Raw genomic sequence first — 57,671 nt, 5'->3', positions numbered from 1 at the left:
AGCTTTCCAACGGCGTGTCCCGCCTCGGCCCGGACGCCGTCGCCACGGCCTCGTCCTCACATCGGTGGCTGCCCGACGATCTGGATGGCAACCACGTGGGCGACATCACGTTCGAGCCGGAGTCCGGGGTGGTGGTGACGGCCAACCGTGAACTGAACACGTTGGGCATCTTCGCGCGGGCGCGCGGTGGCATCGAACCCGTCGCCGAGGTGGACTGCGGGGGCCTCTGGCCCATGCAGTTCGCCCAGGCCGACGGCGTCCTGGCCGTCGCCAACAGGGACTCGGGCAACGTAGCGGTGTTCGACGTGGGCCCGGGCTGGTGGGAGAACCACCCGGAGTTGTTCGACATCCCCCACCCCGTCGGGATCATCCCGGCGCCGCGGTGGACCGAATCCCTCTGAGCGGCCCTCGCTGAGTACTCCTGCCCACCCCGCACGGAGTTCCCCTCACGGGGATCGGACAGGGTGACGCGCTCACAGGGGACCGGGCGCCGGACTCAGCCGCTGAGGAGTTCCAGCACCGCCTGCTCCAGCGTCCTCTGCCGTGCCTGAGGGCTGCGGTAGACGCCGCGGGCGGTCTCGCGGATGGTGTGGCCGTTCTCGTAGCTGTCGATCACCCGCGGATCGATGTAGGAGGACCGGGCGATGGTCGGGGTGTTGCCGAGATAGCTGGAGACCTCCATGACGGCCTGTTTGATGGCTCGTTTGCGGGAGACCTTGGTGTCACCGGGCTCGTCGTCCAGGGCGAGTACCTCGGCGGCGATCACGGTCGCGTGCCACGTCCGGAAATCCTTGGCGGTGAAGCCGCCGCCGAAGATCCCGGCCAGGTAGGCGTTCACGTCGGAGGAACTGAGGTCGCTCCAGCCGCCCTCCTCTTTGTGGGCGAGCAGCCGGTGGCTGTCGTGTGTGCGACGTGAGCGCATCACCTCGAGTGCCTCCACAGCAGGTCCGTCGTCGACGGTGATGGTGTGGCTGATGCCTGACTTGCCGATGAAGGAGAACACCACTGAGTCGCCGCGCCGGCGCACGTGTTGGCGCTCCAGGGTGGTGAGGCCGAAGGAGCCGTTGGCGTCGGTGTAGGCGTCGTTGCCGATGCGGAAATACCCGATGTCCAGCAGGCGCACCGCCGTCGCACAGGCACGATCGAGCCCCATGCCGTCGACCGCCAGGTCCTCCTCGATGCGGCGACGGGCCTGCGGGAGGTTGTGCGCGGCTTCGGTGACGCGCTGGAACTTGCTGCGGTCGCGGCGCGTCCGCCACTGCGGGTGGTACAGGTACTGGCGGCGCCCTGCGGCGTCCGTGCCCACCGCCTGCAGGTGCCCATTCGGCGCGGGGCAGATCCAGACGTCGTTCCAGGCGGGGGGAATCGCCAGCGCCTTGACGCGCGCCACCTCATCCTTTGCCAGGGCGAGGCCCTCGGCGTCGCGGTAGCTGAACCCGCGGCCGGCACGGCGACGCGTCCAGCCCTTCATCTGCGGAGACGTGCGCCTCAGTCGTGCCATTCGCCGATCCTACGGGCCGACGGTGGCACTATCCCCGGGTGTGGGCCTGTGCTGGGTTCAGGCTGCCAGGGCCCTGCGGTACTGGCGGCGCTGCGTCCGGTGGAGCAGTGCTACACCGGCGCGCACAGCCTTGCCTGCCAGGACGTCTGCCACCTGTCCGAGCTGGGAACGCTCGGGAGACGGGTTGGGCAGGGAGTACTTGATCACCTTGTGCCAGGCGGAACCCACCTGCTTGTGGAGGGGGCCGGTGACGTAGCGCAACTGGTGGCGGTCCATGAGCTCGCGGATCTTCGGCGCCACCTGCTTGTAGCGGTTGCTCGGCATGTCGGGGAAGAGGTGGTGCTCGATCTGGTGGGAGAGGTTGCCGGTCATGACGTGCATCACCTCGGAGCCCTCGATGTTGGCGGAACCCAGCATCTGGCGCAGGTACCATTCGCCGCGGGTCTCGCCTTCGATGGACTCCACCTCGAACGTCTCGACGCCCTCCGGGAAGTGCCCGCAGAAGATGACCGAGTGGGTCCAGATGTTGCGCAGGGTGTTGGCGATGGCGTTGGCGGCCAGGGTCGTGAGGAAGTTGGGGCCGCTGAGGAGCGGGTGCAGGACGTAGTCCTTGCCCATCTGGTTGCGGATCTTGGTGATGACCTTCCGCAGATCCGAGAGGAACTCCTTCTTGTCCTTGGTGCCTTCCTTGAAGCCCTTGACGTCCAGGTCGTAGGCGGCGATCCCGTACTCGAAGATCAGTGCCGTGAAGAAGTTCGTGATGGGCTGGATCAGGTGCTTGGGCTCCCACTCCTGTGCAGGGTCCACCCGCAGAATGGTGTATCCCAGGTCGTCATCCATACCGACGACGTTGGTGTAGGTGTGGTGGCCCACGTTGTGGGACTTCTTCCACTGCTCGGCGGGGGAGGCGAAGTCCCATTCCCACGAGGAGGAGTGGATCTTGGGGTCGCGCATCCAGTCCCACTGGCCGTGGAGGATGTTGTGGCCGATCTCGGTGTTCTCGAGGATCTTGGCGACGGTCAGCCCGGCGGTGCCGACGATGAAGGCCGGCCAGAACCCGCTGAACAGCAGGACGCCGCGGCTCGAGAGCTCGATCCAGCGCTGCAGCTTGATGGTCTGACGGATGTAGTTCGCGTCGTCGGCGCCACGGGTGCTCATCACGGAGTCGCGGATGGCATCGAGTTCGCGCCCGATGGACTCGATGTCCTCAGGACTCAGGTGCGCGATGGGGTTGGCCTTGCCACTGGCGTGGGTTGCCGACTGTTCCTCGGGGCGCGTGGAGGTGATGCGGTTGTTGACGGCACGCTCGGCAGTGCGTGCCGCGGAGTCCACGCGTGGCCGGGTTGATTCAATGGTGGCACTGCTCATTGGCAAATCCTCAAAGCTTGATGCTGCATGGGCCGGCGGCTGCCGACACACAGGTCTGGATGAGGACGGGGTCCTCGTCGATGGCTTGGGTGGTCTCGCCGGTGCGAAGGTCACGCACGGCGCCGGAGGTCAGGGAGGCGACGCAGTTGAAGCAGATGCCCATGCGGCACCCGGACGGCATGAGGACACCAGCGTCCTCGCCCACGTCAAGCAAAGGGGTGGCAGCGGGGGCGTCGACGGTGACGTCGGACTGGGTGAAAGTCACGGAGCCGCCCTCGCCCTCGGCGATGATGCGGGGGCGGAACCGCTCCACGTGGAGGAGGGCAGAGGCGCCTTCCTGTTCCCAGTGGGCCTCGGCGTCGTCCAGCAGCCCGGTGGGGCCACAGACCCAGGCGATGCGCTCGGCCCAGTCGGGCACGACGTCAGCGATGCTGGAGACGGGGAGTGTGCCCTCGGTGGAGGTGAAGCGTTCCACGAGACGGAATTGCCCACGTGAGGCCCGGCTGTGCAGTTCGTCGGCGAACAGCATCTGGGACGGGTCCGGGGAGGAGTGCACCACCACCGCATCCTCGAACTGGTGGTTGCGGAGCATGCCCATGACAGGTGTGATTCCACTTCCCGCTGTCAGGAACAACACCTTGGCCGGTGGCCGGGACGGTTGCGTGAAGTCACCCGTGGCCTGGTCGAGCATGACGATGGTGCCGGGGCGTAGGTTGCGGAGCACGTGATGGCTGACCTTGCCATCGGGGATGGCGCGAACGGTGATGGTGATGAGTCCATCGGCCTGCCCCACTCGGCTGGTGATGGAGTAGGCCCGCCACAGGCGGACGCCGTTGACCTCCACCCCGATCCGGATGTACTGGCCCGGCCGATGCCCACTCCAGCCACGCCCGGGCCGGATGGTGACGGTGGTGGCAGAGCTGGAATGGCGCTCGACTGCCATGACCCTGCCACGCAGGTCTGCCCCCTTGCGGAGGGGATGGAAGAGGTCCAGGTAATCACCGGGGAGCAGCGGGGTGACGAGGGCGTTGACGAACCGCCCCACTGTTCTTCCTGCGAGTCCCCACGGGGGCGTGTGGCGTGTCCCCGCTGCAGGTGTTATGTCTGCCATGTCTACCAATCGTAACCTACGCGACCGTAGGTACAAGGGGACGGCGAGTCCCGACGGCATCCCGAGGACCTACGGGGAGGGTTCGGCGTCAGGTGTGAGGTTGGGGACACGCAACGTGAACTTGGCCCCGCTCCCTGGCTGGTTGCCCGCGCGCACCGTGCCTCCATGGGCTTCGGCGGTGTGCGCCACGATCGAGAGTCCGAGGCCTGTTCCGGGGGTGTTCCGGGCGCGATCCGAGCGATAAAAACGGTCGAAGATGTGTTCAAGATCGTCCTCCGCTATGCCCGGCCCCTCGTCGACGATGGTGATCACGCCACTGTTGAGGGTGACGGTGACCGTGCCTTCCGGCGGGGAGAACTTCACGGCGTTGTCGAGCAGGTTGGTGATGGCACGCTCCAGGTTCTGGGCGTCGCCAAGACATTGGGTGTGGTCGAGTTCAACGTCGAAGGTGATGCCGGGGCCGCGTCGTCGTGCACGGGAGAGCGCGGATTCCACCACTTCAGAGAGGTCGAGCGGTTCCAGCTTGCGCTGCAGGTGGTCGTCCCTGGTGAGGGCCACCAGGTCGCCCACGAGGGCGGAGAACTCGCCCAGCTGCGCGGAGACGTCGTCGAGGATCTCGGAGCGGGCGCCTTCCGGGAGCATGCCCGCCTTGTCGTCCGCGACGAGCAGTTCGATGTTTGTACGCATCGACGTCAGGGGAGTCCTCAGCTCGTGCCCGGCGTCGGCGATGAACTGGCGCTGTTGTTCGCGGGAACTCTGGAGTGACTTCAGCATGCTGTTGAAGGACTTGGTGAGCTCACCGAGATCGTCGCGCCCGTAGATCCGGATCGGGTTCAGCTGATCAGTTTGTGTGACGCTGCGCACGGCCATCGACAGGCGTCGCACCGGCGCCAGGGCCGCCTGCGCCACCCACAGAGCCGCCAACGTGGTGACGAGGACCCCCACCAGTCCGGCGAAGACGATCACCACCCACAACGACTTGAGTGTGGAGTTCAGCGCCGTCAGCGGACGGCCGAGCATGACGGCATGCCGGGTGGGTTTGTCGTTGTTGTCGAGGAGCGTCATGGGTACGGACACCACGCGGTACTCGATCGAGGCCCCGTCAGCCTGGATCACGTCGATCGATCGCGCCGACGAACCCGTCTGCAGGCGCGCCACAGCGATCTCCTGGGGGCCGGTGAACAGCCTTGCGCCGTTGGGCACCGACACCGTCTCCCCGGCCGCGGACACCACGGCGAGCCACTGGTCGGTGATGGCGGGTCCCGCGAGGTCCTCCAGGTCGTTCCTCGGGTTGGTGGCGATGATGGTCGCCGCCGCACGAGCCGACGCCAGAAGCTCATGGTCCAACTGGTCCAGCAGGGACCATCGGGTGATGAAGAAGGAGGTTGTGCCGGCGAAGAGCACCGCCAGTGCGACGCTCGTCCCCGTGAGCAGCGCCAACCGCCCCTGCAGGCTCTGGCCCGTGAAGAGCCGTTCGATGCCGCGCCTGAGGCGGAACCACAGGGTTGGGATCACGGGGGGGATTCACGCAGGACGTAGCCAATGCCACGGACCGTGTGGATCAGCCGACCGCGTCCTCCAGCCTCTGTCTTGCGACGCAGATAGCCGATGTAGACCTCGAGGGAGTTGGCAGTGGCGGGGAATTCGAATCCCCACACCTCGTTGAGCAGTGTGTTGCGCTCCATCACCTTGCGCGGGTTCTCGAGGAACGCCTGCAGAAGGGCGAACTCGGTGCGGGTCAGGGAGATGTGCTGCCCGTCGCGGGTGACCTCGCGGTGCTGCGGGTCGAGGCTGATGTCCGCGAACGTCAGTACCCGTGACTCCGACCCCGGTGCCTGCTTGGAGCGGCGCGTCAGTGCGCGCAGACGCGCCAGGAGTTCGTCGAGGGCGAAGGGCTTGACCATGTAGTCGTCGGCGCCGGCATCCAGTCCGTCCACGCGGTCATCGACGGCGTCTCTGGCCGTCAGGATGAGGATGGGGACGTCATTGCCGCTTTCGCGCAGCATGCGGGTGGTTTCGAGGCCGTCGAGCCGCGGCATCATGACATCCATGATCACGGCGTCAGGGGTGTAGCCGGCCAGTTTGGCGAGCGCCTCCACCCCGTCGCGGGCGGTCGTGACCTCATCGCCGGAGTACTTCAGCGAACGGGCCAAGGAGTCGCGGACTGCCTGGTCGTCATCCACCACGAGGATCTGCATAGCCGTAAGCCTGCCACCAACAGCCAACAACACGAAGCCGCAGGCGTTCGTGGCGCGCGAGTCGTGGCGTTTCTGGTGCCGCGCATGGTTGTCAGGCTCCCCGGTCGATCCATTTTCCGGGGTTGGAGATGACCGGTGCCAGGGCTGCGTACGCCGCGCCCAACGCGGTCCGCGTGGGGTCGTGACCCACGGTGGTGACGTCGATGCCCTCGTACGGGGACCACATGACGCGCACTTCCAGTTCCGACCGGAGGCCGGGCAGCAGCCACTCGGCAAGGGTGTCCAGGTGGCCGCCGAGCATCACCTGCTGCAGGTCCAGAAGATTGAGCGCCGCACCGAGTGCCCTTCCCAGTGCGCTGGAGACCTCGGCGAGGCTCCGCAGTGCGCGCTCGTCGCCGCCGTTGAGGGCGGCCACGAGGTCCTCGATCGACCGGGCTCCCGCAGCCTCAAGGATGCCCTTCAGCCCCGCGACGGTCTCGAGGCAGCCGACGGCGCCACAGCCGCACGCCCGCCCGCCTTCCGACACCACGCACACATGTCCCAATTCGCTGGCCCAGCCGTGCCGCCCGGTCAACTGCTGGCCGTCGATGACGACGGAGGAGCCGATGCCCACCTCACCCGTGACGTAGATGAAGGAACCCCGGTCAAGTACCAGCGCGGGGGAGTCGCGCAGCAGGGTGAGCGCCGAGCAGTCCACGTCGTTGGACACGCGGAAGCCCCAGTCGCGGTTTTCCAGCAGTCCCGTGAGGTGCGCGGCGGGCTGTACACCGTCCCACCCGAGGTTGGGGGCACGCACCACCGTGGTCCCGGTACGGTCGATGAGTGCGGGTAGCGCCAGGCGGGCACCCATGATGCGAGCATCCTCGGTGAGTCTCCCGAGCACGGCCAGAGCCTGGTCCTGGAGTATCGCGAGTGCGTCGGCGGGTCCAGCGCCCACGACGTCGACCCGCTCCGTCTGCGTGGCCACCACCGCGCCGCTCAGGTCAACCACCATGGTGGCAATGCGGTCGGCGTTGACCTCCATGCCGAGCGACATGAGTCCGTTCGGGGCCGCGCTCAGCGGCACGCCGGGACGTCCCCGAAGTCCTGAGACAGGGACGCCCTCCATGAGGAAGTGTCCGGCCACCAGTTCGTCGACGAGCCTCGACACCGTGGAACGGGTCAGGCCCAGTTTGGACGCGACATCCGCTCGTGACACGGGGTGCGGTGCCTCCAGCACGGCCCTGAGTGTGAGCGCGAGATTTGAGATTCTCACCGACGACGGAGTGCTCCCCCCGCTGCCCGCGCGGTCCTTCTCAACGTCCAGCATGCAGCATCCTCCATCCCGAGCTGACAGGGCTCGTCACGGGTATATCTTCCACCATCCGGCGCCCTTGACAAGGCCACACCGACGGAGCATATTGTTTCACAACAAAACATGTCCGGCCATGGTGGCGGGCAGAAGTTCACCGGGGAAGAACACTGGAGTTCCTCCCGGAAGGGAAAGTCCGATGGCCATCACACGTCGACAGTTGCTCCTCTCCTCAGTAGCTGTCACCGCAGTCGGTGCCCTCGCTGCCTGCAGCAGCGATCGCGGCACCAGCGCCCCATCCGCGACGCCGGCAGCCCCGTCCGGCGGTACAGAACCGTCGACCTCCGGGAGCCCCGCGGCCAGCAATGCCCTCATCGGCATCGCCATGCCCACCAAGAGTCTTGAGCGATGGAACAGGGATGGTGCGCACCTGCAGGACCTCCTCACCAAGGCGGGGTTCCAGGTCAGCCTCCAGTACGCCGACAACAAGCAGGACCAGCAGAACAACCAGCTCCAGAACATGATCAACGACGGGGCCAAGGTCCTGGTCGTCGCATCGATCGACGGCACGGCGCTCGGCCCCGTGCTCCAGCAGGCCAAGACCGCGGACGTCAAGGTCATCGCGTATGACCGCCTCATCAACGGCTCCGAGAACGTCGACTTCTACGCCACCTTCGACAACTACAAAGTGGGGACGCTGCAGGGGCAGTTCATTCTCGACAACAAGGACAAGTTCAAGGGCGCCGACGGCACCACCAACCTGGAGCCGTTCGCCGGATCACCCGATGACAACAACGCCAAGTTCTTCTTCGCAGGCGCATGGGACATGATCTTGCCCCTGGTGACGAGCGGCGAGTTCACGGTGCCCTCCGGCAAGTCCCCGGCCAACGATGATGCCTGGGCGAGCATCGGCATCCCCGCCTGGAGCTCGGACACGGCGCAGAACGAGATGCAGAACCGGCTCAACTCCTTCTACGGGGGTGGCAAGAAGGTCAACATCGTCCTGTCGCCCAACGACTCACTCGCCCTCGGGATCGAACAGGCCCTGGATGGTGGAGGTTACAAGCCGGGAACGGACTGGCCGCTCGTCACGGGTCAGGACGCCGACCTCGCCAACGTCAAGAACATGCTGGCGGACAAGCAGTCAATGACCGTCTGGAAGGACACGCGCAAGCTGGGCGACCAGGTGGCCAAGATGATCGGGCAGGTGATGGCCGGAACCGAGGTGGACGTCAACGACACGAAGACCTACGACAACGGCGTGAAGGTTGTGCCCACCTACCTCCTCGAGCCGGAGGTCGTCACCAAGGACAACGCGAAGGAGAAGCTGGTGGACTCCGGTTTCTACTCCGCCTCTGACCTGGGCCTCTGAGTCCCGACCCATGACTGACATCGACTCCCCGTCCGGCTCCCCGGCCGGTCCCATCCTCGAGATGCGTGACATCGTCAAGAAGTTCGGCGTTGTCACCGCGCTCGGTGGTGTGTCCATGGCCGTGGAGCCCGGGGAGATCCATGCCATCTGCGGCGAGAACGGGGCAGGGAAGTCCACGCTCATGAACGTTCTGTCCGGCCTGTATCCCGTGGGCAGCTACGACGGCGAGATCTGGTACGAGGGTGAACTCATGGGCTTCAAAACCCTCCGCGACAGCGAAACCCGCGGCATCGTGATCATTCACCAGGAGCTCGCCCTCTCACCCCACCTGTCGATCGCGGAGAACATCTACCTCGGCAACGAACGCAGCCACCGGGGTGTCATCGACTGGCGGGCCACCCGCGCGGGTGCCGCCGAGTTGCTGCAGCGGGTGGGCCTCAGGGAGAACCCGAACACGCGCGTCAGCGAGCTCGGAGTGGGCAAGCAGCAACTCGTGGAGATCGCCAAGGCGCTGTCCAAGGACGTCCGCCTGCTCATCCTCGACGAGCCGACCGCAGCGCTCAACGACGACGACTCGGCACACCTCCTGGGTCTCATGCGCATGCTCAAGAGGGAGGGCGTGACGCAGATCATCATCTCCCACAAACTCAACGAGATCATGGCCATCGCTGACTCGCTCACCGTCATCCGTGACGGCACGGTGGTGGAGACGGTGGCCATGAACGGGACCGAGCCGGTCACGGAGGAACGCATCATCCGCGGGATGGTGGGCCGCTCCCTGGACCATCGGTTCCCGCCGCGAAGCCCCCACATCGGTGAGGAACTCTTCCGGCTGGAGGACTGGACGGTGCACCACCCCACCGATCCCGGCCGGGTCATCGTCGACCGCGCATCGCTGAGCGTGCGGGAGGGTGAGGTGGTGGGGATCGCCGGCCTCATGGGTGCCGGTCGCACCGAACTCGCCATGAGCCTCTTCGGTCGTCAGTACGGCACCGGCGTCTCGGGGCACGCCTACAAGCGTGGCGTCGAGATCTTTCCCCGCACCGTCCGCCGCGCGATCCGCGACGGCATCGCCTACGTGAGCGAGGACCGCAAGAAGTTCGGCCTCAACCTCATTGGGGAGATCCGGCACAACGTCACTGCGGCCGCGCTGGGCAAGGTCAGCAGGCGCGGTGTGCTCGACAAGGGGTTGGAGACCAAGGTTGCGCAGGACTACCGGGAACAGTTGCGCATCCGCACCTCGAGCGTGCAGTCGCCCGTGAGCCAGCTCTCTGGTGGCAACCAGCAGAAGGTGTCCCTCAGCAAGTGGATGTTCTCGGACCCGGACGTCCTCATCCTCGACGAGCCGACGCGGGGTATTGACGTCGGCGCCAAGTTCGAGATCTACACCATCATCAACGCGCTGGCAGCCCAGGGCCGGGGTGTGATCGTCATCTCCTCCGAGCTACCGGAACTGCTGGGGCTGTGCGACCGGATCTACACCCTGAGTCAGGGCCGCATCACCGGAGAACAGAATCGTGCCGAGGCCACCCAGGAATCCCTGATGCGCCTCATGACCATGGAGAGGACGTCCGCATGAGTCAGACGACACCCGGGACGCAGGCCGCTGACACACCCACGGCCGCCCCGAAACGTTTTGCCGGGATGGCGGGGGGCGCCCGCCAGTACGGGATTGTCGCCGCGCTCGTGGTGATCGTGCTGTTCTTCCAGGTGGTCACGGGCGGGCGGCTGTTGCAGCCCAACAACGTCACCAGCCTCATCCAGCAGAACGCCTACGTGCTGATCCTGTCGGTGGGCATGCTGATGATCATCGTCGCGGGACACATCGATCTCTCCGTGGGCTCGATCGTGGCGGCTGTGGGAGGCGTCATCGGCATCCTGCTGGTGGACTACTCACTCAACCCGTGGCTCGTGGTCATCATCGCCTTCGCTGTGGGAGCGCTCATCGGTGCCTGGCAGGGCTTCTGGGTGGCCTTCGTCGGTATTCCGGCCTTCATCGTCACGCTGGCGGGGATGCTGATCTTCAGGGGCGTTGCCCTCGTGCTCGTGGGCTACACCCGCGCCGGCTTCCCGCCGCAGTTCCTGGACATCTCCAACGCCGGACTGGCCGGACTGACAGGCTTCGTGGGCAACCTCGACGCCATCACGCTCACCGCCGGGATCGTGGCCATCGCCGGCTTCCTGCTGATCTCGCTGCGCAGCCGTCGTCTGAACACCCGGCACGGTGCCGCCGCCGAACCCCTGCTCCTGTTCATCGCCCGCGTTGCCATCATCTCTCTCCTGCTGGCGGTCATCACCTACTGGATCGCGCTCAGCGCACTGGGGCTCCCGTTCGTGCTCATCATCGTCGGGGTCGTCGTCGTCGCCTACGCCTGGCTCATGGGCAACACCGTTTTCGGGCGCAACATCTACGCCATGGGCGGGAACCTGTCGGCGGCCAAGCTCTCCGGTGTCGACACCCGCAAGATGAACTTCTACCTGTTTGTGAACATGGGCCTGTTGTGCGGACTCACCGCCATCATCGTCACCTCCCGGGCAGGCGCTGCACTGGCGGCAGCCGGCCAGAACTACGAGCTCGACGCCATCGCCGCCTGCTTCATCGGCGGTGCTGCGGTCACCGGTGGTGTGGGACGCATCTTCGGCGCCATCGTGGGCGCTCTTGTCATGGGCGTCCTCAACATGGGCCTGTCCATCCTTGGGGTGGACCCGTCCTGGCAGTTCATCATCAAGGGCATGGTGCTGCTGGCCGCGGTCGCGTTCGACCTCGTGAGCAAGATGCGATCCGGGCAGAGATGACACCCGGGTTGCCAAGACCCCAAAGATTAGTTTAGGTTTACTACTAAATCCATGCGACGTTGCATCTGAGAGGACAGACATGCTCACCCCCACCCCCCAGGACAAATTCTCCTTCGGCCTCTGGACGGTCGGCTGGTCCGCGCGCGACCAGTTCGGCAAGGCGTCCCGGCCGGACCTCGACCCCTTCGACAGCATCCGGAAGCTCTCGGAGCTCGGTGCATGGGGGTTCACCTTCCACGACAACGACGTGATTCCCTTCGACGCCACGGAGCAGGAGCGCGAGCAGCTCATCGGGAAGCTCGAATCCACCATCTCCGACACGGGCATGACCTGCGAGATGGTCACCACCGACACGTTCGCGGAGCCCATCTTCAAGGATGGGGCGTTCACCTCCAACGACCGGTCCGTGCGCCGCTACGGTCTGCGCAAGGTCCTGCGCAACGTTGACCTCGCCGGACGGTTAGGAGCCTCCACCTTCGTCATGTGGGGTGGCCGTGAAGGGTCGGAGTACGACTCCAGCAAGGACTTGTTCGCCTCCTTCGAGCGCTACGCCGAGGGCATCGACACAGTCGCCGCCTACATCAAGTCGCAGGGCTACGACATGCGCATCGGTCTGGAGCCCAAGCCGAACGAACCGCGCGGCAACATCTTCCTGCCCACGGTGGGCCACGCCCTGGCATTCATCGAGAAGCTCGAGCACGGCGACATCGTGGGGGTCAACCCGGAGACCGGCCACGAGCAGATGGCTACCCTCAACTACACGCACGGTCTCGCGCAGGCGCTGTGGGCGGACAAGTTGTTCCACATCGACCTCAACGGACAGCACGGCCCCATGTACGACCAGGACCTGGTCTTTGGTCACGGCGACCTCATCAGTGCCTTCTTCACCGTCGACCTGCTGGAGAACGGTTTCCCGTCACGCCCCGGCGCCTACGTGGGTGCCCGTCACTTCGACTACAAGCCCTCGCGCACCGAGCACCTCCAGGGTGTCTGGGACTCCGCGGCCGCGAACATGAGCACCTACCTGCTGCTGAAGCAACGGGCACTGGCGTTCCGTGCCGACCCGGAGGTGCAGGCCGCACTCGAAGAGGCAGGGGTCAACTCGATGGCCGAGCCCACCCTCGCACAGGGCGAGAGCGCAGCTGACCTCCTGGCCGACGACAGCGTCTCCGGTCTGGACGTCGAGGCCGTCGGTGAGCGGAACTACGGGTTCGTGCGGCTGCACCAGTTGGCCGTTGAGCACCTCATGGGTGCCCGGAGCTGACGGGAATGGCACTGGTTCTCGGTGTTGACTCCTCGACGCAATCCACCAAGGCACTGCTCGTGGACGCGGACACGGGCCGTGTCGTGGCCACGGGTCGAGCGCCGCACCCTGCAGGCACGGAGGTGGATCCCCGCGCCTGGCTGACCGCGGTGGACGATGCCGCCGGTGACCTGTTGCCGCGGGCTGCGGCGGTCGCCGTCGGGGGCCAGCAGCACGGGATGGTGGCACTGGACCAGCACGGGAGTGTGGTGCGGGACGCGCTCCTGTGGAACGACACGCGCTCCGCGGCGCAGGCGCAGACCCTCGTCGCGGAGATGGGCGGACCGGAGGCCTGCGTCGCCGAGATCGGCTACGTGCTCGTGGCGTCCATGACGTCCACGAAGCTGCGCTGGATGGCAGAGCAGGAACCGGAGAACGCCGCACGCACCGCATCGGTGCTGCTGCCGCACGACTACGTGTCCCGGCACCTGTGCCGCGACGGCGCGGCGTTCACCGACCGAGGCGACGCGTCCGGCACCGGCTACTACTCCACACGCACCGAGGCCTGGAACGAGTCACTTGTCGAGCTCGCCATCGGACACCCGTTGGCGCTGCCCGAAGTGGCGCCGTCGCCGCACGCCGTGATGGGCCACACAGCTGAGGGCGCGGTCTTCGCGCCCGGCACCGGTGACAACATGGCGGCCGCACTGGGATTGTCGCTGGAACCCGGTGACGTCTCGGTGTCGATCGGCACCAGTGGTGTCGCGGCGATGGTCAGTGACGTCCGCCCCGCGGATCCCAGCGGCACGGTCACGGGCTTCGCGGATGCGACGGGACGATTCCTCCCGATGGCCACCACCATGAATGCCGCCCGCGTCCTGGACTTCGGCTGCCGGATGCTGGGTGTCAACTACGACGGGCTGTCCGACCTGGCGCTCGCCAGCCGCCCCGGCGCCGGCGGGGTGGTGCTGCTTCCCTATCTCGATGGCGAACGCACCCCCAACCGTCCGGGAGCCACCGGAGTCTTCAGCGGCCTGACGTCGGAGACCACGCGGGCCGACATCGCCCGCGCCTGCGTTGAGGGGCTGCTGGCATCGCTGGCCGACGCCGTCGGAGCCGTGGAGCAGGTGGCCGGCCGCGATGCCCAACGCATCCTGCTCATCGGTGGCGGTGCCATGTCGGAGGCTGTGCGCCTCCTGGCGCCCACCGTGTTCGGCAGACCCGTGGTGGTGCCGTTGGCGGGGGAGTACGTGGCGCTGGGTGCGGCACGACAGGCGGCCTGGGCGCTGTCCGGCGCCGACGAGCCACCAGTGTGGGCCATCGGCGATCCCACCGAGATCGATGCCCCCCACGCCCCCCACATCATGGAGACCTACCGCCTGCTCAAGTCGCGCACCGCCGATTGGTGAGTGGACCAGCGTCTCTCGTGCCGGAGAAGCGCAATAATTTTCCTGCGGCATCTAGGGTGGTCGCCATGGCATCACTGGTTTTCGTGTGTTGGGGCAACATCTGTCGTTCACCCATCGGTGAGCGGGTGGCGAGGAGGATGGCTGAGGAGCGGGGCCTCGACCTCGAGGTCACCAGCTTCGGCTTGTCCGACGAGAACGCCGGCAGTCCCATCGACCGCCGAGCCGTCTCCGTCCTCAGGGGCGGGGGCTACGACGCTGACGGGCACCGTGCCCGCCAGATCGGCCGTGACGACATCGAGGCCGCTGACCTCGTCGTGGCCGTGGAGCCGTACCAGGTGGAGCAGCTTCGCCGGATGGCGCCGGGTGCCGACAACGTGCGCCTGCTCAACGATTTCAACCCTGACATTGGGCCCGGTACCCCGCTCATCGACCCCTGGTACGGCGACGACGACGGCTTCAATGACACCATCGCCGACGTGGAGGCTGCCATGCCCGGCATCCTCGACGAGTTCAACGCCTGACCTGCCGATACCGGCCCCTTGCTGCGTCGGCCCAGCATCACACCCGACACCCCTCGCCTGATCTGGTTTGCGGCTAGGTTCGGCGCATGCGTCGTTGGATCACTCGGATTGTTCTCGGGCTGTTGGCCGTGCTCCTCGTTGCGGGGGTGGCGGGCTACTGGTACCTGCGTCCGCTGCTGCTGACGGGTACGGGGTACGCCTCGCACAGTGCCTGCGCCATGGCCGAGTTCGCCGGGGCAGGCCCCGACCTGCCGTCGAACCCACTGGTGCCGTACCTGCGCAACGACGTGAACCGCGATGGCGCGTCCTCCACCGTGCTGGGCGTACTGGCCAAGCAGCGCTCCTGGTACACGCCGGGCTACGGCTGCACCCTGTCCTCGAGTCGCCCGGACTTCGGCTCCTTCACGGCGGTCTCAGCCAACGACCTGTCGAAGGCACCGGCACCGACGGCGTCGCCCGAGGTGGAGGCGGCGCTCGCGAAGGCGTTCGGTGACGACCTCCTCGACGCGGGACAAGACACGCTCGGCACCCGCGCCGTCGTTGTCCTGAAGGGCGGCGAACTCGTGGCCGAACGCTACGCCGAGGGGTTCGACGCCACCACACCCCAGTTGGGCTGGTCGATGGCCAAAAGCGTGACGAGCCTGCTCGTGGGGCGGCTCGTGGAGCAGGGAGGCGTGGAACTGGATGACACGCAACTGCGCCCCGAATGGACTGATGGGCGCGCCGACATCAGCATCGATGACCTCCTGCGGATGACGAGCGGCCTCTCCTGGGACGAGACCTACGACCTCGGCACCCCCATCACGCGCATGCTCTACCTCGAATCGGACATGGCCGGCTACGTCGCCAGCCTCGACCTGGCGCACCCGGTGGGAGAGTTCCAGCAGTACTCCAGCGGCAGCACCACCCTGCTGTGCTCGGTGCTGACTGAACGCACCCGCATCGGAGCGGACCTCCCGCGACAGAAGCTGTTCGCGCCGCTCGGCCTGTCCTCGGCCGTGTGGGAGCCCGACGCGGCCGGCACCCCGGTGTGCGGCTCCTACCTGTGGGCCAGCCCGCGCGACTGGGCCTCGATCGGCCAGTTCGCCCTCCAGGACGGTGTCTGGAACGGGAAGCGACTGCTTCCCGAGGGCTGGATGGCGGAGACGACGACGGTGAAACCCGTGGCCGCCACCGACGAGGTGGGCTACGCCGCGGGCTGGCGCGTGAACACGTCGGCCGACGGATCCCTGCCGGAGCCGGTTCTGCCGGCCGATACCTACTGGGCGGTGGGGCACGACGGACAGAGGATGTACGTGGTCCCGTCAGCCGACCTCGTCGTGGTGCGCATGGGGTTCAGCCCCGACGTGGCATCAGAAGACCTCCGAACCGAAGAACTGGTGGCGGATGTGATCGCCGCCCTGGGGTGACCCGGGAACATCCCTGCACACCACCCTGACCATGCCCGTGTGCAAGGGTGGGGAAGTCATCGGGCAGCGGACGCCCGGTCAGGTACAAGGGAGTACTCGGAAATGGAAGACTGGACGCAAACCTTGGGGGTCGCCCCCCTGCTCGGCATAGCGGCCGCCGCCATCGCGTTGATCCTGTTCCTTGTCATCAAGCTCAAGATGCACGCCTTCCTCGTGCTCATCATCGTGTCACTGGCCACGGCCATCGCCACCGGGGTGCCACTTGCGGAGATCGTCACGGTCATGACGGGTGGCTTTGGCAGCACGCTCGCCTCGGTTGCGCTCCTGGTGGGCCTCGGCGCCATGCTGGGGCGCCTCGTCGAGACCTCCGGAGGCGCCAAGACCTTGTCGGATGCGTTCATCCGGTTGTTCGGGGAGAAGCGCGCACCCCTGGCGCTGGGCGTTGCGTCCCTCATCTTCGGCTTCCCGATCTTCTTCGACGCCGGCCTCATCGTCATGCTGCCGATCATTTTCGCCGTCGCCCGCCGCATGAAGGCCCCCGTGCTCCTGTACGGGCTCCCCGCGGCCGGTGCCTTCTCCGTCATGCACGTGTTCCTGCCGCCACACCCCGGCCCGATTGCTGCCAGCGACCTCTACGGCGCCAACGTCGGTTTCGTTCTGATCGTGGGCCTCATCGTCGCGCTGCCCACGTGGTGGGTCACCGCCTACATGCTCGGCACCTGGTTGGGCAAGAAGTTCCCGTTGCCCGTCCCCGATCTGCTCTCCGGTGGCAAGCAGGACGACGACGTGATCACCAACCCGCCGTCGGCCGGCACCGTCATGGGGATCATGCTGCTGCCCGTGCTCCTGATCTTCCTCAACACAGGCCTGAACATGGCCGGTTCGGCGGGCGTCGTCGACCTCAAGGAGGGCTGGGTCCAGGGGCTGCGCATTCTCGGCGAGACCCCCGTGGCACTGCTGATCTCCGTGCTCGTTGCCTCCTACGTCCTTGGGAGCCGCCGCGGCAAGAACGGCACGGCCATCGAGAAGACACTCGACAGTGCACTGGGTCCAGTGTGCTCCGTCATCCTCGTGACCGGTGCGGGTGGCATGTTCGGTGGCGTCCTGCGCGCCTCCGGCATCGGTGACGCGCTGTCCGGCGTGATGGGCGACCTCGGTGTCCCCGTCATCCTCGCCTGCTTCCTGATCTCGATCATCCTGCGCATCGCCCAGGGCTCGGCCACGGTCGCGCTCGTCACCACCGCCGGTCTGATGGCACCCGCCGTCGCAGCCGCCGGCCTCAACGACTTCCAGCTTGCCGCCATCGTGGTCGCCACTGCGGCGGGGTCCGTGGCCGCATCCCACGTCAACGACTCCGGCTTCTGGCTCGTGGGCCGACTCATGGGGATGGACGTCGCGACCACGCTGAAGACGTGGACTGTGATGGAGACCGCCATCGCCCTCATGGGCTTCGCTATCGCGTGGGGGATCTTCGGTGTGACCGGGATGCTGGCATGAGTGGGCGTCCCCTGCACCTTGTGGTCATGGGCGTCGCCGGCACCGGCAAGACGACCATCGGAGAGGGGCTGGCCCAACGCTTCGGACTGGAGTTCGCGGAGGGCGACACGTTCCACAGTGAGGCCAACAAGGCCAAGATGGGTGCCGGTCACCCCCTCACGGACGAGGACCGGTGGCCGTGGCTGCGGTCCCTGCGCGACTGGATGTCGCAGCAGGCGGCTGGGGGCCACTCCACGGTGGTCGCGTGCTCGGCCCTGCGCGAGGCCTACCGGGACATCCTGCGCGAAGCCGAGGGTGACGTGTTCTTCGTCCACCTGCTGTTGCCGGAGGAGGTCAACCTGGACCGCCTGTCGGCGCGCAAGGGGCATTACATGCACACCGACATGCTCACCTCGCAACTCGACACCCTCGAGGAGTTGGGAGATTCCGAAGCAGGTATCGAGACCTCCAACGTGGGGGAACCGTGGCAGGTCGTGGCTGATGTGGCGTCGGTTCTCAGCGAGTACTTCGGCAACCGCCTGCAGGACGTGCACCCACTCGGGGACGGGCAGGGCGGCGCACACCACTGAAGTGTCGGCCCTCTGAGGTGCAGGGGTGGACACTGGGGCCATGAAGAATCAGCGTCTCTGGGTGGACGGCACGTTGCAGGACACGGATGACTCCTCGGCGGAGCTTGCCCGCTGTCTCCGGGAGAAGGATGGAGACAGCGACACCTACGCCTGGATCGACATCACCACCGACTCCGTGGACGAGCTCAACGAGCTGGCCGGGGCCCTGGACCTGCACGAACTGGCAGTCGAGGACGCCATGGCGGCCCACGAACGCCAGAAGGTGAGCCAGTTCGACCACCATGCGCTCATGCGCGTCACCAACGTCCTCCTGGACAACGACGGCCGCGCGGAACTGGCCCCCCTGACGGCTTTCATCACCCCGAACGCCATCCTGACGGTGCGTCACCCCAACTTCCCCGTCACACAGGTCGCCGAGCGGTTGGACCTCAACAAGGGTCTGGCGCATGCCGGGCCCAGCTACATCCTGTGGGCTGTGCTCGACGTGGTGGTGGACAACGTCATGGACACGCTTGACTCCCTCAACGACCGCGCCGACGACCTCAGCGAGGAGCTGTTCAACCACAGCTCCGGACAACCCGAACTCCAGCAGGCCATCTTCAGGCTGCGCCGTGACACCGCCGAGGTGCGCCGGCAGACCGTCCCGTTGCGCGAGATGACCTCGTCACTGGCCCGACGGGAGTCCGCCTTCGACACATCCGGGCCGCTCCAGCCCTACTTCGGTGACGTCCACGACCACGCCCTGCATGCGGCCGAAATGGCCGACTCGCTGCGCGACCATCTCTCGAGCATCCTGGAGACGAACCTGGCGCTGCAGAGCAACCACAAGGACGAGATCATGAAGAAGGTGACGTCCTGGGCCGCCATCATCGCCGTCCCGACGCTCATCACCGGCTTCTACGGGCAGAACCTGTCCATCGCCGGCATTGGCACCGTGTGGGGTGCCTGGTTGTCGCTGAGCCTCATGGTGGCGACGTCAGCGGTCCTGTGGTGGCAGTTCCGGAGGCGGGACTGGCTGTGAGCCACGGCGGTCGCCGATATCGTGGGCGATCTCACCGACGAAAGGGATGACGACGTGGTGAACCTCACGGGCCGCGGCTTCGCCAAGGAACTGGACTTCCGCGCAGACGAATGGATGCATCTCCTCGAGCTCGCAGCGGATCTCAAGGCCCAGCGCCGAGCCGGCACGGAACGACAGCAGCTCGCAGGCAAGAACGTGGCGCTGCTGTTCGAGAAGACCTCCACGCGCACCCGGTGTGCCTTCGAGGTGGCCATGGCCGACCAGGGGGGCCGCACCACCTACCTTGACCCCGCAGGGTCGCAGATCGGGCACAAGGAGTCCGCGGCCGACACAGCCCGGGTGCTGGGGCGCTGGTACGACGGCATCGAGTTCCGTGGCGCAGCCCAGGCGACGGTCGAGACGCTCGCCGAGTACGCGGGTGTGCCCGTCTACAACGGATTGACCGACGACTGGCACCCCACCCAGATGCTCGCGGACCAGCTGACCATGCTGGAGCACTCCGGCAAGCCCCTCCGCGAGACGAGCTACGCCTTCGTCGGCGACGTGCGCAACAACGTGGGCAACTCGACGCTGATCTCGGCAGCCATGGTGGGCGCCGACATCCGCATGATTGCCCCGACGGTGCAGCAGAGCGCATCCGGGATCGTTGAGCTGGCGCAGTCCATCGCCGCCGACACGGGTGCCCGCATCACCATCACCGATGACATCGCCGAGGGTGTGCGTGGCGTCGACTTCGTCTCCACCGACGTGTGGGTGTCACTGGGGGAGCCCAAGGAGTTGTGGGCGGAACGGATCGAGCTGCTGCGCCCGTACCAGGTGAACGCCGCCATGCTCGCCGCCACGGGCAACCCGCACGTGAAGTTCATGCACTGCCTGCCCGCGTTCCATGACCGCGCCACCACCGTGGGTGAGGAGCTGTTCAGGCTGACGGGCCTGGAGGGGCTGGAGGTGACCGACGAGGTGTTCGAGTCCGACGCCAGTATCGTCTTCGACCAGGCCGAGAACAGGATGCACACCATCAAGGCGATCCTGGTGGCCACCCTCACCTGAGCACAGCCTCGCCACCAAGGACGCCGTCCTGGGTGGCCGCAGGAAAGATGAGGAGGCCGGGCCCTGTGGGCCCGGCCTCCTCGTTGCGCGTCAGATCGTCAGATCGTCACTTCTTGAACTGGACGATGTTGTTGAAGACGAACTTGGTGGCCATCGCGTAGCGGAAGGTTCCATCGGCCTGCTTGATGGACTCGACCACCTTGGTCTCGATGTAGCTGCGGCAGGCGTTCCTCCCGGTGCGTGCGTTGTCGCATTCGGTCATCCACTTGCGACCCTCCGTGGAGGTCCACGAGCCGGCGTAGCCCAGCGGGTTGTTCTTCCACGCGCTGCGCGGCGACGGCTTGTACGTCAGGTTGTTGAACAACCAGCCGTTGCGCTTCACGATCTGCCCGTTGATGCTCTGGACGTCCGTGCCGTAGATGTAGGTCCTGCAACGCTCCGTGATCGAGTACTTCTCGCAGGAAGTGATCCACTCGCGCCCGTTCACCTTGTGGTAGCCGGGCGTCGTGTACACGTCGACGGGCCGTGCCGGGGGTGTCGTGACCGGCGGGAGGAGCTTCACCGTGACCGGGACGCTGATGACGGTGCCGGACTCCTCGACGACGAAGTCGACGACGTTGTTGCCGGCCTCGACGGCGGTTCCCTTGGCCAGAGCCACCTGCACGGTGCCCACGCCAGCGGTCACCTCGCCCATACCCACCATCTCGTCACCGATGTAGGCGGTGATGTTGGCGTTCATCACCTGGGGCGACACGTTGGCGCCGGTGGCGTTCAGCAGCATGTCCAGCGTGTCCACCTGGACGCCATTGGCGAGAGGTTTGCCGAACACGTACTCCACCGGTGCCGCACCCTCGGTGAGGGAGCCGGGAATCGTGGGTGCGGACACGCCACGCTTGGAGTAGTCGGGCGACAGTGCGTCGCCGGCGCCGACCCAGTCGACCCAGGCCTCGAGGTCGACGCGACCCGAGTCACGCATGTTGACGCCGTCGTTGAAGGCGAAGAAGTTGTCGCCTCCAGCGATCAGGAAGCTGCCGGAACCCAGTGTGTAGAGCTTGTCCATCTCGATGGGCGCGCCGTCGATGCTGATGGAGGTGATGCGGTCCAGGCGGGCGCGGGACTCGTCGAACGTGTAGGACACGTTGTCCGAGAGACCGAGCGCAAGGTAGGGCCGCGAGGGGACCTCGCCGTCCTTGTTGAGCTGCCACTGCTGCTCCAGCATCATCTTGACCTGCTTGCCCGTGAGCTGCGTGGTCATGAGGCTGTTGGCGAAGGGAAGGACGCCAGCGGCCTCCTTGTAGGTGACCGTCCCACGGTCGAAGCTGGCGCGAGTGCCTCCGGGGTTCTGGACACCGATGAAGGAGTCCGCGTTGTCGGCGGTCTGCAGCTGCTCCTTGAACATCTGCGCCACCGCATTGCTCATGGGCGACTCGACGTTGCGGGTGCCCGAGCCGCCGTCGCCGGGGGTGCTGATGGCCTGGTTGGCGAAGCCCACCGGCACGGCACCCAGGACGTCGGCGTTGGCCTTGGCCGCGGCGGCGATCGTTTTGATCTCCTCGATGCGCGGTTGGGTCCCGATGTCGGCTCCGGCTGCGGCATCGACGATGGAGGTCACCGACGAGCACAGCTCCTTGGTCTGGGTGTTGATCTTGAGGTCCACCTTGGACAGGTGCTCGGCGTACTGCCCGGCCTGCATGAGGGGCTTGGCGAGCGTCGTTTCCCAGTCGTAGATCTGGTGGGTGTGGCCGTTGAAGACCACGTCGAAGGCCGGGCTCAGGCCCTCGTAGATTTCCTTGAACGCGGGCGACAGTGCGGCGTTCTCGGCCGGTGTCCTCGTCGGGTCGGGTGCGCCCTCGTGGAAGCCCGCAATGATGATGTCCGCGGCGTTCTCGGCGACGATCTTGTCCGCCACACGGTTCACGGCATCGACGGGGTCGCCCGCCTCGATGGCGCTGATGCCTGCCGGGGAGACGAGCGAGGGGAGATCGCCGGTGACGGCACCCACGTACGCGATCCGGACGCCACCCTTCTCGAACACCTTGTACTCCTCCAGCGGAGCGGCCACAGTGGTGGTGCCCTTGGTGTAGACGTTGGCGCTGAGGTGCGGCACACCCATGCGGGGGATGACACGCTCGGAAAGGTCCGTGAAGCCCTTGTCGAACTCGTGGTTGCCGGCTGCGATCGCCTCGACGCCGGCCGCCTTCATGATGTCGATGGTGGGGTTGTCGTCGTCGATGAAGGATTCGAAAGTGGAGCCCCCGATGTTGTCGCCGGTGCTGACCAGCAGGACATTGTCCGGCCCGAGTGCGGCTCGCGCCGCCTCCACGGGAGTGAACAGGCCCGCTGCCCCAGCTATGCGGCCATGGAAGTCATTGAACTCGAAGACCGAGACCGTGGCGGGATCCTGGCAGCTGTCTCCCGGGGCGGCGTGTGCGACGCTGCCCCCGGCGGCGAAGGTCACACCCCCCAGCATCAGTGCGGACGCGGCGAGGCCTGAGGCCCAACGCGATTGTGGTGTAGTCATGCAGTTCTCCGTGTTCGTGCATGCCCCCATTGGCACGCTTTGGATACGAGATGACCCCCACTGTCCCAATCCGCCCCGGTAACGTCAAGGGGCTGGGAAACTGTTCACTGACCCCGGCCCGGGGCGTGAGGCGTGGTCACCACGCCATTGCGCCCCTCGCCCGGGTTGAACGATTGGTTACGCAACCGTAAGCTACGCTGGCGTAAGTTCAGATTTGAGAGGGGCGTTGGTGCAAGGGCAGAGCGACAAAATGGTCCAACTTCTGACACCGGAGGGCGTGCGCGTCGAACACGACGACTTCGAGTTCACCGGCACCACCGAAGACCTCACAGGCTTCCTGCGGGACATGGTGATGGCACGACGATTCGACACGGAGGCCACCGCGCTCCAGCGGCACGGAGAGCTGGGGCTGTGGCCGCCGGTGCTGGGCCAGGAGGCTTCCCAGGTGGGATCCGCCAGGGCTCTGCTCGGTCACGACGTCGTGTTCCCCACCTACCGTGAGCACGCCGTCGCCATGTGCCTCGGTGTCCCCATGAGCCAGATACTCGGCCTGTTCCGCGGCTGCGACGCCGGGGAGTGGGAGATGCTGGAAAGGTTCCGGAACTACCAGATCATCATCGGCTCCCAGACGCTGCACGCCACCGGTTACGCCATGGGTCTGCAGTACGACGGCATGGTGGGCAACCCTGACCCCGCCGACAACGCCATGGTGGTGGCCTACCACGGCGACGGTGCCTCCTCGCAGGGCGACGTCAACGAGTCCTACGTCTTTGCGGCCAGCTACAACGCCCCCGTGGTGTTCTTCTGCCAGAACAACCAGTACGCCATCTCCGAGCCCATTGCGCTGCAGTCACGCATCCCGCTGTTCCAGCGGGCCCAGGGCTTCGGCTTCCCCGGCATCCAGGTGGACGGCAACGACGTCCTGGCCGTCCACGCCACCAGCGAGTGGGCTTTCAACCGCGCCCGCAATGGGGAGGGGCCGGCGTTCATCGAGGCGTTCACCTACCGGATGGGCGCGCACACGACCTCTGACGACCCCTCGAAGTACCGTCGCGACGCGGAGACCGAGGAGTGGCGTGGCCGCGACCCCATCGCCCGTCTGACCACCTACCTGCGCAACGAGGGCGCCGTCGACGACGCCTTCCTGAGCGCCCTCGACGCGGAGGCGAAGGACTACGGCGCGAGCATCCGCGCCTCCATCGCCACCCTGACGGACAAGACGATGGACGAGCAGTTCCGTACCGTGTACGCCGAGGAGTCCGTGGCTCTCGAGGAGCAGCGTCGCGAGTACGCCGACTACCTCGCCACCTTCGAGGAGAACGCATGAGCGAGACCCTGACGCTGGCCAAGGCGCTGAACCGTGGCCTCCGCCGAGCCCTGCAGGCCGACCCCAAGGTCCTGCTGGCAGGTGAGGACATCGGCAAGCTGGGCGGCGTGTTCCGCATCACCGAGAACCTGCAGGCCGAGTTCGGCGAGAACCGGGTCATCGACTCCCCGCTGGCGGAGTCCGGGATCGTCGGCACCGCCGTCGGCCTGGCCATGCGCGGCTACCGACCCGTGGTCGAGATCCAGTTCGACGGGTTCGTGTTCCCGGGATTCGACCAGATCGTCACGCAGGTGGCGAAGCTCCACGCCCGCACCTCGGGTCGCGTGAAGATGCCCATGGTCATCCGGATCCCCTACGGCGGCGGTGTGGGTGCCATCGAGCACCATTCGGAGTCGCCGGAGGGCTACTTCGTCCACACGCCCGGCCTGAAGGTCGTCACCTGCAGTTCACCGAACGATGCCTACTGGATGATCCAGCAGGCCATCTCCTCCGACGACCCGGTGGTGTTCCTCGAGCCGAAGCGTCGCTATCACGCGAAGGGGCAGGTCAACTTCTCCGCGCGGCCCCAGCCCATGCACCAGGCCGGTGTGCTGCGCCACGGCACGGACCTGACCGTCCTGGCCTACGGTCCGATGGTGAGGACCTGCCTGGACGCCGCAGAGTTGGCCGCAGAGGAGGGGGTGTCGCTGGAGGTCATCGATCTGCGTACCCTGAGCCCCATCGACTGGGTCACGATCACCGCATCAGTGCGCCGCACCCGTCGCGCCATCGTGGTGCACGAGGCGCAGCGCACGCTGGGTGTCGGCGCCGAGATCGCTGCCCGGCTGCACAAGGACCTGTTCTACGTCATGGAGTCGCCCGTGCTGCGGGTGACGGGGTACGACACGCCCTACCCACCGTCGAAGATCGAGGATGAGTTCCTGCCCAGCGTCGATCGAATCATGGACGCCGTGGACGCGTCCCTGGCCTACTAGGAGCGAGTGCATGAAGCGCCAATTCCGACTGCCTGACCCGGGAGAGGGCCTCGTCGAGGCCGAGATCGTGGCGTGGCGCGTCACGGTCGGGGAAATCATCGAGATCAACGACGTCCTCGTCGAGATCGAGACCTCCAAGTCGCTCGTGGAGCTGCCGTCGCCGTTCGCGGGTGAGGTCACGGGCCTGCTCGTGGAGGAGGGGTCCACCGTTGAGGTGGGGACCCCCATCGTGGAGATTGAGGACGGGCAGCAGGCGCCCGATGGTGCCGAGCCGCAGCCGAACCTGGTGGGCTACGGCGCCTCCGATGCCGCCCCGAGCCGCCGTCGTCGTTCCCGCCGCACCGACCACGACCCTGAGGTGACCCGTGCGCTCAGCGACTCCTACGAGCCGCACGAGCCCAGCCGCCGCCCCGACGAGGTGAAGCCTGCCGGCCACATCACCGCGACTGCGGTGGGAGATCCCCTGCCCGGCCCCGGGGTGGGACCCTCGAGGTCGGAACTGGTGCTCGCCTCGGACCGCGACGCGGTCCGAGCGAAGCCTCCGGTGCGCAAGTACGCCCGCGATCTGGACGTTGACCTGGCCGGCGTGGTCGGTACTGGACCTGATGGCACCATCACCCGGCGCGACGTCGAGGCCGCACTGGCCTTCCAGCGCATGGCGGAGGCACCGGCGCACGGGCGGATCATCAATGAACACGCGAGCTTCCAGCAGGGTGCCCCGGCGTACCAGTCGCAGCCGTTCGAGCCGTCCCAGCCCACCTTCACGGGAGGCGACACGGCCTTCGGACAGCCGTTCTCCGCCGGCCCGCAGGCCGGCAGCCCGAAGGGCGAGCGTCGCGTCCCCATCCGGGGTGTCCGCAAGGCCACCGCCGAGAACATGGTGCGCTCCGTGAACACCCACGTGCATGTCACGGAGTGGGTGACCGTGGACGTCACCGGCACCATGGAGTTCGTGGACACGCTGAAGTCGCGACGCGAGTTCACGGGTCTGCGCATCTCCCCGTTGCTCATCTACGCCAAAGCCATCTGCCTTGCGTTGAGCCGCAACCCCGACCTCAACACATCCTGGGATGAGGAAGCGGGCGAGATCGTCTACCACGGGAACGTGAACCTCGGCATCGCCGCGGCCACGCCCCGCGGCCTGATGGTGCCCAACATCAAGGGTGCCCAGCAGCTGAGCCTCCTGGAGCTGTGCCGGGCCATCAACCAGCTCGTCGTGGTGGCCAAGGAGGGCAAGCTCCAGCCCGGCGACTACTCGGGCGGCACGTTCACCATCACCAACGTCGGCGTCTTCGGCGTTGATGCCGGCACACCCATCATCAACGGGAACGAGTCGGCCATCTTCTGCATGGGTGCCATCCAGCGCCGTCCCTGGGTGGTGGGGGAGGGCCCCGACGAGGCAGTGGTGCCGCGCTGGGTCACGACGCTGACCATTGCTTTCGACCACCGCCTCATCGACGGCGAACAGGGGTCCCGGTTCCTTCGCGACGTTGCCGAGATCCTGGCGGAGCCCGCCCTGGCGTTGCTCTTCTGAGAGCCCCGCACCTGAGACGGACGAAGGGGGCCGCAGCCAACGGCTGCGGCCCCCTTCGTCACGTTGTGTGGGGTCAGGCCACCACGTCGGGGTCGTGGTCTTCCTTCGGCTCCGCATCCTGCTTGGACCGTGTGACGAGGGCGGTCATGCCCTCGAGGAAGACCCGTACCAGCAGGACGTAGAGGAGGCTGGTGGCGAGCCCGCCGATGAGGACCTGCAGGACGTTGACGGCATCAGCCGCATAGGTCAGCAGGTACGCCAGATCGAACACCCACTTCACCGCGATGGCAATCACGGCGATGAGGAAGATCGTGCCGCCGGCCTCGGGCAGCGCGAACTTCTTGAAGCTGAAGTCAAAGATGTTGGCGAACGCGCTGGGCGTCTTCGGCTGCACGGGCTGTTGCCATTGCTGCTGCTGCCCATAGGCGGGGGCGCCGTGGCCGGCCTGCTGCGCCTGGTCCCATCCCTGCTGGTTCTGGTCCCATCCCTGGTGGCCGGGTGCGCCAGCACCCCACCCCTGCTGTTGGTTCCAGTCGGTGGCGGAGGGCTGTGGCTGCGCGCCGGCGTTCCAGTCGGTGGCGGAGGGCTGCGGCTGCGCGCCGGCGTTCCAGTCCGTGGCGGAGGGCTGCGGCTGCGCGCCCCCCTGTGGCTGTGGGGCTGCCTGCCAGTCGGCGGCGGAGGGCTGCGACTGTGCCCCGGCGTTCCAGTCCTGTCCCTGCTGAGGGGCGGGCCACTCGCCCTGGCCGGGCTGGCCCGCACCGGCGCCACCCCACCCCTTTGTCCCCGGCGCATTCCAGTCCTGCGCCCCGGCGGCCTGGTTGTCCTGGTTCCATTCGGGTGCGCCGGGCTGGGGGGCGGCGTTCCAGTCGCCCGAGCCCTGCTGCTGCGGCCACTGACCGTCGCTCTGGCCGCTGTTCCACTGATTGTTAGACATGGGCGTCATTGTGCCACCCGGCCCGGCCATGCAGTGTGACGTCCCAGTGTCACGTCCCAGCCGTTTGGACGGGGGCCAGGCGGCGCGCAAGGATGTTGACATGGGGGGAACCTGCGAGCTGACCGTTGACCTGGACGCCATCAACGCGAACCTGCGTCTTGCTGCGAGGCTCGCGGGTGGACGGACGGTGCTGGCGGCCGTCAAGGCCAACGCGTACGGGCACGGACTGGTGCCGGTGGCGCGCAGCATCGAACACTCCGGTAGCGCGCAGTGGCTGGGCGTGGCGACGGTCTCCGAGGCGGTGGCACTGAGGGCCGCCGGGATTACGTTGCCCATCCTGAAGTTCACCATCACGCTGCCCGACGAACTTCCCGAGGCACTGGGCGCCGACATCGTGTTCACGGTCGGCGACGAGGAGGCCATCGATCATCTGCAGCGGGCGGCGTCGGCCGTGGGGATCGTCGCTGCCGTCCACCTCAAGATCGACACCGGCATGCGACGCATCGGCGCGCACCCCGCCGACGCTTCACGGCTCGCGCGCCTCATCGCTGACAGCACCTCGCTGGAACTTGGCGGCATCTACACCCACCTCCCCGTCAGCGACACTGGGGACGGTGACGCGTTCACCCGTGGCCAGTTCGCCGCCATCGCCGCGGCGGCACGGGATGTGGAGGCCGCCGTGGGGCCGCTCGAACATGTGCACGCCGCGAACTCCGCGGCGGTTCTGGGCCACGACCTCACCGGTACCTCCATGGTGCGCCCCGGCATCATGGTCTACGGCTCCTACCCGGATCCCAGCACCCCACGGGCCCACGCGTTGGCTCCAGTGCTGCGGTGGACCTCCCGGGTGGCGTTCATCAAGCAGGTGCTCGCCGGGGAGACGGTGGGATACGGCCGTGACTGGACTGCTCCACGGGACACCTGGGTGGCCACCGTCAACGTCGGCTACGGCGACGGATACAGCCGGCTCCTGTCGAACCGAGGCCACATGCTGGTGGACGGTACGCCCCGCCCGGTGGTGGGGCGGGTCTGCATGGACCAGACCATGATCGACCTCGGACCAGAGGTCCCCACCGTCCGGGTGGGTGACGAGGCGGTCCTCGTAGGCCGCTCAGGGGAGCACGAGATCAGCGTGGAGGACGTCGCGGCACTCATGGGGAGCATCACCTACGAGGTCACCTGCCTCATCACGGACAGAGTGCACAGGCGCCACGTGGGCGGCGTCAGTCCTTCGTCCACGCGTTGAGTTTGGGGCGCCGGCTCGTGAACTCGTCGATGGCGTGGCGGGCTATGGAATGCGTGGACCAACCGTCGACGACCGCGCCGACGCCGCCACCGACGAACGGGATCCGCTTCCCGGCCCAGACACCGAGGCGCTTGCCGCCCATCTGGTTCATGGCCCTGTCGAACAGTTCCTTGCTCACGAGGCGGTCCAGTTTGGCGTCGAACATCGGGGCGGTCGCCACGGCTGCCGGCGACGACGGCAACACCCCCTTGGAGACGAGCCCGGCATTGATGCCGGGGCCCAGCATGACCATGAGGATGGCGGTGCGCACGCGGGCGTCCGAGAGGTCGTAACCGCGCAGGTGGGCGATGCCGGCCACCACACGGGCCTGCAGGAACGCAGCCGCTGCCATGTTCGCCGGGATGGTGACCAATGAGACGAAGAAGCCTCCCCAGTTCGTGACGAAGCCCTGCCCACTGGCGTAGGCCACATGCTGGTTCACGAGCCATGTGATGGCAACCTCCGGGTCCCGGTGCTGATTCAGCAGGTTCCTGGCAGCACTGCGGGCACCCGGCATTTTGCCCTTGCCCTCGATGGCCAACTCCAGCAACTGGTGGAAGGCATCCGCGGTCAGGCCCTCGGCCAGCGCCACGACGTTGTTCGTCTCACTCATGTCCACCTCCTTCTCCGCACCCTCGGTGCACTGCACCAAGCGTTGCACACCACGTCAAGCACCCCGCCACGGTGGCCCACATCGCAAGCAGCAGCGACTGCGTCGGCCCACGTGTGGGCCCCTGGCGGCACAGTCCGTCCGGGGGTGCCCGCACGTGTCGGCGGTGGCTGCCAGACTGGGGGGATGCTCGACACCCTCTTCGGCCCGCCCGCGGACTGGCCGCGGCAGGACCTCATCGGGTTCTCCGAGGAGTTCGACCCCGGCCTGGCCCTCATGGCCTACCGGTGTGGTGTGTTCCCCATGCCCCTCGAGACAGGACTGTTCAACGGGGAGATGGGATGGTGGTCGCCCATGGATCGAGCGCAGCTCCCCCTCGACGAGGTGCGGATCACTCGTTCGCTGCGTCAGTCCGTGAAGCGGTACACCACCACCGTGGACACGGCCTTCCTGGAGGTGCTCGACGCATGCGCGGATCCTCGCCGCCCGGGTGGGTGGATCGACCAACGCATCCAGACGGCGTTCACGGTGCTGCACCACGTGGGCCACGTCCACAGCATTGAGACGTGGGACGGCAACGGCCGTCTCGTGGGTGGACTCTATGGCGTCCACCAGAACGGGATGTTCGCGGGCGAGTCCATGTTCCACGACCCCGAGCACGGCAGGGACGCCTCCAAGGCGGCGCTGCTGCGGCTCATCGTCGAGCTCCGCCGCGTGGGGGTGGAACTCCTCGACGTGCAGTGGCTCACCCCGCACCTGGAGTCGATGGGGGCCTCCACCGTGCCCAGGGACTCCTACCTGGAGCAGCTGGGGGAGAACTTGGACCGGCCACACAACACGGATTGGAGCAGGCCGGAGACATCACGCATGTCGGGCACGGCACTGCTGGCGATGATGGAGGATGGGTGACATGCCGGAGTTGCCAGAGGTTCAGGCCATCGTCGAACAGTTGGGGGATCGCCTCCCCGGCAGGGTGATCGCGGCGGGGCACCTGATCGCCTTCAGCGCGCTCAAGACCTACTCGCCCGGTCTGGAGGCACTGGCCGGACTCGAGATCTCCGGCGTTTCCCGGCACGGCAAGTTCATCGACGTCGACGCCCAGGGCATACACCTGATCTTCCACCTGGCCCGAGCGGGCTGGGTGACCTGGCATGACGAGGTCCCGCGCACGCTACCCCGGCCCGGCAAATCGCCCATCGCCCTGCGCGTGGAGCTGGATGACAATTCCGGCTTCAGCCTCACCGAGGCCGGTACCCAGCGACACCTCGCCGTCTACGTGGTGGAGGACCCATCGGCGGTGCCGGGTATCGCGGCGCTCGGACCGGACCCGTTGGATCCCGCTTTCACCGCGGACACGCTCGCCATCATCCTTGCCGCCGCGGGGAAATCCCAGGTCAAGGGTGTGCTGCGCGACCAGAAAGTCATCAGCGGCATCGGCAACGCCTGGTCCGACGAGATCCTCCACGAGGCCCGGCTCAGCCCGTTCAAACCCGCCAACACCGTCGATGCGGCGCAGCTGTACCAGCACATCCACGGCGTGCTGTCGTCGGCCCTTCAAGCCGTCCGGGGGGTGGAGCTGAACCGGCTCAAGGACGCCAAGCGGGGCGGGTTGCGAGTGCATGGTCGGGCAGGTGAGACCTGCGACGTCTGTGGTTCCGTGATCGCCGAGGTGTCGTTCGCGGACTCCTCGCTGCAGTACTGCCCGGGCTGCCAGACCGGTGGCAAACTGCTGGCCGATCGTCGCCTGTCCAAGCTGCTGAAATAGCTCCGCGCGGGAACCGGGCCCGCCGGCCAAGGGGCTGCTTCGAGAGGAGACACGGGCCACGCCGGGCACAAACAACCGGGCCCGACCTCGAGTGAGGCCGGGCCCGCTGGGAAGAGGGTAGGGGGGGTTACCCGTCAGCCCCAGATGCCCGCGTTGCGGGATTCAGTGGCGTCGTAGCCGTCAGAAATGTTGCCGAGCAGCACGGGCATGCGCTGAACGATTTCCTGCTGCTTGGCTGCCGATGCATCCCACGAGCGCTGGACTTCCACGTATGCGCTGCGGGCGTTGTCCTCCCACTGACCGAGTGACGAGCTGAGTTCGCCCTTCAGGTCGTCGAGGAGGCTGGTGAGTTCACGATGTGCCGCCGACAGGTTGGAGATGCCCTCCTGCATGCCGGACTTGGAGTACTGGGTTGCGTCGCTCATTGAGTGTCTCCTGTGATCGTTCTTCGGCGTCAGCCGATGAGTCCGGCGATTTGGTTGGCGGTGGCGGCGTTCTCTTCTTCACGCTGCACGTACTCGCGCTGGGTCTCAACGAGCGAGGTGTGGATCTTGTCCAGCCCCTGCTTGACCTTCTCGAACTCGGTGTCGAACTGCGAGTAGCCCTTCTGGAAGGCGGTCGATGCGTTGCCCATCCAGCGTGAGGACAGGTCGGTCATCTGACCCTGGAGCCGGCTCTGCAGCTTGTGAATATCTTGGTGCTTTGCCTCGATCTGCTGTGCAGCCTTGGCCATTGCGGCGCGGTCTACGGACTTGTTGCCCATGGAACATTTCCCTTCGACAGTTGGAGCGCGGAGGCTCTGTGGCAGCAACAACGAATCGTTCGGGCTGCTGTGATGTCATGGGAAACACTAGGCGCGACGGGGGTCACTGGCGAACAACGGCCATGGAATCGAGTAGGCATACCTAGGAGCACTGGGTGATCCGCACGGGCGATCACTACTCAGGGGACCTGGGTGATCATTCCCAGGGACAGGTTCGTGTCGGCAGCCAGGCCGGACGTGAAGAGGTTGATGAGCTGGCCCGGGACGACGGTGGGGGTCACATCGCCGTAGCCAAGGGCGCGGCGTGAGACGGCGTCCGGGATGGGGTAGCTGAGGCCCGCCAGGATGAGGAAGGTGGGGGCGTCGTCAGCCGCGGCGCTCGCGCGGAGCAGGGCGCCGCTCAGCTCGGGCATCTCGACGTGGTCGACGGAGTTGCCGAAGGGGGTCTGGTGCTCAGGCGGCATGGCGGGGGTGGGTACATCGATGCTCAGCGCGACCCTGCCGGCGTCGTCGTCGGTGAAGGTTGCGCAGATCGAAGCGTCCTCGAGTGCGCTGCGGTCCGCCGGCCCGGTGGGCTTGCCCAGGTTGATGTCCTGGTTGCCCGAGGCGGGAATGTCGTTGTTGCGTGCCCTGGCCAGGTCGCTCTCCGTGATGGGGCGTGGATCGTTTGCTCCCTGCGTGGCCTGGATGAGGCGCATGTCGAGGTAGGACACCTGGGACAACCCCTGGTCCAGTTGCACGTAGTAGCGGGTGATGCCGCCCTCGGCGCCCTTCACCTCCGCGAGGCTGCCGATGGGCATGCTCAGGGGGTTCTTGCTGGGTGTGGCGCCGTACGCGGGGAACTTCATGGGGACCATGGGGTCACCGACCGGGATGGCACTCATCCACAGGTTTCCGGGGCTGATGGTGGGCAGGTCCTCCACCAGTGGAGACTTGACGTCGCCCTGCGCCTTCCAGAGCTTGTGGGCCCTGCCGTTGGCGATCAGGTACTGCGACTGGTCGGAGGTCTCAGCCACCACGGAGAAGGGATCGCCGGTGGGGGACTCCACGTTGAACTCGAGACTGACGAATCGCTGCTCACGGCTGTTGGGTTTCGACGAGCACAGTCGCAGGGGGGCCGCCTGCAGGTCATCGGGGGCCGGCAACTGGCGTGGAGCGCCGGGAATGCCGTGCATCGGCAGCTGGGGCGTCCCCTTCAACTTCTCCGTGCTGACCTTCACCACGCGGGGCTGGCCGCCGGCGTCCACGCCGCCGGCCTGCAGGCGGGCAGATGCCACGTCGGCCATCGGGATGAGGCTTCCCCCGGAGTACACGAAGAGCATGCCGGCGGTGGTGTCGCTGACAACGACACCCTCCTCCTGCCAGGCGTCGCCGCCACCTGGCCGGATCAGTCCGATGAGCGCCGTCCCCGCCAGCAGCACCACCCCCAGCAGGACCGACACGAACGAGGCAGTTCCCACGCGCCGCAGGGGCGGGGTGGGGTCGTCGGGGTCCCGATCCACGAACGCCGCCACCATGCGGCGCGAAATGAAGGACTGCGCCTTGAGCAGATCCTTGCGCGTGGCCATGGGTGTCCCCTCCGTGGTGGTTGGTGGTCGGGATTGAGTCTAACGGTGCCCACAGTCGTGTGGCCGCGTGCGCGGCCGGGCGTCTTCACGGACCGGATCAGCCCTAGAGTGGGGGCCGACCGAAGGCGAGAGGAGGGGCCGATGCCCGCAGCCACACAGCTGAACACTGCCCGGCTGCCCATGCGTGCCCGCTCCACCCGCCACATCCCCAAGGTGCTTGCCTGGCAGGTGGCGATGGTGGTCATGCTGCTCTTCGTCGCCACCCGCACGTGGTGGGGCGTGGCGGCTGCCGCTGCGGTCCTCCTTGTCGCCATCCTCCTGACGGTTCCCGTCAATGGGCGCTCGTTGTGGGCGACCATGCGCGTGCGTGGCAGGTTCATGGCCCGGCGGCGGCGGCTCGTGGAGTCCCCGGACCTGCCGTCCGAACTCGTCCCCCTGGGCCAGTGGCTGCCCCAACTGCAGGTGACGCAGACGCGGAGCGCTGCCGGTGGCGAGATCGGCGTCGTGGCGGACGGCTCGTCCTGGGCGGCACTGCTGGAACTGACCTCCGACGACGTCCTCATCGTCGACCACGGCGCGGAGCTGAACCTGGAGACGCTGGGGGAACTCATCCAGCAGGATGACATCCTCTTCGCCGGCATCCAGGTGGTCACCCTCACCGTCCCGGCCCCCACGGCCGCCATGCTCACCCCCGACTCCCCGGCTCTGTCGTCCTACCTCGAGATCGTCGGCGGCGAGCCCACGCCCCCGGCGGTCCGCCGCACCTGGATTGCGCTGCGCCTCGACCCCCAGCTGTGCCTGGAGGCGGTCAACCGCCGCGGCAGCGGCCTGGCAGGTGTCCTGGCGACGCTGCGATTCGGGTTGCACCGCGCCCAGGCCACCCTCAAACGCCAGGGGGTCGCCACCCGGGCGCTGGACCCTCTGTCCATCGCGGAGGTCCTGGCGCTGGCATCGGGGGCCACCCCCCAGCATGCCGAGGGTTCACGCAGCGCTGAGACGTGGCGGCAGTGGTCGTGCGACGGACTGGTCCATGAGACGCGCACCATCTCCTCGTACGGATCCGACCCGACGGCCAACTACCAGGCACTTCTGGACAGCGCTGCCCAGTGCCCCGCCATGATGGTGCTGACCTCTTTCACCATCTCCCCGGGCCAGCGGGCCCGTGGCGCCGTGCGGCACGTCTGCCACAGCGAGGAGCAGGCGGCTGCTTCCGACGAGGAACTGATCCCCGAACTGGCGGGCCGCCTCTCGTTCGGTCCTCTCGGTGGCGTACAGGTGCCCGGCATGCTGGCCACGGTGCCCCTCGGCAGGCAGGTGGAGTCATGACGGTCATGCGGGACACATCCACGGCGACGTCCGCGTCGGTGATGTCGAGCGGGCCGGCGGGCCTCCTCCTGGGGAGGGGACAGGGCGGTCCCGTCACGGTGCGCCTGTTCAGGCCGGAACCAACCCGGGCATTCCTCAGTGCCCCGGAATGGGTCAAGTGGCTCATCGCCTTCCGCGCCGTCTGCCTCGGGGGGCACGTGTCCGTCATCGCGGGCGACCACCGACCCTGGCTCGGCCTGGCGGACACCATCAGGGCCTGCGGAGGCACCATCGACCTGTTGCGGAGTGCCGACGAACTGCCCGGCCAGGGGCGGGTGTACCGGCCCAGCCTCATCATCGATGAGCAGGGCGCCGTCACGCCCCAGATGCGCCTCGGCGCCTGGCAGGCACTGGTCACGGCCAGCAACCCCGCAGCGGAGGCGTCGGTGAGTGACATGCGCAACAGCGACATGTCCATCATCGTCCCCGCCGAGGGCCGCACCTCCGAGAACCTGCGCCGCGCCTACGCCCTCTCACCGGCCCAGATGAAACAGGCGACCAATCTCGGTGACAGCGACGTGGTGTGCGCCAGCGTGCGCCGTCTCGTGAAGGTCTCCATGCCGCCATCGCCCACCGAGTACCGCGTCCTGTTCGGCAGATGAGCACTCGGGCCGGCTCAGCCGAACAGTGAGCCGAAGTACGTGTACAGGTCCAGCACGCCCAGCAGTGCGGGGATGATGGTGATGATGGAGAGCCACTCCAGCACGTCGCCCCAACGGCCCCAGGTGGGCGACAGGATGCGGCCGAACGTGGCCGCGCTGTAGTGCGCGAAGACGTAGCCCAGCACGAGCACGCTGGCCAGCACCCCCACGACACCCAGCGGTGAGGTGATGGCGATCATGGCGAGCGCCACGAGACCCAGAATGGTGATGATGGCACCGGAGGCAAGCAGTGCGATGCGCTGGGTCAGACCCACGAAGGCGCGGGCACGCAGCGAGAACGCCAGCCCGATGCACAGCACCAGCACCAGCGCCCAGACCGAGCCCTGCCGCACCACCAGGAAGGAGCTCAGGACGGCCGCTGTGGTGCTGGCGGACAGCAGGGCGCCGAGGATGCGGTCGGCCAGCACCGCCCGGGCCACGATGTCCACCTGCACCGGTGTCTCGTCGGCCAGCATGGCCTCCGTGGATGCCGGCAGGTTGGGCAGGGCGATCCCCGCGAGCCGGTGGCTGAGGGCGGGGAGGAACGTGGTGGCCACGGCCATCACCGCCATGGTGACGGCGGCCACGTCGATGTCGTGACCCGGCATCAGCGCCATCACACTGCCTGACATCACCACGATGGCGGCGGTCAGGGCGGCAGCGAACAGGGCCATGGCCTGCACACGGGCCGCGAGCGCACCTGCTGCGGCGGCCACCAGTGACAGGGCGGCGGCCATCAGGATGTTGATGGCCAGGGGCAGGGCGGCTGCGGGGTCGGAGATGAGGATGGGAATGAACCAGCCCGTGATGCCGGCGAGCGCGACGCTGGCCCATGCCAGGCAGGAGGCGGTGTGGCGCTCCCCAGCGGCCCGCGCCAGGGCGATGGCGGCGATCATGGTGGCGAAGGAGAAGAACGCCGTGATGCCGAGCGCGAGGGCGAGCGTGAGTCCCCGTTCGTCCCGGACGCTGGAGGTCACGAGCAGCGGCATGGCCACCAGCAGCCCCAGCATCAGCGCCAGGGAGAGGGTGCGGCTGTGCCGCGGCAGCCACGAGGGCCGGGCGCGGGTGGTGGCGGCGACGGCGTCGATGACGTCGTCGAATGCGGCGTCGGGGATGGCGTTCTCGCGCTGGCGAAGGTGCAGGGTCTCGCCGTCCCGGATGCTGAGCTGCCTGACGGGGACGTAGAGGTCCAGCGGATCAGCACCGAAGCGTTGCAGGACCCAGGCGTGGACCGCCTCCGTGGGGGTGTTGCCGTCAATGCCGGCGAACCGCAGGATGCTGGGCAACAGCTCGCTGAGGGACACGGACCCGGGCAGTGCCAGGTCCACCCGGCGGGATTGGGAGATGATCGTGACCCGCGACAGGTCTTCCTCAGTGGTGCTGCTCACGGGCCCACCGTAGTGCGACGGACGGCCAACGGGCCACAGGTGACCTGGTCTGATCCGTTAGCAGTCGTCGTGACGGGACTAACCGTGACCTGTCGAAGGACAGAGCCGGGCGTTGCGGTGTGACTCAGGCGGGGTCCGGTTGCGCGCCCAGGTGCTGGACCGTGGCGGCCGACGAGGACGTCGCCGCGACCATGGCCTCACGTCGCCCCGCACCCCCGACGAGTGCTGCCGCGAGCGCCCCGCAGTAGGCGTCCCCGGCGCCCGTGGTGTCGACGACGTCCACGCGCTGGGCCGGGACGGCGATATCGCCCCAGCGGGATCCGTCGGTGCCGAGGGTGACGAGGACGTCGGGGGCGTTCAGTCCGTCGCCCTGCATCATCTCGTGCTCCTTCTCATTCACGATGATGAGGTGGCAGGCATCGAGCACGTCCTGGGGGAGCGGTGCGTACGGCGCCAGGTTGAGGATGACGCGGGCGCCGCGCCCGGCCGCGTCCAGTATCGCCGTCTGCGTGACGTCGAGGGGCAGTTCCATCTGCATCAGGAGGATGTCCTCGGACCCCAGATCCGCCAGGGCGGCAACGTCGGACTCGGAGACATGGTGGTTGGCGCCCGGCGCCACCACGATCATGTTGTCCCGCGCCGCGTTCAGCATGATGAGGGCGGTACCGGTGGGGACGTCGGGTTCGAGCACGAGCCGGGTCACGTCGACGCCGTGACCGAGAAGTCGGTCGCGGTACGTGCGGCCCGGAGCGTCGTCACCGAGGTGTCCGACGAACAGGGTCTCGGCCCCGGCGCGGGCGGCGGCCACGGCCTGGTTGCCGCCCTTGCCGCCGAAGCGCTGCACGAGGTCGCCTCCCATGACGGTCTCCCCCGTGGTGGGGTGGCGTTCCATCTCCACGTAGAGGTCCTGGCTGGCGGATCCCAGGACCACCACGCGACCCCGGCCGTGATGCCCTGCACTCGTCGTCCTCATTGCTGACCCCTGCTCGTCGCCTTGTCCGGACACTGTAGTGGCACCGTCTGCGGCGCGACGGCGACGGCGGACGTTGGCGGCCTCGCCAACTGCCCTCATCGCGCACTACCGTGGGTGCACCTGTGCACAGGCAGGCGAATGGGGTGAGACGGCTCAATGGGTGTGGTCACGTTCAACCGTCCGAAGCGCGTCGCGACGCCGCCACTGCCGCGCGGTGACCTCCTGCTGGAATCGCCGCCGGAAATCCCGCCCCCCAGCGCCTCCAAGCCCTTCGGTGCGGTGCTGCGGATGCTGCCGATGCTCGCCGGGGGCCTCGCCATGGGGCTGATGTTCATGGGTGGCGGCGGCATGGGCGGCAAGGGGCCGCTGGGTGGTGTCATCGGCGGACTCTACGGCGTGTCCATGATGGGCATGATGCTGTCGCAGATGGGCCGCTCCAACGACGATCAGGCCGCCCAGCTGGACGCCAACCGGCGCGACTACTTCCGCTACCTGGCGCAGACCCGTCGCAAGTTCACCGAGACCGCCGACGAGCAGCGCGCACGGGCCGCGTTCCTGCACCCCACCCCGGACAGCCTGTGGACGCTCGTGGGCGGGGCCAGGATGTGGGAGCGTCGCGTCGATGCCGAGGACTTCGCGTCGGTCCGCCTCTCGGTGGGTTCGCAGCAGTCCGCCAAGCGCATCACACCGCCGGAATCGCAGCCGCTCGAGGACCTGGAGCCGTTGTCGACGGGGGCGTTGCGCCGGTTCATGCGCACGCACCGCCTCATCCCGTCGGTCCCGCTGGCCGTCGACCTGCGCGGCTTCCGCGCCATCCGGTTCGTGGGGGATGAGGAGGCGTGCCGCAAGGTGGCGTTCGCCATGGTGGCGCAGCTCGTCACCTGGCACGCGCCCACCGATGTTGCCCTCATGGTGGCCGCCGCCAACGCCCACCAGGACCGGTGGCACTGGGTGAAGTGGCTTCCCCACCTGCAGCACCCCACCGAGACCGACGGCGTCGGACCGGTGCGCATGTTCGCCACCGGTGCGGCGGACCTGTCGCCGCTGGCCGTGGCCGCGCAGTCCGCGGACCGTGTGCCTGCGCTGATGGTGGTGGTGGCCGACGGCATCGACGGGATCGACGCCACCCAGTTCGACACACCCTCCACCAAGTCCGTCACCATCGAGGTGACAGGACAACGCGAGCTGCCGCGTTCCCTGGACCCCGGCGTGGCCGTGTTCGAGGTCCGCGGCGACACCATCACCCTGCACCGTCGCACCGCCAAGAACCCCCACGCCCGCACTCCGTTCGGGCGACCCGACGCCGTCACCGGTGTCTACGCCGAAATGCTGGCCCGCGCCATGGCACCCTTCCGGATGCCGGTCACCGCTGCGGGCGCCACCGACACCGATGTGGCGGAGGTCGTCTTCGAGGCACCCAAGGACTACCCGGCCATGCTGGGGGTCGGCGATCCGTTGACGCTGGACCCACGTCTCGCCTGGCGTCCGCGACCGCTGCGGCAGCACCTGCGCGTGCCGTTCGGCACCGCCGACGACGGCAGCACCGTCGAGCTGGACATCAAGGAGTCGGCGCAGGGCGGCATGGGTCCGCACGGGATCTGCATCGGCGCCACCGGCTCGGGCAAGTCGGAGTTCCTGCGCACCCTCGTGCTGGGGTTGGCCATGACCCACTCCACGGAGCAGCTGAACTTCATCCTCGTCGACTTCAAGGGCGGCGCCACCTTCCTGGGCCTCGACGAACTGCCCCACGTGTCGGCCGTCATCACCAACCTGGAGGGCGAACTCAGCCTCGTGGACCGGATGGCCGACGCCATCGGGGGGGAACTGGACCGTCGCATGGAGGTGCTGCGCTCTGCCGGCAACTTCAAGAACCGCGAGGACTACGAGACGGCCAGGCAGGCGGGCGCCGACATTCCGCCGATGCCCAGCCTGCTCATCGTGGTGGACGAATTCTCCGAACTCCTCACCGCCCGGCCCGAGTTCATCGACCTCTTCGTCCAGATCGGGCGGGTGGGGCGATCCATCGCCGTCCACCAGTTGCTCGCCTCGCAGCGGCTGGAGGAGAACAAGCTCCGCGGGCTCGACACATTCCTGTCCTACCGGATCGCACTGCGCACCTTCAGTCCCGCCGAATCCCGGGCCGTGATCGGGGTGCCTGACGCCTACGAACTCCCCAACCCGCCCGGCAACGGCTACCTGAAGTACGACACCACCGGCATGACCCGGTTCAAGGCCGCCTACGTCTCCGGGCCCTGGCACGGCACCTCGAGCGCCCCGGAACAGGAGCGCGACGTCATCGTGGAGGGCATCGCCCTGGACCCCTCACGGTGGGTGCCGCCCGTCCTCGAGTTCAGCCTCGACTACGTGATGCCGGTGTCCGCGCCCGCGCCGGATTCATCGGCGGCGCCGCCGTCGTCACGGACCACGGCGGTCGCAGCACGGGCCGAGGTGGAGGCACCCGAGGACGACGAGACGCTGCTGTCGATCGCCGTGGGACGTCTCCGCGGCCACGGCTGGCCGTCGCACAAGGTGTGGCTGCCGCCACTGGAGGAGCCGCCCACGATGGACCTGCTGCTGGGGGCACTGCAGGAGGTGGAGGGCCGCGGCCTCACGGTCGCGGAACCGGGCTGGAGGGGAACGTTGCGTGCCCCCGTCGGGCTCATCGACAAACCGCGTCAGCAGCGCCGCGACCCGTGGTGGCTCGACTTCTCCGGCTCCGGAGGCAACCTGGGTGTCGCGGGGGGGCCACAGTCGGGCAAGTCCATGGCCCTGCGAGCCGCCATCGCAGGCCTGTCGCTGACGCACACGCCGCAGGAAGTGGGCTTCTACTGCCTCGACTTCGGTGGCGGCTCGCTGCTGTCGATGCGTCACCTGCCGCACATGGGGTCGGTCACCAGCCGGCTCGACGTCGACAGGGTGCGTCGCACCGTGGCCGAGATCACGTCGCTGCGCTCCGCCCGTGAACGCCAGTTCGCCGAGCACGGCATCGACGGCATGTCCACCTACAGGCAGGCGCGCCGGGATGGCAGCATCCCGGCCGACAGATTTCCCACCGACGTCTTCTTCGTCATCGACGGCTGGTCCACCCTCAAGACGGAATTCGAGTCGCTGGAACCCCAGGTGCAGGTGCTGGCCAACGGCGGGCTCGGCTTCGGCATCCACGTGTGGGTGGCGGCGTCGAAGTGGTCGGAGGTGCGTGCCGGTACCAAGGACGCCCTGCAGAACCGCATCGAGCTCAAACTGGGCGACGCCTTCGACTCCGAGATCGACCGCAAGATCCAGCTGGTCATCCCCACCGGACGTCCGGGTCGCGGCATCACCGCCGGGAACCTCCACACCCTCATCGGTCTTCCCCGCATCGACGGCGTCGAGGACGCAGTCGACATTGCTGCCGGCCAGCGCTCCTTCATCCAGGCGCTCAACACTGCGTGGAAGGGTCCCCGGGCGGCGGATGTTCGGCTGTTGCCGGAGGAGCTCAGCCTCACGGCTGGCCTGCCCGCCATCACGCACGACCCGCCGGAGCGGACCGTGCCGTACGGGGTCGACGAGCTGGAGCTGGCGCCTGTCGCGCTCGACCCGGCCTCCGACCCGCACATGGTGATCATCGGCGGTCCGCAGTGTGGCAAGTCCAACCTGCTGCGCACCTTCCTCCACGGGCTCACCACGAGGTACACCTCCAAGGAAGCCAAGATCATCATCGTCGACTACCGGCGGTCCCTGCTCGGTGAGATCGAGAGCGATCACCTCATCGGCTACTACCCGTCGGCGTCCGCGGCCACCCCCATGCTGCAGCAGGCCGCCGAGGCGGTCCGCGCCCGACTGCCCGGCCCCGACGTGACGCAGCAGCAACTGCGGGACCGGTCGTGGTGGACAGGGCAGGAGATGTTCGTCGTGGTCGATGACTACGAACTCGTCGCCACCTCCACGGGGAACCCCATGGCTCCGTTCGCCGACCTCATCAGCCAGGCCTCCGACATTGGTCTGCACATCATCCTGGCCCGTGGCGCGGGTGGTGCGGGACGGGCCATGTTCGGCGACCCCCTCATCACGCGCATGAAGGAGTCCGCCAACCCGGGCCTCATCATGAGCGGCAACAAGGACGAGGGTGCACTGTGGGGGGACGTCAAGGCGACGCCCATGCCCCCCGGCCGCGGCACGCTCATCACCCGCACGTTCAAGGGGTCGATCCAGACGGCGCTCTACGACGCGGACACACCCCCTGTGTCCTGAGCGGATACACCCTTCACCGTTTCGCGAATTGCTTCGCATGTAATCCCCATCGAAGAAGTTGGCGTGGCAAAAACCCGTCCGGCATGTCCCCGGAGGGCGCATGCCATCGTGGGCGGCACTCAGACAACGGGAAAAGGCAATTCCTGATTATCGGTTCGTCGAGGCCCCTGCCCACTGTGCTGTTGTTTCCGGGTATGGTTCGGGGTTTCAGCAATCCGAATCTGGCGGAGCCAGTACATCGTGTGGGGGCAGGTCTTTGTCAGTAGTCACCTTCAGCAATATCCGACGGAGCCGCAAGGGGCGGCTGGATGTCAGCGTCGACGAGGATGGCGACTCCAGCGAGTTGTATTTCGACCTCGGTGTCCGACACAAACCGGCGGACGATGTTGTGGCCCTGGCCCTGGCGCTTCTCGTGGGTTCGAAATACCAGACGATCGTCTATGAGGGCATTGAGGCCCCTGTCGAATGCAGAGAGACCATCGAGAAGATCTCGCGTGGGAAGGTCGAATTGAAGGAGAGAGGATCCAGACCCCACCGCGTCGGCAAGAGGTCAGTCCTGGCATTCTCCGGCGGGTTTGATTCGTTGGCTGCCGTGAGCATGATGCCCCCGCGGAGCAAGCGTTTCTCCTTCGATTTCGGTGGGAAGTTCGCCAGAGAGCGGCCATTCTTCGAACGCTTCGACACCACGATCGTCGAAACCAACCTGGTCGACGAGGGTTTCAACCGGCATCACTGGGAGTTCATGTTGGCGGGGGCCATCCTGCTGAACGACCACTTTCGCATTGACCATCTCGCGACGGGTGGTGTGTTCGGGCTTGCAGCCCTGGACCTGATGAAGAACTCCCGCACCTGGGACACACCGCCCTCCGCCGCCCAGGAGTACTTGGGAATCACGCCGTACTTTCCGGTCAGGGGTTTGACGGAAGCGGGGACGGCCGCAATCGTCCACCATCGCTACCCGCACCTTCTGGCTGATTCCCTCACGTCGCTTGCCAACCCGAAAGAGGGCAAGTACACGCGCAAGATCCTGATGATGCGTGCATATCAGGCGTCGCTGGGACGAACGGAGTTGTGGCCGGATATTCCGACGGCGGGACCCTGGTACGTGTGGGGAAAGAGTTTCACCGAGGATTTCGTGTCAATGTTCATGATCAAGCACCTGGGGGTCGAACCCGTCCAGGCCAGCTACAGGAACCCCATCCCGGACGAGGCGGTCGCTGCTGCAAAGGACCTTTCACTCGACTTCTACCTGAAGGTGTTTCCGGAGCAGATGTGGGGAAAGAACAACGACTTGGCGCACCGTGTCTTCGAGACGGCACTGGCAGCCGGCATGGGAATCTACGGCCGATCCGACTTTCGTGAACTTGAGCAAGTGGTGACGATGCTCTACCCCCAGGGTTCCGAGACACTCGTCGTCAGGTGACGCGTGCCGACATGCCCCACACCTGACCACGGGAGGCCGGGGACCGCAGCATCCAGGAGTCCTCGCCGGGCCGAAGGTTCTACTCGGCCGCTCGGATCCGGTGCTCGTGGGTGTAGACGTTCAGCGTCCTCCCATTGTTGAAGGCCACCACCGTCAGGCCTCGCTCTGCGCCGAGTTGGACGGCCAGCGAGGAGGGGGCGGACACGGCGGACAGGATGGGGACGCCGGCCATGAGTGCCTTTTGTGCCAGCTCGAACGAGGCTCGCCCGGAGACCTGGAGCACCGCCCCGCCGAGTGGCAGTTGACCTCGGAGCAGGGCGCCGCCCAGCACTTTGTCGACGGCGTTGTGCCGGCCCACGTCCTCGGCGGAGGAGACGAGTCTGAGATGGCCGGAGTCGTCCTGGGTGAACAGGGCCGCGGCGTGCACCCCGCCGGTGCGGTCGAAGTTCGCCTGTTGTGCCCGCAGCAGGGTCGGAAGCGCCAGGATCTCCGCCACATCCACGGTGAAGGGGTCCGTCATCACGTCGTGGTGGGATGCCTTGCGCACCGCCTCGATCGAGGCTGTGCCGCAGATCCCGCAACTGCTGGAGGTGTACACGTGACGCTGCATGGAGATGTCGGGCAACGCCACCCCCGGTGCCAGGGTCACCTCCACCGTGTTGTAGTCCCGCAGGCCGTCAGCGCCGATACCGGTGCCGAAGTCCATCCTGCTGACCTGCTCGGGATGCCAGATCACGCCCTCCGAGAGGAGAAACCCTGCCACGAGGTCGAAATCCTGGCCGGGGGTGCGCATGGTGACGCTGAACGGCCTGCCGGCCAGCCGGATCTCCATGGGTTCCTCGCCGGCAAGCTGGTCCGGTCGCTGCCGCGCTGGCCCGGAGGCGGACATTGTGTGGACGCGCCACCGCACGACTGCCCGCTTCATCTGTTCCCGCCCTCCCGGCCACCATCGAATTCGTCAACGATCGAGCCTACAGTGGGGGCATGGACACTCCGGCAGGGCCGCCGAACGACGAAATCAGGGTGGGGGAGCCGAAACGCTCCGTCGCCGGGCTGGGCGGGGTTCTGCACGCCATGCAGCACGCGTTGCGCGAGATGGGCCCGGCCCGCACCGCCAAGACCCTCCTCAGCCTGAACCAGACCGACGGGTTCGACTGCATGAGTTGCGCCTGGGCGGACCCCGCTGCCGGCAAGCGGAGTCATGCGGAGTTCTGCGAGAACGGGGCCAAGGCCGTGGCCCACGAGGCGACGAAGGCACGGCTTGGGGCGGCCTTCTTCGCAGAACACTCCATCGAGGAGCTCTACGCACGCGACGACATGTGGCTCAACCGGCAGGGCCGGCTCACGGTTCCACTGATCCGGGACCGGGACCAGACGCATTACCGCGAGGCCACATGGGATGAGGCCCTCACGCTCATCGCCGACCAACTGCGCAGCCTGGCCAGCCCTGACGAGGCTGCGTTCTACACATCGGGGCGCACCTCGAACGAGGCGGCGTTCCTCTACCAGCTCATGGTCCGCGGATTCGGCACGAACAACCTTCCCGACTGCTCCAACATGTGTCACGAGTCCTCGGGGCGCGCACTGGCGGACACCATCGGCATCGGCAAGGGCTCGGTGACACTGGAGGACGTCGAGGGGGCGAAGCTCATCATCATCGCCGGGCAGAACCCCGGCACGAACCACCCGCGCATGCTCACCACCCTGGAGAAGGCCAAGCGTGCCGGCGCCGTCATCGTCGCCGTCAACCCGCTGCCCGAGCCCGGCCTGCTTCGCTACCGCAACCCACAGACCGTCCGCGGCATGCTGGGCTCCGGCACCTCACTGGCCGATCACCACCTGCAGGTCCGCCTCGGTGGTGACCAGGGCCTCTTCCGGGGCCTGGCCAAGGTGTTGCTGGAGGCCGAGGACGCCGGGGACCACATGGTGGGTCGGGACACGGCGCTCGACCATGCGTTCATCGAGAACTACACGGCCGGATGCGACGACTACCTGGCCGTCGTCCGCGCCGAGCCGTGGGCGGACATCGTCGAGGCCAGCGGTGTCAGCGAGGCCCAGATCCGCGAGGTCGGACGGCTGCTGCTCGACACCGACCGCACGGTCGTCGCCTGGGCCATGGGCCTGACCCAGCACAAGCATTCGGTGGCGATGATCAAGGAGGTCGTCAACCTCGTCCTCCTGCAGGGCAACCTGGGCCGGCCCGGCGCGGGCCTGCTGCCCGTCCGGGGGCACTCCAACGTTCAGGGCGACCGCACCATGGGCATCTTCGAGAGGATGCCCATGATCTTCCATGATCGGCTGGACGCGGAGTTCGGCTTCACCAGCCCACGGGAGGCGGGCCACGACACCGTCGACACGGTCCGTGCCATGCGCGACGGCCGGGTGCGGTTCTTCATGTCCATGGGTGGGAACTTCGCGAAGGCGGCCCCGGACACGGACGTCACCGAGGCCGCCCTGCAGGACTGCGAGATGACGGTGCAGGTGAGCACCAAGCTCAACCATTCCCACCTCGCGGCCGGTCGGGTGGCCGTCATCCTGCCGACGCTGGGCCGAACGGACCGGGACATCCAGAAGAGCGGGCCCCAGCGCGTGACCGTGGAGGACTCCATGTCGATGGTGCATGCGTCCGCGGGGAAGCTGGAACCGCCGTCGACTGATCTCCGCTCCGAGGTCTCCATCGTCTGTCAGCTGGCCATGCGACTCTTCGAGGACGGGTCGGGCAACCGGTTGGCGGGCGCCCCGCAGGTGGACTGGAGCGCTCTCGAGGGCGACTACCGGCTCATCCGACGCCACATCGAGGCCGTCGTACCCCACTTCGAGAACTTCGAGGCCCGCATCAACGTGCCCGGTGGCTTCCGCCTGCCGCATCCACCCCACGAGAAGCGCGAGTTCGGGACCGATTCACAGAGGGCGAACTTCTCGGCAACGACACTGTGGTGGCCGAAACTGCCGAAGGGGCGCCTGCTGCTGCAGACGTTGCGCTCCCATGACCAGTTCAACACCACGGTCTACGGCAACGACGACCGTTACCGCGGGATCCGCGGTGGACGGCGCGTGGTGATGGTCAACCCCGACGACCTCGCGGAACTGGGTCTTGCCGACGCCGACCAGGTGGACATCGTCTCGGAGTTCACCGACGGCGTGGAGCGCCGCGCGCCCGGCTTCCGGGTGGTGTCCTACGACACCGCCAAGGGCTGCGCCGCCGCGTACTTCCCCGAGACCAACGTGCTCGTCCCCCTCGATTCGACGGCGGAGTTCTCCAACACCCCCACCAGCAAGTCCGTGGTGATCCGGCTGGAGAAGGTCGCCGGCTGAGTCCGCTGTCAGGCGTTCATCACCGCCAGCGTAAGACCCAGGGGTCTCCTAGTCGGCTGGGTTTCCGCGCCGGACGGCTGCGGGGATGGTGACGGCGGCCACGAGGCCGACGGCCGCCAGGACCAGTGCCCCGATTCCCACGCCCACGGCGACCATGGCGGGCTGCATGTCGGGGGGCTCGCGCGTCGGCAGTGGCGCAACGGCAACGGACGCGTCGGCGCCCGGTTCGGGCGTCTGCGGCCTCATGACGCCCGTCATGGCACGCATGGGGTTGACGATGCCTGCCCCGAGTCGGTCATCGGGCACCGCGGTGGGCGGCGGGTCCGCCGTCGCCTTCAACCGGTCCAGGACTTGCTCGGGCGTCAACGTGGGGTCGATCTCCAGCATGAGCGCCACGACGCCACTGACGATGGGGGCCGCGTACGACGTGCCCACCAGAGCGCTGGTGTATGCCTGGTTCGCGGATCCGGCGGAGTCCCTGACACGAGAGGGCAGCAGCGCCGTGATGTCGCTGCCGGGGGCCCCCACCGTCACGTAGCTCCCCGGACGGCTCTCCTTGGCGGCCCCGTCGGTGGGGGTGGAGCTGCCGACGGCGATGACGCCCGGGAACGCGGCAGGGTAGGACGTCTCCTGCACCCCTTCGGTGACGTTCCCGGCAGCCGCCACCACGACGATCCCCTGCTTGAGGGCGGCTGCAACAGCATTCCCGTAGTCGTCGAGGAGGGGGTCGAGCGGCCCCACCGACTGCGAGAGGTTGATGACGCGCACCTTCCTCGTCGTGGCGTCGAGGACGGCGGCTATGGTCGGCGCCAAGGACTCGACCTCCCCCTCCTGCGGCTCGGACACGCTGAGGGTGCGGTAGGAAATGATCTGTGCGTCGGGCGCGATGCCCGCGAAGTTGGTGCGGGTGTCAACATCACGGCCGTCGGGGCGCCCGGCCGCGATGAGCGACGCCACCTCCGTGCCATGCGTGCAGTCCATGCCCAACGCGGCCTTGTCCTTCTCACTGGCACCGCCCAGGAAGTCGTAGGTGGTGAGACGATCCGGCGTGAAGTAGGCGGTGCCCTTGGCCGCGACGCCGGTGTCGATGACCGCCACCTTGATGCCCTTGCCGGTGGCAGCCCCCCAGGCCACCTCCATCTGCAACCGATCCAGGTGCCACGCCCGGGGCACGTCCGCATCTGCCGTGCGTTCCGTTGCCCGGCACTGCTCCGAGTTGAAGGGGCCGATTTCGGGGTCTGCGACGGCCACGCCGACGGCCTGCAACGAGAGCACCACCGTTGCTGCGCACGTGGCGGCGAGTCGTCGGAGCAGTGGTTTCACGCCCGCCAGCGTATCCGGCGCCGGGACCGTCGGTCCCCGGGGAGCGCCATGCAATAGCCTTGGCGCGTGCTCGGTTACTTCGGTCCGGCGGGAACATTCACGCATCAGGCTCTTCTGTCGGTCAGCGACGAGGAGGCCGTGGCGCTGCCCAGCGTCGCCCAGGCGCTCGACGCCGTGCGCAGCGGACAGATCGACGGGGCTGTGGTGCCCATCGAGAACTCCGTCGAGGGTGGGGTGTCGGCCACCCTTGATGAACTGATCGCCGGTGACCCCCTCGTCATCGTCGGGGAGATCGTCATCCCTGTGACGTTCGGTCTCTACACGCGCCCGGGGACACGGCTGGAGGACGTCCGCCATGTTCTCACCCACGGGCACGCGCTGGCGCAGGTCCGCCAATGGCTGTCCCGCGAACTTCCCGAGGCACTCGTCACTGCGGCGGGCTCCACGGCGGGTGCCGCGCTGGAAGTCGCCGACCCGGGGTCGCGGCACGACGCCGCGGTGTGTGCCCGCGTGGCCGGGAAGATCTACGGCCTGGACGAGGTGGCCTACGGCATCGAGGACAACCCGGGTGCCGTGACCCGGTTCGTGATGGTGGGCCGCCCCGGCCCGGTGCCGTCGCGCACCGGACGCGACAAGACGACGCTGGTGGCCTACATGCATGAGGACCGCTCCGGGGCACTGCTCGAGATCCTCGAACAGTTCGCCGTTCGTGGAGTGAACCTGACCCGCATCGAGTCACGTCCCACCAAGACGTTTCTCGGCAGCTACTGCTTCGCCATCGATGCCGAAGGTCACCTCCATGACCGACGCGTGACTGAGGCGCTGCTGGGCCTGCACCGCATCTGCCGCGACGTGATCTTCCTCGGCTCCTACGCCCGTGCCGACAAGCAACCGCCGGACGTACCCATGGGATTCTCCGACGCCGACTTCCACTCCGCCACACAATGGTTGGCGACGCTGGAGAGGCCCAACGGCGACCGCTGAGCCGGACCCGAACAGGGTCGGTTCGATGGGAGGCGGCCCGGCTGGATAACCTTGCCCAGCCCCCTCAGCGAAAGATCACCAGATGAACGCCGTCCTCATTGCCGTCCTGGTGATGCTCGTCCTCGCCGTCGTCCGCGTTCACGTGGTGCTGGCACTGGCTGCAGGTGCCGTCGTGGGGGGTGTCGTCGCCGGGCTGGGACTCGATGGCACCATGGTGGCGTTCCAGGAGGGGCTGGGGGCTGGCGCGAAGATCGCCCTGTCCTACGCCCTGCTGGGGGCCTTCGCCATGGCGGTGGCGCACTCGGGTCTGCCGCGGCTGCTGGCCGACTGGATCGTGGGCAAGCTGGGGGACCCCGACGCCCCCAACCAGCGCGCCGCCGAGTGGGCCAAGTGGGGGATCGTCGCCGGGGTGCTGGCCATGGCCATCATGAGCCAGAACCTCATCCCTGTGCACATCGCGTTCATCCCCCTGCTCGTGCCACCTCTGCTGGGTGTGCTGACCCGCCTGCGGATCGACCGCCGTCTCATCGCCTGCGCCCTCACGTTCGGCCTCGTCACCTCCTACATGTTCCTGCCCATCGGCTTCGGACGCATCTACCTCAACGACATCCTGCTCGGCAACATCGAGAAGGCAGGGTTGGACACCGGTGGCGTCAGCGTCATGCACGCCATGGCCATTCCGGCCCTCGGGATGTTCGCGGGGCTGCTCGTGGCCATCTTCATCTCCTACCGCAAGCCCCGTGACTACAGCCCCACCGCGACCATCGACGCCGACGCGCCCAGCCCGTCGCGCGTCTCGCGGTACAAGATCGTGGTGTCGCTGGTGGCCATCGTGGCGTGCTTCGTCATTCAGGCGTGGATGACCGCGATCGGCACGGAGGCCGACCCGTTGCTGGTGGGGGCGCTCGTGGGGCTGGCCCTGTTCATGACCACCGGCGTGGTCGGCTGGAGTGAGGCGGACCGGGTGTTCACGGGGGGCATGCGCATGATGGCCATGATCGGGCTCGTCATGATCACGGCCCAGGGGTTCGCTTCCGTGATGAACGCGACCGGCGACATCGAGACCCTCGTCGCGCAGGGCTCGGACATGTTCGGCAGCAATCGTTCGCTGGCCGCCATCGTGATGCTCGTCGTCGGACTGGTGGTGACCATGGGCATCGGCAGTTCCTTCTCGACGCTGCCCATCATCACGGCCATCTACGTGCCGCTGTGCATCACGCTGGGGTTCTCCCCCCTGGCCACGGTCGCCATCATCGGTACTGCCGGTGCACTGGGCGACGCCGGGTCACCGGCGTCCGACTCCACACTGGGCCCCACCGCCGGGCTGAACGCCGACGGTCAGCACGACCACATCCGTGGAAGTGTGATCCCCACGTTCCTGCACTTCAACCTGCCGTTGCTGGCCGCCGGATGGGTGGCTGCCCAGGTGCTCTGAGCAAGTGGGGTCAGTGGGGAACACGCAACTGCAGGGCCGCGGGCAACACCTGGAACAACAGGTGGGTGGTCTCGCCGATGACGTCGCCGTCGAGTTCGTAGAGTTCGTTCTCGCCCAGTTCGATGCTCACGCGTTCTCCGGTGCGGCGGTCCATGGTGGACGGTTCCCTGCTCTGCGCCAGGATGGCGGAGACCATCTGCGTCAGCTCCACCTGATTTCTGGGGGAGGCGATGAGCACGTCGAGGACACCGTCGCCGGCCGACGCGTCCGGCATGAGCGTCAGACCGGCCTGGAGGTCGCTCACGTTGCCCACCATCACGAGCGACGCGTCGCGCACCAGCGGCTCGTCGTCGTCCACCGTGACGGTGGCCCGGAAGGGGCGGGCCTTGACGTGGCTGAGGCCGGCAATGACGTAGGCGGCCACGCCGATCTGATTCTTCAGTTCCTCGTTGGTGTCGTTGAGCACCGCCGCGTCGGCGCCGACGCCGCACATCACGGCGGCGTGGTCCACATCCCGCCCCGGCACGGTCACCTCCAGGATGTCGATGGCTCGTGTGCGGCCCCGCAGCGCGACGTCGAGTGCCCTCTCCGCGTCGAAGGGGATCTTCATGTTGCCGGCCAGCAGATTGCCGGTGCCTGAGGGGACGATGGCGACGGTGGCGCCGGTGTTGGCCAGTGCCCCGCAGACCACCCGCACGGTCCCGTCGCCCCCAGCCACCATCACCAGGTCCACGCCGGCGTCCAGCGCCTGGTGGGCCATTCCCCTGCCGGGGTCGTCAATGCTGGTCGACAGCCACAGCGGCGGCTCCCAGCCGTCCTCGGCGAGACGACGCTCGATGAGCCCCTTGAACACGGTCTGGTCCAGCACCTTGGTGGGGTTGTAGATGATGGCGGCCCGGCCACCGCCGGCTTCGGCAGTCGGGCCGAGCCGCACGGTGTTGACGCCGCACACCAGGTTGGAGGCGTTGGCCACCAGTGCGCCCAGCAGGATCCCACCCACCACGTCCGTGATGTGGTTGGCGCGCGTCAGCAGCAGGGTGACGGCGAGCAGCACCACCAGCAGCGCCCCCGCCACCTGCCACGCCCGGATGGTGCCGCGTCGGCGACGGGCCACGGTTGCCAGGGTGGAGAACATGATGGCAGCGATGGTGATGGCCACCATGTGCGGGGCCGGGTATCCGGGCCCCTGGTGGGAGATGAGGTGCAGCCACTCCGAGGGGGGACGGTCCCGCCCGATCAGTTCCTTCAGGAGCGTCGCGGATCCGAACCCCAGTCCGACGGACAGGACGAGCGCCGCGGAGACGGAGGTGAGCTGCCGGCGGCTGGCCCACCAGCTCGCCACGAGCAGGCAGGGGTAGATCACCGCTGGGAGCCCCACGAGTGCGATGGCGGCACCGATCTGGCCGGACCACTGCTGCGGTGTCGGGGACGGCACCTGCCACAGCTCATCGAGAGATGTGGGGAGGAACAGTGTCCACATCACGAAGGCGGCGGCGAAAACTACGGTGGCCACCACGTTGAACGTCGAGCGCTGCCAAGTGGTCATGGCCGAATTGTTCCACGGTGTGGATGGGCGGTGCGTCACCCCGCGGGTCAGGACCGGGTGGCTGGCCCGGGCTGGGCGCCGTGATCCTGAGTAGGCTGTGGGCCATGATTGATCCGAAGTGGCTGCGCACAGACCCCGACCGCATACGTCGTTCCCAGGCGGCCCGCGGGGAGTCGGTGGGCCTCGTGGATGAGCTCGTGACCGCGGACAGCGCCCGCCGCACCCATATTGCCGCCTTCGAGGGCCTGCGGGCCGAACAGAAGACGATCGGGAAGTCCGTGGCCAAGGCCAGTGGCGACGAGAAGGCCCACCTGCTGGCCCAGACCAAGCAACTCTCCGTTGATGTGAAGGCTGCCCAGGCTGCCGCCGACGAGGCCGACTCCCGCTTCAACGAGCTCATGCTGCAGGTGGGCAACCTGGTGCTCGACGGCGTCCCCGAAGGAGGGGAGGATGACGGCGTGGTACTGGAGACCATCGGTTCCCCCCGCGACTTCGCCGCCGAGGGATTCGAACCACGGGACCATCTGGAGTTGGGCGAGGCGCTCGGTGCCATCGACATGGAGCGTGGCGCCAAGATTTCCGGATCCCGTTTCTACGTCCTCACCGGGGTTGGTGCACTGCTGGAGTTGGCGCTGTTGAACCTCGCCATCACGAAGGCCACCGAGTGGGGCTTCACGCCCATGATCCCGCCGGCCCTGGTGAAGCCGTCAGCCATGGAGGGGACCGGGTTCCTGGGCCAGGCCGCCCAGGACGTGTACCACCTGCCCGCCGAGGACCTGTACCTCGTCGGCACCTCCGAGGTGGCGCTTGCTGCCTACCACTCCGGTGAGATCCTCGACGCCGAGACCCTGCCGCGGCAGTACGTGGCCTACAGCCCATGCTTCCGGAAGGAGGCGGGGTCCTACGGCAAGGACACCCGTGGCATCTTCCGGGTCCACTGGTTCGACAAGGTGGAGATGTTCGTCCACTGCCGCCCCGAGGATGCGGAGGCGTGGCACGAGAGGCTGCTGGGATTCGAGAAGGAGTTCCTCCAGGCGCTCGAGATCCCCTTCCAGGTCCTCGACGTCGCCGCCGGCGATCTGGGCCTGTCGGCCGCCCGCAAGTACGACTGCTACGCATGGCTGCCCACGCAGCAGCGGTACCGGGAGGTGACGTCCACCTCGAACTGCACGCAGTTCCAGGCACGCCGCCTGGGGATCCGTTACAGGGGCGACGCCGGGACCGAGCCCGTCGCCACCCTCAACGGCACGCTGTGCGCCATGACCCGCATCATCATCATGTTGCTGGAAAACCATCAGCAGGCCGACGGTTCCGTCTCGGTGCCAGAGGCGCTGCGCCCCTGGCTTGGCGGCCGCGAGACGTTGGTGCCGCTGGCATGACGCAGGACACGACGCAGGACAGGGACGCTCGCAACGGCGTCGAACCCACCGGGTTCACACCGAGGCTCGTGGCGCTGGACATCGACGGCACCCTCGTGGACGGCAACGGGGTGATGCCCGACGACGTACGGGAGGCCGTCGGCCGCATCGTCGCCGCCGGTGTGCCCGTTGTGCTGGCCACCGGGCGTGGATGGACATCCACCGACATCATTTTTGAACACCTTCAACTGCCCCCGGGGTGGGCCGTGACAGCCAACGGCGCCATGGTTGTCAGGTACCCGCCGCTCGAGGTGGTGTCGGAGGAGCGGTTCGACCCGGCCGACAGCATCGCCAAGGTCTCACAGGCCGCGCCCGAAGCGATCATTGGCGTCCAGGAGGGATTGAAGTGGCGCGTCTCGCGTCCCTTCCCCGACGGCGAACTGCACGGCGAGGTGGTGATTGAGTCGCTCGAGGAACTGGCCTCGCGCCCGGTGTCGCGCATCGTCATCAGGGACCCGGACAGTTCCGAGGCGGTGTTCAACCAGATGGCGCGGTCGCTGGGCCTGCACGAGGTGACCTACTTCATCGGGTGGTCCGCATGGCTGGACATTGCCCCCCGGGGCATTGACAAGGCGCACGGCCTGCAGCAGGTGGTGGATGCCCTGGGGCTGACAGCCGGGGACGTGCTCGCACTGGGTGACGGCGACAACGACATCGAGATGCTCCAGTGGGCAGGCCGGGGTGTCGCCATGGGCGGCACCGCCGAGGATGTGCGGGCAGCGGCGGACCACGTCACGGGCACTTTCGAGGACGGTGGCACCGCGGAGGAGATCGGCCGCTGGTTCTGACGTTCCCGACGACGAAGGGGCACCTGCAGGTCAGACCTGCGGGTGCCCCTGCGTGGTTCGTGGGGTGGGGGGTCAGGCGGCGACGCCGCGGCGCACACCCTTCTTGACATCCACAGCGGCGCGCATGATCTCGGCCGGGGACGGCTTGGCTGTGCGGGGAGCCGGGGCAAGCCCCTCGCTCTCGATGCGGCGAAGGTGGCGCTTCACCGTGGAGACGGAGCACCCGACTCGCGCCGCGATGGCGCTGAGGGGCTCGCTGGGGTTGGCCATCCGCAGGCGGTGGATCTCGTTGCGGTCGAACTGGCGGCCGGAGTTGACCCCTGCGTAGGAGTCGAAATCGTCCTCGGAGATCACCACGCCCAGGCGGGTGCGAATCTCCTGCCGCTGCCGCTTCGTGGTGCCGGCCACGAAACCGCTGACGTCAAACTTGGTGATGGCGTCAGTGAGGCACTGGGCCAGCAGGGGGCAGCTGGCGCACAGCTTGTCGGCCTGGGCCCGGAGCATGGACTGCTCACGTCGGTTGGTCTGCTTGCTGGCGGGTTGGGCGTCGTCGAGCAGCGGGTGCAGGAACACGTTGGTGTAGGTCATGCAAGGTGTCTGCGTCTCGTTGACCGTCATGTTTGTCCCCTTCACGAACTTCCCGGACCTCGTTGACCCGGGCGGCTATTAGTGTTGTTAACAAGAGTGTCGGAGTTCTGGCCCCCGCAACAGACCCTTTTGTGTGGGGTCCTACCCGTCTTCTCTGTGTACTGATCACCCATGCCGCTGAGCACGGGTACTCATTGACCCCTGCGCTATGTCGTGGGTGTACATAAACTTCAGTGAAGCCGCTGGTCACAGCCGTTTACGGTGGGACAAAAGTGACATGTTCAACGCATTCCCGCCACACCCCCAGGGGTGAATGCCTCACCCCCTTGGTGGGTGGCGCTAACGTTGGGGTCCGACCACTTCGATGAGTGAACGCGAAAGGCAAACAATGGAATATCGCAAGCTGGGGAATTCCGGTTTCAAGGTGAGCGCCATCACCTACGGCAACTGGCTCACGCATGCCTCGCAGGTGGAGAACGAGAGGGCGAACGCGTGTGTGAAGGCGGCCCTGGATGCAGGCATCACCACCTTCGACACTGCCGACGCCTACGCCAACACGGCCGCGGAGGTGGTCCTCGGGGACGCCCTGAAGGGTTCCCGCCGCGAGTCGCTCGAGATCTTCACGAAGGTGTACTTCCCCACGGGGAAGCTGGGCCCCAACGACACCGGGCTGTCCCGCAAACACATCATGGACAGCATCCACGGATCCCTGCAGCGTCTCCAGACCGACTACGTCGACCTGTACCAGGCGCACCGCTACGACGTCGAAACCCCGCTCGAGGAGACGATGCAGGCGTTCGCCGACATCGTTCGCCAGGGCAAGGCGCTCTACATCGGTGTCAGCGAATGGAACGCCGAGCAGCTTCGGGCGGGTCACGCCCTGGCGAGCGAACTCGGTTTCCAGTTGGTGAGCAACCAACCCCAGTACTCGGCCCTGTGGAGGGTCATCGAGGGCGAAGTGGTGCCGGCCTCACGTGAGCTGGGCATGACCCAGGTGGTGTGGTCGCCCATGGCGCAGGGGGTGCTGAGCGGCAAGTACAAGCCGGGCCAGCCCGTGCCGGAAGGCAGCCGTGCCACGGACGAGAAGGGTGGTCAGAAGATGATCGAGCGCTGGATGCGCGACGACGTCCTGACCGCGGTGCAGAAGTTGCAGCCCATCGCCGAGGGCCTCGGCATCACCATGGCGCAGCTGGCCATCGCGTGGGTGCTGCAGAATGACAACGTGGCCACGGCCATCATCGGGGCGTCCAGGCCGGAACAGATTGCTCCGAGCGCGGAGATCGCCGGGCTCACGCTGGAGGCGGACGTGATGCAGGCCATTGACGTCGCGCTGGGTGGGGTCGTGGAGAGTGACGCGTCCCTCACGGAGTCGCCGAAGGCACGCCTGACCTGACGCCTGTGCCCGGACGGGCCCCGGCCGCTGACACGTGTGCGGCCGGGGCCAGCCGGTCGGTGGGGGCTCAGGCCCTGCCGATGGCGGTCTCCGCACCGGGGCGACGGCCCAGCTCGGAATCCAGGCGAAGCAGACCGTTTCCGTCCTCGCCGATCATCCTGATCCGGCCGATGATGGCGGAGACGGTGGACTCCTCCTCCAACTGCTCGTCGACGAACCAGTTGAGCAGCGGCAGGGAGTCAATGTCCCCGGTTCGCTGCGCGAGGCGGTAGATCTCGCGGATCGACTCCGACACCTTCTTCTCGTGGGCCAGGGAGGCCTCGAAGGCGGTCAGCACCGACGTGGCGTGCTGCCCCGACGGCGTCAGCGGCTGGATCAGGGGGGTGGCCCCGCGATCCAGCATGTGCACCACGAACTTCTCGGCGTGGACCTGTTCCTCCTCCGCCTGGGCTTTGAACCAGCCTGCGATACCGGGCAGGTCGATGGCATCCATGTCGATGGCCAGCTGCCGGTAGACGATGGCGGCCTCGAATTCCATGGTCACCTGGTTGTTGAAGGCCTGTGCAAGTTCATCCGTGAGGGTCATGCCTCCAACCTACTCGGGAGCCTCCCTCCGCCCCGCAATGCTGGCAGCGCGGACTGCGGGGTTCGCACAACGGGGCGTGTCCGTGGAACTCATGCGGGCCGTCAAACGACCCGGACCAGGCCGTGGCGGACCGGACCACGATGGCCATGCTGGACATGCACACGCTCGTCGTCGCCGACCTCCGTTGATGCCCGGGGCGTCCCTGGCACCCTGGCCGCGTGCCGGGAACCGGCGTCGCTCAGCCCAGCAGGCGCCCGACGAGCGCCATGAGCCCGGAGGCAACGTCGCCGCTGTCGACCCGCAGCACCTCCTGGCTGGCGGGGGAGAGCCGGTGCAGTGTGTCGTCGCTGAGATACCAGACGGCCTCCTCGCTGCGCCCCGTTGTCGCGTGCACCCCGTAGGCGAAGACACTTGCCCCAGCGGACTCCGCCGTGGCCAACGCATCCGTGATGAAGACGGGGACAACGGACGTGCCCGGCGCGTCGGCCCGGAAGACCTCCAGCGGGGGCAGGACGCGTCGCAAAAGCGTCCAGAGGTGGACGTGTGGGGCGGTGGCCACCTCCGCCTGCGGATGCACGAGGTCGATGCGGCTGACGGGGCCACCCTCGGCGACCGTGGCGCGCAGTGTGACGGCAACG

Annotated in this window: 48 protein-coding genes (2 of these 48 running past the window's edge); 28 read left to right on the top strand and 20 right to left on the bottom strand. The window is 67.4% G+C overall.

Annotated features, from left to right (window positions below):
• Positions 1-401, top strand: partial view of a lactonase family protein gene (locus tag EAX62_RS01020; protein ID WP_121899831.1) — the 3' end only. It extends 613 nt beyond the left edge of the window; only the last 401 of its 1,014 coding nucleotides appear in the window; the start codon falls outside the window, past its left edge; its stop codon occupies positions 399-401.
• A gap of 95 nt (positions 402-496) precedes the next feature.
• Here the strand turns inward: EAX62_RS01020 and EAX62_RS01015 are convergent, their stop codons facing one another.
• From EAX62_RS01015 to EAX62_RS00990, 6 genes are all read right to left on the bottom strand, one after another.
• Positions 497-1,501 (bottom strand): DNA topoisomerase IB, encoded by a 1,005-nt coding sequence (locus EAX62_RS01015; protein WP_121899830.1) that lies wholly within the window; start codon positions 1,499-1,501, stop codon positions 497-499.
• Positions 1,502-1,558: 57 nt separating this feature from the next.
• Entirely contained in the window at positions 1,559-2,869 is a 1,311-nt protein-coding gene (locus EAX62_RS01010; protein ID WP_121899829.1) for a fatty acid desaturase family protein, read from the bottom strand.
• Positions 2,870-2,879: 10 nt separating this feature from the next.
• A complete protein-coding gene (locus EAX62_RS01005) occupies positions 2,880-3,980 on the bottom strand; it encodes a ferredoxin reductase (RefSeq protein WP_121899828.1) in 1,101 nt (366 codons plus the stop codon).
• 69 nt (positions 3,981-4,049) lie between these two features.
• Entirely contained in the window at positions 4,050-5,492 is a 1,443-nt protein-coding gene (locus tag EAX62_RS01000) for a sensor histidine kinase (RefSeq protein WP_233557837.1), read from the bottom strand.
• Complete coding sequence (locus EAX62_RS00995) at positions 5,492-6,178, bottom strand: response regulator transcription factor (protein WP_121899827.1); 687 nt, start codon at positions 6,176-6,178, stop codon at positions 5,492-5,494. The genes EAX62_RS01000 and EAX62_RS00995 overlap by 1 nt, the downstream gene beginning before the upstream one ends.
• 91 nt (positions 6,179-6,269) lie before the next feature.
• A complete protein-coding gene (locus EAX62_RS00990; protein ID WP_121899826.1) occupies positions 6,270-7,487 on the bottom strand; it encodes an ROK family transcriptional regulator in 1,218 nt (405 codons plus the stop codon).
• Between the two features lie 181 nt (positions 7,488-7,668).
• Between EAX62_RS00990 and EAX62_RS00985 the strand changes: the two genes are divergently transcribed.
• From EAX62_RS00985 to argF, 11 genes are all read left to right on the top strand, one after another.
• Positions 7,669-8,841, top strand: coding sequence for a substrate-binding domain-containing protein (locus tag EAX62_RS00985; RefSeq protein WP_121899825.1), 1,173 nt, complete (start codon positions 7,669-7,671; stop codon positions 8,839-8,841).
• A gap of 10 nt (positions 8,842-8,851) precedes the next feature.
• Positions 8,852-10,420 carry a multiple monosaccharide ABC transporter ATP-binding protein gene (gene mmsA / locus EAX62_RS00980; protein ID WP_121899824.1) on the top strand — a complete coding sequence of 523 codons (1,569 nt, stop codon included), beginning with the start codon at positions 8,852-8,854 and terminating at the stop codon, positions 10,418-10,420.
• On the top strand, positions 10,417-11,637 hold the full coding sequence (gene mmsB, locus EAX62_RS00975) for a multiple monosaccharide ABC transporter permease (protein WP_121899823.1): 1,221 nt from the start codon (positions 10,417-10,419) through the stop codon (positions 11,635-11,637). The genes mmsA and mmsB overlap by 4 nt, the downstream gene beginning before the upstream one ends.
• Before the next feature lie 79 nt (positions 11,638-11,716).
• Positions 11,717-12,901: a xylose isomerase gene (gene xylA / locus EAX62_RS00970; RefSeq protein ID WP_121899822.1), complete on the top strand. Its 1,185-nt coding sequence runs from the start codon at positions 11,717-11,719 to the stop codon at positions 12,899-12,901.
• Positions 12,902-12,906: 5 nt separating this feature from the next.
• Complete coding sequence (gene xylB / locus EAX62_RS00965) at positions 12,907-14,289, top strand: xylulokinase (protein ID WP_121899821.1); 1,383 nt, start codon at positions 12,907-12,909, stop codon at positions 14,287-14,289.
• A gap of 65 nt (positions 14,290-14,354) precedes the next feature.
• Positions 14,355-14,810, top strand: coding sequence for a low molecular weight protein-tyrosine-phosphatase (locus EAX62_RS00960; RefSeq protein WP_121899820.1), 456 nt, complete (start codon positions 14,355-14,357; stop codon positions 14,808-14,810).
• An 86-nt stretch (positions 14,811-14,896) separates the two neighbouring features.
• Positions 14,897-16,219 carry a serine hydrolase domain-containing protein gene (locus tag EAX62_RS00955; RefSeq protein ID WP_121899819.1) on the top strand — a complete coding sequence of 441 codons (1,323 nt, stop codon included), beginning with the start codon at positions 14,897-14,899 and terminating at the stop codon, positions 16,217-16,219.
• A gap of 102 nt (positions 16,220-16,321) precedes the next feature.
• Positions 16,322-17,716 (top strand): GntP family permease, encoded by a 1,395-nt coding sequence (locus tag EAX62_RS00950; protein WP_121899818.1) that lies wholly within the window; start codon positions 16,322-16,324, stop codon positions 17,714-17,716.
• Positions 17,713-18,285: a gluconokinase gene (locus EAX62_RS00945; RefSeq protein WP_121899817.1), complete on the top strand. Its 573-nt coding sequence runs from the start codon at positions 17,713-17,715 to the stop codon at positions 18,283-18,285. The genes EAX62_RS00950 and EAX62_RS00945 overlap by 4 nt, the downstream gene beginning before the upstream one ends.
• A gap of 40 nt (positions 18,286-18,325) precedes the next feature.
• Positions 18,326-19,306: a magnesium transporter CorA family protein gene (locus tag EAX62_RS00940; RefSeq protein WP_121899816.1), complete on the top strand. Its 981-nt coding sequence runs from the start codon at positions 18,326-18,328 to the stop codon at positions 19,304-19,306.
• A 54-nt stretch (positions 19,307-19,360) separates the two neighbouring features.
• The gene (gene argF, locus EAX62_RS00935) at positions 19,361-20,356 is read left to right on the top strand and encodes an ornithine carbamoyltransferase (RefSeq protein WP_407703295.1); all 996 of its coding nucleotides are present in this window, start codon (positions 19,361-19,363) and stop codon (positions 20,354-20,356) included.
• 106 nt (positions 20,357-20,462) lie between these two features.
• Here argF and EAX62_RS00930 read toward each other — a convergent pair whose 3' ends face one another.
• Positions 20,463-22,877, bottom strand: coding sequence for a bifunctional metallophosphatase/5'-nucleotidase (locus EAX62_RS00930; protein WP_158600435.1), 2,415 nt, complete (start codon positions 22,875-22,877; stop codon positions 20,463-20,465).
• 250 nt (positions 22,878-23,127) lie between these two features.
• Between EAX62_RS00930 and EAX62_RS00925 the strand changes: the two genes are divergently transcribed.
• From EAX62_RS00925 to EAX62_RS00915, 3 genes are read left to right on the top strand one after another with little or no spacing between them, the layout of a single operon-like run.
• Positions 23,128-24,204 carry a thiamine pyrophosphate-dependent dehydrogenase E1 component subunit alpha gene (locus EAX62_RS00925; RefSeq protein ID WP_121899814.1) on the top strand — a complete coding sequence of 359 codons (1,077 nt, stop codon included), beginning with the start codon at positions 23,128-23,130 and terminating at the stop codon, positions 24,202-24,204.
• Positions 24,201-25,178 carry an alpha-ketoacid dehydrogenase subunit beta gene (locus EAX62_RS00920; RefSeq protein WP_121899813.1) on the top strand — a complete coding sequence of 326 codons (978 nt, stop codon included), beginning with the start codon at positions 24,201-24,203 and terminating at the stop codon, positions 25,176-25,178. Before EAX62_RS00925 ends, EAX62_RS00920 begins: the two co-directional genes overlap by 4 nt.
• A gap of 10 nt (positions 25,179-25,188) precedes the next feature.
• Positions 25,189-26,712: a dihydrolipoamide acetyltransferase family protein gene (locus tag EAX62_RS00915; RefSeq protein WP_121899812.1), complete on the top strand. Its 1,524-nt coding sequence runs from the start codon at positions 25,189-25,191 to the stop codon at positions 26,710-26,712.
• Positions 26,713-26,785: 73 nt separating this feature from the next.
• Here the strand turns inward: EAX62_RS00915 and EAX62_RS00910 are convergent, their stop codons facing one another.
• Positions 26,786-27,646: a DUF4282 domain-containing protein gene (locus EAX62_RS00910; RefSeq protein ID WP_121899811.1), complete on the bottom strand. Its 861-nt coding sequence runs from the start codon at positions 27,644-27,646 to the stop codon at positions 26,786-26,788.
• A 100-nt stretch (positions 27,647-27,746) separates the two neighbouring features.
• On the opposite strand from EAX62_RS00910, the gene alr reads away from it, so the two are divergent.
• The gene (gene alr, locus EAX62_RS00905) at positions 27,747-28,892 is read left to right on the top strand and encodes an alanine racemase (RefSeq protein WP_121899810.1); all 1,146 of its coding nucleotides are present in this window, start codon (positions 27,747-27,749) and stop codon (positions 28,890-28,892) included.
• Here the strand turns inward: alr and EAX62_RS00900 are convergent.
• A complete protein-coding gene (locus EAX62_RS00900; protein WP_147453960.1) occupies positions 28,870-29,544 on the bottom strand; it encodes an EcsC family protein in 675 nt (224 codons plus the stop codon). The genes alr and EAX62_RS00900 overlap by 23 nt on opposite strands.
• 183 nt (positions 29,545-29,727) lie before the next feature.
• Here EAX62_RS00900 and aat point away from each other — a divergent pair, with 183 nt between their 5' ends.
• On the top strand, positions 29,728-30,450 hold the full coding sequence (aat, locus tag EAX62_RS00895) for a leucyl/phenylalanyl-tRNA--protein transferase (RefSeq protein WP_121899808.1): 723 nt from the start codon (positions 29,728-29,730) through the stop codon (positions 30,448-30,450).
• 1 nt (position 30,451) lies between these two features.
• Positions 30,452-31,306, top strand: a complete 855-nt coding sequence (locus tag EAX62_RS00890; protein ID WP_121900921.1) for an Fpg/Nei family DNA glycosylase — start codon at positions 30,452-30,454, stop codon at positions 31,304-31,306.
• 134 nt (positions 31,307-31,440) lie between these two features.
• On the opposite strand, the gene EAX62_RS00885 is transcribed toward EAX62_RS00890, so the two are convergent.
• The 3 genes from EAX62_RS00885 to eccB form a co-directional block, all read right to left on the bottom strand.
• On the bottom strand, positions 31,441-31,731 hold the full coding sequence (locus EAX62_RS00885) for a WXG100 family type VII secretion target (RefSeq protein ID WP_121899807.1): 291 nt from the start codon (positions 31,729-31,731) through the stop codon (positions 31,441-31,443).
• A gap of 29 nt (positions 31,732-31,760) precedes the next feature.
• The gene (locus EAX62_RS00880; RefSeq protein WP_121899806.1) at positions 31,761-32,069 is read right to left on the bottom strand and encodes a WXG100 family type VII secretion target; all 309 of its coding nucleotides are present in this window, start codon (positions 32,067-32,069) and stop codon (positions 31,761-31,763) included.
• 179 nt (positions 32,070-32,248) lie between these two features.
• A complete protein-coding gene (gene eccB, locus EAX62_RS00875) occupies positions 32,249-33,637 on the bottom strand; it encodes a type VII secretion protein EccB (RefSeq protein ID WP_121899805.1) in 1,389 nt (462 codons plus the stop codon).
• A gap of 141 nt (positions 33,638-33,778) precedes the next feature.
• On the opposite strand from eccB, the gene eccE reads away from it, so the two are divergent.
• Together eccE and EAX62_RS00865 are read left to right on the top strand one after the other, a co-directional pair.
• The gene (gene eccE, locus EAX62_RS00870; protein WP_121899804.1) at positions 33,779-34,963 is read left to right on the top strand and encodes a type VII secretion protein EccE; all 1,185 of its coding nucleotides are present in this window, start codon (positions 33,779-33,781) and stop codon (positions 34,961-34,963) included.
• Entirely contained in the window at positions 34,960-35,604 is a 645-nt protein-coding gene (locus EAX62_RS00865; RefSeq protein WP_121899803.1) for a hypothetical protein, read from the top strand. Before eccE ends, EAX62_RS00865 begins: the two co-directional genes overlap by 4 nt.
• Before the next feature lie 14 nt (positions 35,605-35,618).
• Here the strand turns inward: EAX62_RS00865 and eccD are convergent, their stop codons facing one another.
• Together eccD and EAX62_RS00855 are read right to left on the bottom strand one after the other, a co-directional pair.
• Positions 35,619-37,031, bottom strand: coding sequence for a type VII secretion integral membrane protein EccD (gene eccD, locus EAX62_RS00860; RefSeq protein WP_158600432.1), 1,413 nt, complete (start codon positions 37,029-37,031; stop codon positions 35,619-35,621).
• A 124-nt stretch (positions 37,032-37,155) separates the two neighbouring features.
• A complete protein-coding gene (locus EAX62_RS00855) occupies positions 37,156-38,004 on the bottom strand; it encodes a ribokinase (protein ID WP_121899801.1) in 849 nt (282 codons plus the stop codon).
• A gap of 156 nt (positions 38,005-38,160) precedes the next feature.
• Between EAX62_RS00855 and eccCa the strand changes: the two genes are divergently transcribed.
• Both eccCa and EAX62_RS00845 read left to right on the top strand, forming a co-directional pair.
• The gene (gene eccCa / locus EAX62_RS00850) at positions 38,161-42,234 is read left to right on the top strand and encodes a type VII secretion protein EccCa (protein ID WP_121899800.1); all 4,074 of its coding nucleotides are present in this window, start codon (positions 38,161-38,163) and stop codon (positions 42,232-42,234) included.
• Positions 42,235-42,490: 256 nt separating this feature from the next.
• A complete protein-coding gene (locus EAX62_RS00845) occupies positions 42,491-43,657 on the top strand; it encodes a hypothetical protein (protein ID WP_121899799.1) in 1,167 nt (388 codons plus the stop codon).
• A 79-nt stretch (positions 43,658-43,736) separates the two neighbouring features.
• Here EAX62_RS00845 and fdhD read toward each other — a convergent pair whose 3' ends face one another.
• A complete protein-coding gene (gene fdhD / locus EAX62_RS00840) occupies positions 43,737-44,582 on the bottom strand; it encodes a formate dehydrogenase accessory sulfurtransferase FdhD (protein ID WP_121899798.1) in 846 nt (281 codons plus the stop codon).
• Positions 44,583-44,641: 59 nt separating this feature from the next.
• On the opposite strand from fdhD, the gene EAX62_RS00835 reads away from it, so the two are divergent.
• Entirely contained in the window at positions 44,642-46,972 is a 2,331-nt protein-coding gene (locus EAX62_RS00835) for an FdhF/YdeP family oxidoreductase (RefSeq protein WP_121899797.1), read from the top strand.
• Between the two features lie 48 nt (positions 46,973-47,020).
• Here EAX62_RS00835 and EAX62_RS00830 read toward each other — a convergent pair whose 3' ends face one another.
• The gene (locus EAX62_RS00830; protein WP_158600431.1) at positions 47,021-48,295 is read right to left on the bottom strand and encodes a S8 family serine peptidase; all 1,275 of its coding nucleotides are present in this window, start codon (positions 48,293-48,295) and stop codon (positions 47,021-47,023) included.
• Between the two features lie 66 nt (positions 48,296-48,361).
• On the opposite strand from EAX62_RS00830, the gene pheA reads away from it, so the two are divergent.
• On the top strand, positions 48,362-49,279 hold the full coding sequence (gene pheA / locus EAX62_RS00825) for a prephenate dehydratase (RefSeq protein ID WP_121899795.1): 918 nt from the start codon (positions 48,362-48,364) through the stop codon (positions 49,277-49,279).
• Positions 49,280-49,361: 82 nt separating this feature from the next.
• The gene (locus EAX62_RS00820; protein ID WP_121899794.1) at positions 49,362-50,714 is read left to right on the top strand and encodes a Na+/H+ antiporter family protein; all 1,353 of its coding nucleotides are present in this window, start codon (positions 49,362-49,364) and stop codon (positions 50,712-50,714) included.
• A gap of 10 nt (positions 50,715-50,724) precedes the next feature.
• Here the strand turns inward: EAX62_RS00820 and EAX62_RS00815 are convergent, their stop codons facing one another.
• Positions 50,725-52,260: a diacylglycerol kinase family protein gene (locus EAX62_RS00815; RefSeq protein ID WP_121899793.1), complete on the bottom strand. Its 1,536-nt coding sequence runs from the start codon at positions 52,258-52,260 to the stop codon at positions 50,725-50,727.
• A gap of 104 nt (positions 52,261-52,364) precedes the next feature.
• Between EAX62_RS00815 and serS the strand changes: the two genes are divergently transcribed.
• Both serS and EAX62_RS00805 read left to right on the top strand, forming a co-directional pair.
• A complete protein-coding gene (gene serS / locus EAX62_RS00810) occupies positions 52,365-53,639 on the top strand; it encodes a serine--tRNA ligase (protein ID WP_121900920.1) in 1,275 nt (424 codons plus the stop codon).
• Positions 53,636-54,466, top strand: coding sequence for an HAD family hydrolase (locus tag EAX62_RS00805; protein ID WP_121899792.1), 831 nt, complete (start codon positions 53,636-53,638; stop codon positions 54,464-54,466). Before serS ends, EAX62_RS00805 begins: the two co-directional genes overlap by 4 nt.
• A 72-nt stretch (positions 54,467-54,538) precedes the next feature.
• Here EAX62_RS00805 and EAX62_RS00800 read toward each other — a convergent pair whose 3' ends face one another.
• Positions 54,539-55,054: a WhiB family transcriptional regulator gene (locus EAX62_RS00800; protein ID WP_158600429.1), complete on the bottom strand. Its 516-nt coding sequence runs from the start codon at positions 55,052-55,054 to the stop codon at positions 54,539-54,541.
• Between the two features lie 388 nt (positions 55,055-55,442).
• Between EAX62_RS00800 and EAX62_RS00795 the strand changes: the two genes are divergently transcribed.
• Entirely contained in the window at positions 55,443-56,447 is a 1,005-nt protein-coding gene (locus tag EAX62_RS00795; RefSeq protein WP_121899790.1) for an aldo/keto reductase family protein, read from the top strand.
• Between the two features lie 67 nt (positions 56,448-56,514).
• Here EAX62_RS00795 and EAX62_RS00790 read toward each other — a convergent pair whose 3' ends face one another.
• Together EAX62_RS00790 and EAX62_RS00785 are read right to left on the bottom strand one after the other, a co-directional pair.
• Positions 56,515-57,033 (bottom strand): ferritin, encoded by a 519-nt coding sequence (locus EAX62_RS00790; RefSeq protein ID WP_121899789.1) that lies wholly within the window; start codon positions 57,031-57,033, stop codon positions 56,515-56,517.
• Between the two features lie 238 nt (positions 57,034-57,271).
• Positions 57,272-57,671: the 3' portion of a hypothetical protein gene (locus tag EAX62_RS00785; protein WP_147453959.1), read on the bottom strand. The gene runs 284 nt beyond the window's last position; only the last 400 of its 684 coding nucleotides appear in the window; its start codon lies beyond the right edge, outside the window; it ends in the stop codon at positions 57,272-57,274.

The organism is Tessaracoccus antarcticus (assembly GCF_003688855.1).
In the GTDB taxonomy this organism is placed as follows: Bacteria; Actinomycetota; Actinomycetes; order Propionibacteriales; family Propionibacteriaceae; genus Arachnia; species Arachnia antarctica.
Note: the sequence above shows the minus strand (reverse complement) of the source record. Positions and strands in the feature narration are given on the sequence as shown.

Coding starts and splice junctions, on each gene's coding strand:
- fdhD (WP_121899798.1), bottom strand. CDS start 44,582: ATGAAGCGGGCAGTCGTGCGGTGGCGCGTCCACACAATGTCCGCCTCC.
- mmsB (WP_121899823.1), top strand. CDS start 10,417: ATGAGTCAGACGACACCCGGGACGCAGGCCGCTGACACACCCACGGCC.
- EAX62_RS00930 (WP_158600435.1), bottom strand. CDS start 22,877: ATGACTACACCACAATCGCGTTGGGCCTCAGGCCTCGCCGCGTCCGCA.
- aat (WP_121899808.1), top strand. CDS start 29,728: ATGCTCGACACCCTCTTCGGCCCGCCCGCGGACTGGCCGCGGCAGGAC.
- EAX62_RS00890 (WP_121900921.1), top strand. CDS start 30,452: ATGCCGGAGTTGCCAGAGGTTCAGGCCATCGTCGAACAGTTGGGGGAT.
- EAX62_RS00985 (WP_121899825.1), top strand. CDS start 7,669: ATGGCCATCACACGTCGACAGTTGCTCCTCTCCTCAGTAGCTGTCACC.
- alr (WP_121899810.1), top strand. CDS start 27,747: ATGGGGGGAACCTGCGAGCTGACCGTTGACCTGGACGCCATCAACGCG.
- EAX62_RS00990 (WP_121899826.1), bottom strand. CDS start 7,487: ATGCTGGACGTTGAGAAGGACCGCGCGGGCAGCGGGGGGAGCACTCCG.
- EAX62_RS00950 (WP_121899818.1), top strand. CDS start 16,322: ATGGAAGACTGGACGCAAACCTTGGGGGTCGCCCCCCTGCTCGGCATA.
- eccE (WP_121899804.1), top strand. CDS start 33,779: ATGCCCGCAGCCACACAGCTGAACACTGCCCGGCTGCCCATGCGTGCC.
- serS (WP_121900920.1), top strand. CDS start 52,365: ATGATTGATCCGAAGTGGCTGCGCACAGACCCCGACCGCATACGTCGT.
- EAX62_RS00865 (WP_121899803.1), top strand. CDS start 34,960: ATGACGGTCATGCGGGACACATCCACGGCGACGTCCGCGTCGGTGATG.
- EAX62_RS00910 (WP_121899811.1), bottom strand. CDS start 27,646: ATGTCTAACAATCAGTGGAACAGCGGCCAGAGCGACGGTCAGTGGCCG.
- eccB (WP_121899805.1), bottom strand. CDS start 33,637: ATGGCCACGCGCAAGGATCTGCTCAAGGCGCAGTCCTTCATTTCGCGC.
- xylB (WP_121899821.1), top strand. CDS start 12,907: ATGGCACTGGTTCTCGGTGTTGACTCCTCGACGCAATCCACCAAGGCA.
- EAX62_RS00960 (WP_121899820.1), top strand. CDS start 14,355: ATGGCATCACTGGTTTTCGTGTGTTGGGGCAACATCTGTCGTTCACCC.
- EAX62_RS00955 (WP_121899819.1), top strand. CDS start 14,897: ATGCGTCGTTGGATCACTCGGATTGTTCTCGGGCTGTTGGCCGTGCTC.
- EAX62_RS00940 (WP_121899816.1), top strand. CDS start 18,326: ATGAAGAATCAGCGTCTCTGGGTGGACGGCACGTTGCAGGACACGGAT.
- EAX62_RS00805 (WP_121899792.1), top strand. CDS start 53,636: ATGACGCAGGACACGACGCAGGACAGGGACGCTCGCAACGGCGTCGAA.
- EAX62_RS00855 (WP_121899801.1), bottom strand. CDS start 38,004: ATGAGGACGACGAGTGCAGGGCATCACGGCCGGGGTCGCGTGGTGGTC.
- EAX62_RS00995 (WP_121899827.1), bottom strand. CDS start 6,178: ATGCAGATCCTCGTGGTGGATGACGACCAGGCAGTCCGCGACTCCTTG.
- EAX62_RS00885 (WP_121899807.1), bottom strand. CDS start 31,731: ATGAGCGACGCAACCCAGTACTCCAAGTCCGGCATGCAGGAGGGCATC.
- EAX62_RS01005 (WP_121899828.1), bottom strand. CDS start 3,980: ATGGCAGACATAACACCTGCAGCGGGGACACGCCACACGCCCCCGTGG.
- EAX62_RS00925 (WP_121899814.1), top strand. CDS start 23,128: ATGGTCCAACTTCTGACACCGGAGGGCGTGCGCGTCGAACACGACGAC.
- EAX62_RS01015 (WP_121899830.1), bottom strand. CDS start 1,501: ATGGCACGACTGAGGCGCACGTCTCCGCAGATGAAGGGCTGGACGCGT.
- EAX62_RS00815 (WP_121899793.1), bottom strand. CDS start 52,260: ATGACCACTTGGCAGCGCTCGACGTTCAACGTGGTGGCCACCGTAGTT.
- EAX62_RS00835 (WP_121899797.1), top strand. CDS start 44,642: ATGGACACTCCGGCAGGGCCGCCGAACGACGAAATCAGGGTGGGGGAG.
- EAX62_RS00795 (WP_121899790.1), top strand. CDS start 55,443: ATGGAATATCGCAAGCTGGGGAATTCCGGTTTCAAGGTGAGCGCCATC.
- EAX62_RS00915 (WP_121899812.1), top strand. CDS start 25,189: ATGAAGCGCCAATTCCGACTGCCTGACCCGGGAGAGGGCCTCGTCGAG.
- EAX62_RS00880 (WP_121899806.1), bottom strand. CDS start 32,069: ATGGGCAACAAGTCCGTAGACCGCGCCGCAATGGCCAAGGCTGCACAG.
- xylA (WP_121899822.1), top strand. CDS start 11,717: ATGCTCACCCCCACCCCCCAGGACAAATTCTCCTTCGGCCTCTGGACG.
- EAX62_RS00790 (WP_121899789.1), bottom strand. CDS start 57,033: ATGACCCTCACGGATGAACTTGCACAGGCCTTCAACAACCAGGTGACC.
- mmsA (WP_121899824.1), top strand. CDS start 8,852: ATGACTGACATCGACTCCCCGTCCGGCTCCCCGGCCGGTCCCATCCTC.
- EAX62_RS00945 (WP_121899817.1), top strand. CDS start 17,713: ATGAGTGGGCGTCCCCTGCACCTTGTGGTCATGGGCGTCGCCGGCACC.
- EAX62_RS00820 (WP_121899794.1), top strand. CDS start 49,362: ATGAACGCCGTCCTCATTGCCGTCCTGGTGATGCTCGTCCTCGCCGTC.
- EAX62_RS00800 (WP_158600429.1), bottom strand. CDS start 55,054: ATGACCTACACCAACGTGTTCCTGCACCCGCTGCTCGACGACGCCCAA.
- EAX62_RS00900 (WP_147453960.1), bottom strand. CDS start 29,544: ATGAGTGAGACGAACAACGTCGTGGCGCTGGCCGAGGGCCTGACCGCG.
- eccCa (WP_121899800.1), top strand. CDS start 38,161: ATGGGTGTGGTCACGTTCAACCGTCCGAAGCGCGTCGCGACGCCGCCA.
- EAX62_RS00920 (WP_121899813.1), top strand. CDS start 24,201: ATGAGCGAGACCCTGACGCTGGCCAAGGCGCTGAACCGTGGCCTCCGC.
- EAX62_RS01010 (WP_121899829.1), bottom strand. CDS start 2,869: ATGAGCAGTGCCACCATTGAATCAACCCGGCCACGCGTGGACTCCGCG.